55 protein-coding genes, 1 tRNA gene and 1 pseudogene (1 of these 57 only partly in view) are annotated in these 56,829 nt (G+C 56.1%); 16 read left to right on the top strand and 41 right to left on the bottom strand.

Going from position 1 to position 56,829, the window contains the following annotated elements; all coding sequences use genetic code 11:
• From IB246_RS22005 to IB246_RS21980, 6 genes are all read right to left on the bottom strand, one after another.
• On the bottom strand, positions 1 to 84 hold the 5' end (the start) of the coding sequence (locus tag IB246_RS22005) for a peptidase U32 family protein (protein WP_032832365.1). The gene continues 1,917 nt to the left of window position 1, outside the view; 84 of the gene's 2,001 nt are visible here — the first part of the coding sequence; it begins with the start codon at positions 82 to 84; its stop codon lies beyond the left edge, outside the window.
• Positions 85 to 276: 192 nt separating this feature from the next.
• Entirely contained in the window at positions 277 to 903 is a 627-nt protein-coding gene (locus IB246_RS22000; protein WP_050562977.1) for a DUF1353 domain-containing protein, read from the bottom strand.
• Positions 904 to 1,430: 527 nt separating this feature from the next.
• Positions 1,431 to 2,816 carry an efflux transporter outer membrane subunit gene (locus IB246_RS21995; RefSeq protein ID WP_008037467.1) on the bottom strand — a complete coding sequence of 462 codons (1,386 nt, stop codon included), beginning with the start codon at positions 2,814 to 2,816 and terminating at the stop codon, positions 1,431 to 1,433.
• Positions 2,813 to 5,971 carry an efflux RND transporter permease subunit gene (locus tag IB246_RS21990; protein WP_008037469.1) on the bottom strand — a complete coding sequence of 1,053 codons (3,159 nt, stop codon included), beginning with the start codon at positions 5,969 to 5,971 and terminating at the stop codon, positions 2,813 to 2,815. Before IB246_RS21990 ends, IB246_RS21995 begins: the two co-directional genes overlap by 4 nt.
• A gap of 2 nt (positions 5,972 to 5,973) precedes the next feature.
• Entirely contained in the window at positions 5,974 to 7,107 is a 1,134-nt protein-coding gene (locus tag IB246_RS21985) for an efflux RND transporter periplasmic adaptor subunit (RefSeq protein WP_008037471.1), read from the bottom strand.
• Positions 7,108 to 7,426: 319 nt separating this feature from the next.
• The gene (locus IB246_RS21980) at positions 7,427 to 8,326 is read right to left on the bottom strand and encodes a LysR family transcriptional regulator (RefSeq protein WP_008037473.1); all 900 of its coding nucleotides are present in this window, start codon (positions 8,324 to 8,326) and stop codon (positions 7,427 to 7,429) included.
• A gap of 410 nt (positions 8,327 to 8,736) precedes the next feature.
• On the opposite strand from IB246_RS21980, the gene IB246_RS21975 reads away from it, so the two are divergent.
• The gene (locus IB246_RS21975) at positions 8,737 to 9,858 is read left to right on the top strand and encodes an amidohydrolase family protein (protein ID WP_008037480.1); all 1,122 of its coding nucleotides are present in this window, start codon (positions 8,737 to 8,739) and stop codon (positions 9,856 to 9,858) included.
• A gap of 279 nt (positions 9,859 to 10,137) precedes the next feature.
• Positions 10,138 to 10,407 carry a DUF2790 domain-containing protein gene (locus IB246_RS21970; RefSeq protein ID WP_008037490.1) on the top strand — a complete coding sequence of 90 codons (270 nt, stop codon included), beginning with the start codon at positions 10,138 to 10,140 and terminating at the stop codon, positions 10,405 to 10,407.
• Between the two features lie 142 nt (positions 10,408 to 10,549).
• Here IB246_RS21970 and IB246_RS21965 read toward each other — a convergent pair whose 3' ends face one another.
• The 4 genes from IB246_RS21965 to IB246_RS21950 form a co-directional block, all read right to left on the bottom strand.
• Complete coding sequence (locus tag IB246_RS21965) at positions 10,550 to 11,686, bottom strand: FAD binding domain-containing protein (protein WP_008037492.1); 1,137 nt, start codon at positions 11,684 to 11,686, stop codon at positions 10,550 to 10,552.
• Between the two features lie 54 nt (positions 11,687 to 11,740).
• A complete protein-coding gene (locus IB246_RS21960) occupies positions 11,741 to 12,853 on the bottom strand; it encodes an alkene reductase (RefSeq protein ID WP_008037494.1) in 1,113 nt (370 codons plus the stop codon).
• Between the two features lie 37 nt (positions 12,854 to 12,890).
• Positions 12,891 to 13,535, bottom strand: a complete 645-nt coding sequence (locus IB246_RS21955; protein ID WP_008037502.1) for a DsbA family oxidoreductase — start codon at positions 13,533 to 13,535, stop codon at positions 12,891 to 12,893.
• 112 nt (positions 13,536 to 13,647) lie between these two features.
• Positions 13,648 to 14,565 (bottom strand): LysR family transcriptional regulator, encoded by a 918-nt coding sequence (locus tag IB246_RS21950; protein WP_008037504.1) that lies wholly within the window; start codon positions 14,563 to 14,565, stop codon positions 13,648 to 13,650.
• Between the two features lie 244 nt (positions 14,566 to 14,809).
• Here IB246_RS21950 and IB246_RS21945 point away from each other — a divergent pair, with 244 nt between their 5' ends.
• From IB246_RS21945 to IB246_RS21935, 3 genes are read left to right on the top strand one after another with little or no spacing between them, the layout of a single operon-like run.
• On the top strand, positions 14,810 to 16,084 hold the full coding sequence (locus tag IB246_RS21945) for a c-type cytochrome (RefSeq protein ID WP_008037506.1): 1,275 nt from the start codon (positions 14,810 to 14,812) through the stop codon (positions 16,082 to 16,084).
• Complete coding sequence (locus IB246_RS21940; protein ID WP_008037507.1) at positions 16,081 to 16,545, top strand: (2Fe-2S)-binding protein; 465 nt, start codon at positions 16,081 to 16,083, stop codon at positions 16,543 to 16,545. Before IB246_RS21945 ends, IB246_RS21940 begins: the two co-directional genes overlap by 4 nt.
• A complete protein-coding gene (locus IB246_RS21935; protein WP_008037508.1) occupies positions 16,542 to 18,797 on the top strand; it encodes a xanthine dehydrogenase family protein molybdopterin-binding subunit in 2,256 nt (751 codons plus the stop codon). Before IB246_RS21940 ends, IB246_RS21935 begins: the two co-directional genes overlap by 4 nt.
• Before the next feature lie 220 nt (positions 18,798 to 19,017).
• On the opposite strand, the gene IB246_RS21930 is transcribed toward IB246_RS21935, so the two are convergent.
• From IB246_RS21930 to IB246_RS21890, 9 genes are all read right to left on the bottom strand, one after another.
• A complete protein-coding gene (locus IB246_RS21930) occupies positions 19,018 to 20,355 on the bottom strand; it encodes an OprD family porin (RefSeq protein ID WP_032832366.1) in 1,338 nt (445 codons plus the stop codon).
• 211 nt (positions 20,356 to 20,566) lie between these two features.
• Positions 20,567 to 22,222 (bottom strand): cation acetate symporter, encoded by a 1,656-nt coding sequence (locus IB246_RS21925; RefSeq protein ID WP_008037510.1) that lies wholly within the window; start codon positions 22,220 to 22,222, stop codon positions 20,567 to 20,569.
• Positions 22,219 to 22,581 carry a DUF485 domain-containing protein gene (locus IB246_RS21920; protein ID WP_008037511.1) on the bottom strand — a complete coding sequence of 121 codons (363 nt, stop codon included), beginning with the start codon at positions 22,579 to 22,581 and terminating at the stop codon, positions 22,219 to 22,221. Before IB246_RS21920 ends, IB246_RS21925 begins: the two co-directional genes overlap by 4 nt.
• A 31-nt stretch (positions 22,582 to 22,612) precedes the next feature.
• The gene (locus tag IB246_RS21915; protein WP_008037515.1) at positions 22,613 to 23,833 is read right to left on the bottom strand and encodes an FAD binding domain-containing protein; all 1,221 of its coding nucleotides are present in this window, start codon (positions 23,831 to 23,833) and stop codon (positions 22,613 to 22,615) included.
• Positions 23,830 to 24,312, bottom strand: a complete 483-nt coding sequence (locus tag IB246_RS21910) for a VOC family protein (protein ID WP_008037517.1) — start codon at positions 24,310 to 24,312, stop codon at positions 23,830 to 23,832. The genes IB246_RS21915 and IB246_RS21910 overlap by 4 nt, the downstream gene beginning before the upstream one ends.
• Positions 24,313 to 24,617: 305 nt before the next feature.
• On the bottom strand, positions 24,618 to 25,337 hold the full coding sequence (locus IB246_RS21905; protein ID WP_008037518.1) for a TetR/AcrR family transcriptional regulator: 720 nt from the start codon (positions 25,335 to 25,337) through the stop codon (positions 24,618 to 24,620).
• Between the two features lie 67 nt (positions 25,338 to 25,404).
• Positions 25,405 to 26,049, bottom strand: a complete 645-nt coding sequence (locus IB246_RS21900) for a DsbA family protein (protein ID WP_008037519.1) — start codon at positions 26,047 to 26,049, stop codon at positions 25,405 to 25,407.
• Between the two features lie 89 nt (positions 26,050 to 26,138).
• Positions 26,139 to 27,056: a LysR family transcriptional regulator gene (locus IB246_RS21895; protein ID WP_008037520.1), complete on the bottom strand. Its 918-nt coding sequence runs from the start codon at positions 27,054 to 27,056 to the stop codon at positions 26,139 to 26,141.
• A 61-nt stretch (positions 27,057 to 27,117) separates the two neighbouring features.
• Positions 27,118 to 28,329 (bottom strand): MFS transporter, encoded by a 1,212-nt coding sequence (locus tag IB246_RS21890; RefSeq protein WP_008037521.1) that lies wholly within the window; start codon positions 28,327 to 28,329, stop codon positions 27,118 to 27,120.
• Positions 28,330 to 28,834: 505 nt separating this feature from the next.
• Here IB246_RS21890 and IB246_RS21885 point away from each other — a divergent pair.
• Together IB246_RS21885 and pseH are read left to right on the top strand one after the other, a co-directional pair.
• Positions 28,835 to 30,514 carry a methyl-accepting chemotaxis protein gene (locus tag IB246_RS21885; protein WP_008037523.1) on the top strand — a complete coding sequence of 560 codons (1,680 nt, stop codon included), beginning with the start codon at positions 28,835 to 28,837 and terminating at the stop codon, positions 30,512 to 30,514.
• A gap of 176 nt (positions 30,515 to 30,690) precedes the next feature.
• A complete protein-coding gene (pseH, locus tag IB246_RS21880; RefSeq protein ID WP_008037525.1) occupies positions 30,691 to 31,245 on the top strand; it encodes a UDP-4-amino-4,6-dideoxy-N-acetyl-beta-L-altrosamine N-acetyltransferase in 555 nt (184 codons plus the stop codon).
• 687 nt (positions 31,246 to 31,932) lie between these two features.
• Here the strand turns inward: pseH and IB246_RS21875 are convergent.
• From IB246_RS21875 to thrS, 9 genes are all read right to left on the bottom strand, one after another.
• Positions 31,933 to 32,009 (bottom strand) — tRNA-Pro (locus IB246_RS21875).
• 89 nt (positions 32,010 to 32,098) lie between these two features.
• Positions 32,099 to 32,455 (bottom strand): MerR family transcriptional regulator, encoded by a 357-nt coding sequence (locus IB246_RS21870; protein WP_003179985.1) that lies wholly within the window; start codon positions 32,453 to 32,455, stop codon positions 32,099 to 32,101.
• The gene (gene ihfA / locus IB246_RS21865; protein WP_002553164.1) at positions 32,436 to 32,738 is read right to left on the bottom strand and encodes an integration host factor subunit alpha; all 303 of its coding nucleotides are present in this window, start codon (positions 32,736 to 32,738) and stop codon (positions 32,436 to 32,438) included. Before ihfA ends, IB246_RS21870 begins: the two co-directional genes overlap by 20 nt.
• A gap of 3 nt (positions 32,739 to 32,741) precedes the next feature.
• Positions 32,742 to 35,123, bottom strand: a complete 2,382-nt coding sequence (gene pheT / locus IB246_RS21860; RefSeq protein ID WP_008023968.1) for a phenylalanine--tRNA ligase subunit beta — start codon at positions 35,121 to 35,123, stop codon at positions 32,742 to 32,744.
• Between the two features lie 26 nt (positions 35,124 to 35,149).
• Complete coding sequence (gene pheS, locus IB246_RS21855; protein WP_007905876.1) at positions 35,150 to 36,166, bottom strand: phenylalanine--tRNA ligase subunit alpha; 1,017 nt, start codon at positions 36,164 to 36,166, stop codon at positions 35,150 to 35,152.
• Between the two features lie 109 nt (positions 36,167 to 36,275).
• Positions 36,276 to 36,632, bottom strand: a complete 357-nt coding sequence (rplT, locus tag IB246_RS21850; protein ID WP_007905879.1) for a 50S ribosomal protein L20 — start codon at positions 36,630 to 36,632, stop codon at positions 36,276 to 36,278.
• Between the two features lie 28 nt (positions 36,633 to 36,660).
• Entirely contained in the window at positions 36,661 to 36,855 is a 195-nt protein-coding gene (rpmI, locus tag IB246_RS21845) for a 50S ribosomal protein L35 (protein WP_002553160.1), read from the bottom strand.
• A gap of 60 nt (positions 36,856 to 36,915) precedes the next feature.
• Positions 36,916 to 37,467, bottom strand: coding sequence for a translation initiation factor IF-3 (infC, locus tag IB246_RS21840; RefSeq protein WP_172435341.1), 552 nt, complete (start codon positions 37,465 to 37,467; stop codon positions 36,916 to 36,918).
• On the bottom strand, positions 37,467 to 39,389 hold the full coding sequence (gene thrS, locus IB246_RS21835; RefSeq protein ID WP_008023971.1) for a threonine--tRNA ligase: 1,923 nt from the start codon (positions 39,387 to 39,389) through the stop codon (positions 37,467 to 37,469). Before thrS ends, infC begins: the two co-directional genes overlap by 1 nt.
• Before the next feature lie 373 nt (positions 39,390 to 39,762).
• On the opposite strand from thrS, the gene IB246_RS21830 reads away from it, so the two are divergent.
• On the top strand, positions 39,763 to 40,065 hold the full coding sequence (locus IB246_RS21830; RefSeq protein ID WP_008037560.1) for a hypothetical protein: 303 nt from the start codon (positions 39,763 to 39,765) through the stop codon (positions 40,063 to 40,065).
• A 292-nt stretch (positions 40,066 to 40,357) separates the two neighbouring features.
• Positions 40,358 to 40,570, top strand: a complete 213-nt coding sequence (locus IB246_RS21825) for a cold-shock protein (RefSeq protein ID WP_003179963.1) — start codon at positions 40,358 to 40,360, stop codon at positions 40,568 to 40,570.
• A gap of 72 nt (positions 40,571 to 40,642) precedes the next feature.
• Here IB246_RS21825 and IB246_RS21820 read toward each other — a convergent pair whose 3' ends face one another.
• Positions 40,643 to 40,963, bottom strand: coding sequence for an I78 family peptidase inhibitor (locus tag IB246_RS21820; protein WP_008037562.1), 321 nt, complete (start codon positions 40,961 to 40,963; stop codon positions 40,643 to 40,645).
• 165 nt (positions 40,964 to 41,128) lie between these two features.
• Positions 41,129 to 41,434, bottom strand: coding sequence for a hypothetical protein (locus IB246_RS21815; RefSeq protein ID WP_008023976.1), 306 nt, complete (start codon positions 41,432 to 41,434; stop codon positions 41,129 to 41,131).
• A 131-nt stretch (positions 41,435 to 41,565) separates the two neighbouring features.
• Here IB246_RS21815 and IB246_RS21810 point away from each other — a divergent pair, with 131 nt between their 5' ends.
• Positions 41,566 to 41,778, top strand: coding sequence for a hypothetical protein (locus IB246_RS21810; protein WP_008023978.1), 213 nt, complete (start codon positions 41,566 to 41,568; stop codon positions 41,776 to 41,778).
• A gap of 31 nt (positions 41,779 to 41,809) precedes the next feature.
• Here IB246_RS21810 and IB246_RS21805 read toward each other — a convergent pair whose 3' ends face one another.
• The 8 genes from IB246_RS21805 to IB246_RS21770 all read right to left on the bottom strand — a co-directional run bounded on the left by IB246_RS21805 (position 41,810) and on the right by IB246_RS21770 (position 49,447).
• Positions 41,810 to 42,838, bottom strand: a complete 1,029-nt coding sequence (locus IB246_RS21805) for a nucleoside hydrolase (protein WP_008037564.1) — start codon at positions 42,836 to 42,838, stop codon at positions 41,810 to 41,812.
• Between the two features lie 43 nt (positions 42,839 to 42,881).
• Positions 42,882 to 43,286 carry a D-ribose pyranase gene (gene rbsD, locus IB246_RS21800; protein WP_008037567.1) on the bottom strand — a complete coding sequence of 135 codons (405 nt, stop codon included), beginning with the start codon at positions 43,284 to 43,286 and terminating at the stop codon, positions 42,882 to 42,884.
• Complete coding sequence (gene rbsK, locus IB246_RS21795) at positions 43,283 to 44,200, bottom strand: ribokinase (RefSeq protein ID WP_008037569.1); 918 nt, start codon at positions 44,198 to 44,200, stop codon at positions 43,283 to 43,285. The genes rbsD and rbsK overlap by 4 nt, the downstream gene beginning before the upstream one ends.
• 41 nt (positions 44,201 to 44,241) lie before the next feature.
• On the bottom strand, positions 44,242 to 45,261 hold the full coding sequence (locus IB246_RS21790) for a LacI family DNA-binding transcriptional regulator (protein ID WP_008037571.1): 1,020 nt from the start codon (positions 45,259 to 45,261) through the stop codon (positions 44,242 to 44,244).
• A gap of 3 nt (positions 45,262 to 45,264) precedes the next feature.
• Entirely contained in the window at positions 45,265 to 46,242 is a 978-nt protein-coding gene (locus IB246_RS21785) for an ABC transporter permease (protein WP_008037572.1), read from the bottom strand.
• Positions 46,239 to 47,792 carry a sugar ABC transporter ATP-binding protein gene (locus tag IB246_RS21780; RefSeq protein WP_008037573.1) on the bottom strand — a complete coding sequence of 518 codons (1,554 nt, stop codon included), beginning with the start codon at positions 47,790 to 47,792 and terminating at the stop codon, positions 46,239 to 46,241. The genes IB246_RS21785 and IB246_RS21780 overlap by 4 nt, the downstream gene beginning before the upstream one ends.
• 56 nt (positions 47,793 to 47,848) lie before the next feature.
• Positions 47,849 to 48,802 (bottom strand): sugar ABC transporter substrate-binding protein, encoded by a 954-nt coding sequence (locus tag IB246_RS21775; protein ID WP_008028234.1) that lies wholly within the window; start codon positions 48,800 to 48,802, stop codon positions 47,849 to 47,851.
• 186 nt (positions 48,803 to 48,988) lie between these two features.
• Positions 48,989 to 49,447, bottom strand: a complete 459-nt coding sequence (locus IB246_RS21770) for a hypothetical protein (protein ID WP_008037574.1) — start codon at positions 49,445 to 49,447, stop codon at positions 48,989 to 48,991.
• Positions 49,448 to 49,799: 352 nt separating this feature from the next.
• Here IB246_RS21770 and IB246_RS21765 point away from each other — a divergent pair, with 352 nt between their 5' ends.
• The 3 genes from IB246_RS21765 to IB246_RS21755 all read left to right on the top strand — a co-directional run bounded on the left by IB246_RS21765 (position 49,800) and on the right by IB246_RS21755 (position 52,030).
• Positions 49,800 to 50,888 (top strand): asparaginase, encoded by a 1,089-nt coding sequence (locus IB246_RS21765; protein WP_008037575.1) that lies wholly within the window; start codon positions 49,800 to 49,802, stop codon positions 50,886 to 50,888.
• A gap of 157 nt (positions 50,889 to 51,045) precedes the next feature.
• Entirely contained in the window at positions 51,046 to 51,336 is a 291-nt protein-coding gene (locus tag IB246_RS21760; RefSeq protein WP_008037577.1) for a DUF1654 domain-containing protein, read from the top strand.
• A 4-nt stretch (positions 51,337 to 51,340) separates the two neighbouring features.
• On the top strand, positions 51,341 to 52,030 hold the full coding sequence (locus tag IB246_RS21755) for an endonuclease (RefSeq protein WP_008028239.1): 690 nt from the start codon (positions 51,341 to 51,343) through the stop codon (positions 52,028 to 52,030).
• A 101-nt stretch (positions 52,031 to 52,131) separates the two neighbouring features.
• Here IB246_RS21755 and IB246_RS21750 read toward each other — a convergent pair whose 3' ends face one another.
• Positions 52,132 to 52,497, bottom strand: a complete 366-nt coding sequence (locus IB246_RS21750; RefSeq protein WP_008037578.1) for an SPOR domain-containing protein — start codon at positions 52,495 to 52,497, stop codon at positions 52,132 to 52,134.
• A 250-nt stretch (positions 52,498 to 52,747) separates the two neighbouring features.
• Here IB246_RS21750 and csrA point away from each other — a divergent pair, with 250 nt between their 5' ends.
• Positions 52,748 to 52,939, top strand: coding sequence for a carbon storage regulator CsrA (gene csrA, locus IB246_RS21745; RefSeq protein ID WP_008028241.1), 192 nt, complete (start codon positions 52,748 to 52,750; stop codon positions 52,937 to 52,939).
• 182 nt (positions 52,940 to 53,121) lie between these two features.
• On the opposite strand, the gene IB246_RS21740 is transcribed toward csrA, so the two are convergent.
• The gene (locus IB246_RS21740) at positions 53,122 to 53,577 is read right to left on the bottom strand and encodes a DUF2214 family protein (protein ID WP_008037579.1); all 456 of its coding nucleotides are present in this window, start codon (positions 53,575 to 53,577) and stop codon (positions 53,122 to 53,124) included.
• A 238-nt stretch (positions 53,578 to 53,815) separates the two neighbouring features.
• Here IB246_RS21740 and IB246_RS21735 point away from each other — a divergent pair, with 238 nt between their 5' ends.
• Both IB246_RS21735 and IB246_RS21730 read left to right on the top strand, forming a co-directional pair.
• Entirely contained in the window at positions 53,816 to 54,763 is a 948-nt protein-coding gene (locus IB246_RS21735; protein WP_081500183.1) for an SGNH/GDSL hydrolase family protein, read from the top strand.
• 437 nt (positions 54,764 to 55,200) lie between these two features.
• Entirely contained in the window at positions 55,201 to 56,223 is a 1,023-nt protein-coding gene (locus IB246_RS21730; protein ID WP_008037601.1) for an acyltransferase family protein, read from the top strand.
• Positions 56,224 to 56,705: 482 nt separating this feature from the next.
• On the opposite strand, the pseudogene IB246_RS21725 reads toward IB246_RS21730, so the two are convergent.
• Positions 56,706 to 56,829: pseudogene (locus IB246_RS21725) on the bottom strand (integrase core domain-containing protein); the annotation flags it as partial.

Here is a 56,829-nt window from a genome sequence, read left to right as displayed (position 1 = left end):
GGCACCATGCAGGATCGCCTCGCGAGCGATGCTCACGTCACGGGCAGGGCTGAGCAGTTCCAGGTGATGTTTGGGCAAGGACATATTTTTTATCTGGTTTGTCACGGTCGAGGCACGCATTGTAGCGGGCAAATGTTTGACCGGCATCCGTGGGCTTCTTGGTCAGGGTTGATATCACCTGCCTGTAAGGCGCTTCTGGGCCGCGAAAACGACAGCATCACCCGTCACGATTCCGGCGTTGACCTCGGGCAGCTGAGTGGAATTGCGCGTCAGCCACTATTTGAATTTTATTGTCATCAGCAACTCCCCGGGAGGCGTTTGTTCAGGAATGCCCAGCAGGTTGAAAGCTACGGGTTCGTTGCATATACCCTTCTCCCAGAGCCGTTTCGCTATGGGCGAACTGACGGCTGCAACCACCGATTCAAAAACAAAGTAATTTCGAATCTCAGGACTTACCTCCATCACCGCCTTCAAACCCTCTGCCAGGACGATGTGCGTATTTTTGAACGAGTAATCCTTGTACCCGGGGTAACCACACTCATGAGCCACGAAAAGCCAATCGTGAATGATATAAGCAGGTGCGTACCCCCAAGGGGAATAACCATTGACGCCCCATAAAAATCGAGGAATTGACCCACCATCGGTATACATGGGGCCAGGGCGAATTACTTCACCATTAGAACGTGTAAATCGAAACGGATCATCCTTGCTTGGAACAAACAGAAAATAGTCATTCTTGATCCAGCGCACATCCAAAGCGCCTTCAAACCTTCCCTCATCGGTTTCGCGATACGATATCGGAGCGCAGGCTTGCAACGTGAGAACAAGAAACACAAGAATTAGAAAGCGCATATCAAGCCCTCCTTGAAAGACGAAAAATCTGCCATTAAAGATGGCAAACATCGCACTTCCACGTTACCTCGCCTCTTCAGTATTCTTCTGGGCCACCTGCTGCCCCCGACTTTTCTCCAGCTTTTCCATCAACATCAAATTATCTGGCACTAACGACGGGACTAACAACAACCTACCAATATCAACCAACTCTAAAACGTGATTTTGATCGTGTCGTGAGTTGCTTTCGGGAGCTGAGAAAAAGCTTCACTTGCGAGCAAGGGATTCTCCAGGTCGGAACCGAGGACCTCCAGAAACCTCGATCAAATCAAAGTCCGCCCCAGCACTCTCCATGCCTCTATCTCCCTTGATTCGCTTCCCGGCTCGGGCGGTAGATCGATTTGCATGCCTTGGTAATCCGCCGTTTTGTGATTCGGAGGGAGGCTATATGACGTTAGCCAATGGCCATCACTCCGTCCAATTCCCGCCCCCTCTGCTTTGGCGCTGCGCAGACGAATACTTAGGCGCTACTGTGTTGTGGGGCGTAAAAGTAGGGAGAATCCATTTCATGGCCAAAAGGAGGATCCGTGGTCGTCATGTCAGCCCTGCCACCCTCCTCCCAGCGCTTTGTACAAATCGATAGTTGCCGCTCGTTCGGCCAACTGATCACTGATCAACGCTTGCTGTGCAGCGAACAGCGTCCGTTGCGCGTCCAAAAGAGTCAAAGAGCTGTCGATACCTGTCAGGTAGCGACTTTCCGCCAGCCGATAGTATTTGGCACTCGCGCTGACCAGCCCTTGTTGCGCCTCAATCTGCTGTCCAAAGGTCTGCGTTGCAGCCAGTCCATCACTGACTTCCCTGAAGGCTGACTGGATCGCCTTTTCGTAACGCGCCACTTGTATGTCTTTCTCGACTTGAGTGACGTCCAGGCTGGCTTGCAAGCGGCCCGCATTGAAGATTGGCAGACTGATCGCGGGGAAAAAGCTCCAGACACCCGAGCCTCCATTGAAGAGCCCTGACAGTTCTTCGCTCGAGGTGCCAGCATCCGCCGTCAGGCTGATTCGGGGAAAGAACGCAGCCCGGGCTGCGCCGATATCCGCATTGGCAGCCTTGAGCAATAACTCTGCTTCCACTATGTCGGGCCGACGGTTGAGCAGATCCGACGGCAATCCCACTGGCACCTCAGGTAAAGATTGTCGCTCCCAATCACCGCTCGACAGATCGGTGGGGAGTTCACCTCCAATCAACAACACCAACTGGTTTCGGTCGTCGGCAACCTGCCGACGATACCGGGCCATCGAGCCTCGAGCGCCTTGCACCAGGGTTTGTGCCTGGCTCAACGCCAAATCTGAAACGGTACCTACTTCAGCGCTGCGACGTGTCAGCTGGTAGCTGTTTTCATAGGTGTCGAGGGTATCGCTGGTCAGTCGCTCCAGTGCTTGATCGGCCTGCAGAGTGAGCCAGGCATTTGCAACGCTTGCCACCAGCCCGATACGGGCTGAACGCTGTGCTTGTTCACTGGCCAGGTAACGCTGCAATGCTGCTTGATCGAGGCTGCGCACACGGCCGAACAAATCCACCTCATAACTCACGTTCAGCCCGACAGAGTACTGACTCTCGATCGTGGCTTTATCACCGGATGCCAGATCTGCCGGAACTCGCTGACGACTACCACTGCCCACCGTCGAGACGTCCGGCAACAGATCCGCGCGGCGAATGCGATAGCGCGCCTGATAGGCCTCGACGTTCAACGTGGCAATCCTGATATCCCGATTGTTGGCCAGTGCGGTCTCGATCAATCGATGCAAGGCCGGATCGGAAAAGAACTCGCGCCAATCGAGCGCTGCGGCACTCTCATCACGTGACACTGGCGCCAAGGGGTAAGTCGCCGCCACCGGTGCCTGAGGTTGCTGGTACTCCGGGATCAGAGAGCAACCACAGAACAACAACGAACTCAGGACCAGAAAACTGAATGGTTTGATCATGACATGACCTCTTCGTGAGCGACTGCGGCCAGAGCGACGGACGATCGACGTGCGAACAGTGACGACACCGACACATAAAAGAGTGGAACCCAGAAGATGGCCAGGACGGTGGCGGTCAGCATGCCGCCGATCACACCGGTGCCAATGGCATGCTGACTGCCAGAACCTGCACCGGTGGAGATAGCCAACGGCACAACCCCGAGGATGAACGCAAGCGAGGTCATGACAATGGGACGCAAACGAAGCCGCGCCGCCTCAATCGCCGCTTCGGCATAGCCCATGCCCTGCTCATGCAGTTCCTTGGCGAACTCCACGATCAGGATGGCGTTCTTCGCCGCCAGCCCGACTGTCGTCAGCAGGCCTACCTGAAAGAACACGTCGTTGGACAGGCCGCGCAAGGTGGTGGCAAGCAATGCCCCCACAACACCCAGCGGTACCACCAGCATCACGGCCAAGGGTATGGACCAGCTTTCGTAAAGGGCCGCGAGACAGAGGAACACCACAAGCAGCGAAAGCGCATACATGACAGGCGCTTGAGACCCGGAAAGCTTTTCTTCATACGACAAGCCCGTCCACGCCAGCGCGACACCAGGCGGCAACTGAGCAGCGATGGCCTGTGCTTCAGCCATGGCATCACCCGTGCTGTAACCCGGTGCCGGACCACCCAGTATTTCCTCTGCCGGCACACCGTTGTAGCGCGCCAGTTTGGGAGAACCGAAGACCCACTCGCCGGAGGCAAAAGCGGAGAACGGCACCATCTTCCCGGCGGCGTTACGTACGTACCATTTGTCCAGATCTTCAGGGGACATGCGCGCGCTGGCCTGGCCCTGTACAAACACTTTTTTGACTCGGCCACGGTCAATGAAATCATTGACGTAGTTGCCGCCGAAGGCCACAGAGAGCGTGGTGTTGATGTCTGTTTGTGAAACGCCCTGCGCCCTCGCCCGCCGGTCATCGATCTTCAACCGATACTGGGGCTCATCGCTCAGGCCGTTGAGTCGAACCGCTGTCAGCACTTTGCTTTCGGAGGCCAGACGCAGGAACTGATTGCGCGCCTGCCCCAGGACTTCGTGACCGACGCCGGCCTGATCCTGAAGGAATAAATCAAAGCCCGAAGCGTTGCCCAACTCACGCACTGCTGGAGGCACCACGGCGAATACCATTGCATCGCGCATGCCTCTGTATTTCGCTTGAGCGCGCTTGGCCAACGCGAGCGCCGCATCTTCAGGACCGCGCTTTTCCCACGGCTTGAGCAGAACAAACGCCATGCCCGAGCTTTGCCCACGCCCCGCGAAGTTGAATCCATTCACGGTAAACACGGCGTCGACAGCGTTAGCCTCTCCCCCCTGCTCAGGAGTGGCGAGCAAATACTGACGCACACTGTCGAGCACCTTTTGCGTGCGCTCAGCACTGGACCCGGCGGGGGTCTGCACTTGGGTAAAGATCACGCCTTGATCTTCATCGGGCAGAAACGCAGTGGGGATGCGGCTGAACAGCAAGACCATGCCAACGACGATCAACAGGTAGGCCAGGAATGCCGGCGCCTTGTGCCGCAACATCCCGGCGACACCTCGCTCGTAGCGTTGCACGCCGCGATCAAACCCGCGATTGAAAGCACGGAAGAAGCCGAGACGTGCGAGCCCATGCGTCGGGTCATGGGGCTTGAGCATCGTGGCGCACAAGGCAGGCGTGAACACCAGCGCGGTGAGCACCGACAGGGCCATCGCCGACACGATGGTGAGGGAAAACTGACGGTAGATGACGCCGGTTGACCCGTCGAAAAATGCCATCGGCAACAGCACCGCCGACAACACCATGGCAATGCCCACGAGCGCGCCCTGGATTTGTTTCATCGAGCGAATCGTGGCTTCTTTCGCCGACAACCGCTCCTCACGCATGACACGCTCGACGTTCTCGACCACGACGATGGCGTCATCCACCAGCAGGCCGATGGCCAACACCATGCCGAACATCGACAAGGTGTTGATGGTGAAACCGGCGACCGCGAGAACACCGAACGTACCCAGCAGGACGACAGGAACGGTCAGCGTGGTGATGATGGTCGCGCGCAGGTTCTGCAGAAACAGCAGCATCACGAGGAACACCAACACGATCGCCTCACCCAGGGTATGGAACACACCATGGATCGAGTCGCGCACCACTGGCGTGGTGTCGTAGGGGTAGACCACTTTCATACCGCGAGGGAAAAACGGTTGCAGTTGGTTGAGGGTGTCGTGGATCGCCTTGGTGGTGTCCAGCGCGTTAGCCCCGGGGGCAAGCTTGATGGCGATGCCGGACGCCGGCATACCATTGAACTGGGCGTTGACGCTGTAGGTTTCACCGCCCAGTGCGACATCGGCCACATCGGCCAGACGCACTTCGGAGCCGTCAGGATTGACCTTGAGCTGGATGTCCTTGAACTCTTCTGCTGACTGCAAGCGGGTTTTGCCAATGATGGTGGCGTTGAGCTGTTGGCCCGGCAGTGCAGGCAGGCCGCCAATCTGACCGGAAGACACTTGCACGTTTTGGGCTTGAATCGCACTTTTCACATCGACGGGCGTCAGGCCGAAACTGACCAGCTTCGAAGGATCAAGCCAGATCCGCATGGAGTACTGCGCGCCGAACACCTGGAAGTCACCGACGCCGGAAGTGCGCGACAGCGGATCCTGCATGTTGGATACCACGTAGTTGGCCAGGTCCTCGCGGGACATGCTGCCGTCTTCGGAAACGACGCCAATCACAATCAGGAAGTTCTTGACCGCTTTTGTCACCCGGATCCCCTGCTGCTGCACTTCCTGCGGAAGCAAGGGCGTGGCCAGGTTGAGTTTGTTTTGCACCTGAACCTGAGCGATGTCGGGGTTCGTCCCTTGGTTGAACGTAACCGTGATCGCCATGGTGCCGTCGGAGTTGCTTTCCGAACTGACGTAGCGAAGGTTGTCGATGCCGTTGAGCTGTTGCTCGATGACCTGGACCACGGTGTCCTGCACGGTCTGGGCCGATGCCCCTGGGTAGGTCACCTGAATCGAAATCGCTGGCGGAGCAATGTCAGGGTATTGGTTGACGGGCAGCTTGAGGATCGCCAGCCCGCCCGCCAGCATGACGATCAATGCGAGTACCCAGGCAAAAATGGGCCGATCGATAAAGAACCTGGACATGTTCAGTTCCCCCCAGCCACGGCACCGGCCAACACCGGTGCCACGTTTTGCGCGGCAGTCACGGAGACCTTCATGCCTGGCTTGACGAACTGCAGCCCTTCAGTGATCAAGCGATCGCCCGCTTCGAGGCCACGCTCCACAAGCCATTGGTTGCCCACTGTGCGATTGGCCGTCAGGGGACGCTGTTCAACGGTTCCATCAGCGCTGACCACCAGTGCGCTGGGATTACCCTTCAGGTCGCGGGTCACCCCTTGCTGCGGAGCAAGGATGGCGGCTTGTCGGACGCCGCTCTGAAGTTTTGCCCGCACAAACATACCAGGGAGTAGCAGGTGCTCCGGGTTGGGAAACACGGCGCGCAGGGTCACCGAACCGGTGGAGGGGTCGACTGACACCTCAGAAAACTTCAAGCGCCCCGGCAGTCCATAGGCACTGCCATTTTCCAACGCGAGGCTCACCACGGCGGCGTCCGCCCCCGCCGTCTCCAGGCGCCCTTGCTTGAGATCATCACGCAGTTTGAGCAGGTTTGCAGATGACTCCGTGATATCGACATAGATGGGGTCGAGTTGCTGAATCGATGCCATGGCCGCTGCCTGGCCGTTGTTCACCAGCGCACCTTCGGTCACGCTGGAGCGGCCGATGCGGCCAGCAATCGGTGCGAGCACACGGGTGTAACGCAGGTTGATCTCGGCACGTTTCAGGTCAGCCTCCGCCGTCAGTTGTCGCGCCTGTGCATCCTCGAACTCTTGACGGCTCACCGCCTTTTCTCCGATCAGCTGTCGATAACGGTCTGCGAGGGAACGGGCCTGTTGAAACGATGCTCGGGCGCGGGCTACATCTGCTGCGTACGGTGATGGATCAATGCGGTACAGCGGCTGTCCGGGTTTCACCTCACTGCCCTCGTCAAACAGACGCTGCTCGATGATACCGTCCACTTGCGGCCGCACTTCTGCAACGCGGAACGGCGCGGTACGCCCCGGTAGCTCGCTTTGCACTGTGTACGTTTGTGATTGAAGCGTCACGACACCAACCTGTGGCGGTGTGACAGTTTGTGCGGGGGCCTCTTGCTTGCAGCCAGCGAGCACGACCGCCAGCGCCAGAGCCGAGAGGATCAAGGGAACCGTCTGCAGGGGTTTCATGGGACATTCCTCATACTTTCGCCAGGCGATAGCGGGCCGTAGCCGGCCGAATCGGGGCGAGTTCCAATTGAAAAAATTTGTCAGTGCCGCGGGGTGGCGCGTTGACGACCGGGGTCAGTTGATGGGCATCACTTTACGAACCCGGGCACGCCGGGAGAATCGCTGCCCACTGCAAGGCTTCGTTGCGCATTCGGCAACGCTGCCGTTGCGCGAGCGCGCAATCAAGGCAGCACGCTGTGCGCCGCGATGGCATCGGCCGGTATTTCGATTCGATCAAAAGCGACGCGCAACGCCGTCTGGTCAAATGCACAGGACGTGCTTAGGGGGCGAGTATTTCCTTGAGAAACTCTATGAACACATTGATGCGGCTGGAACCACGATGATTGGGCAGATACAACGCATTGATGCAGGTGCTTGCACTGCCAGGGTTGACCTCATACTGCTCCAGCACGCGCGTTAGCCGACCTGCGCTGACGTCGTCACGCACCAGCCAATCGGCCAACAGCGTCACCCCGCCACCGGCCAACGCCGCCTCGCGCAGAATGTCGGCGTTGTTGCTTTGCAACCGTCCCTGCACATTCAAGCGGATAACTTCTTCGTCGCCCTGAAAGGTCCAATTGTGGTGACCCGTGCGGTAATCAAAACGCAGACACTGATGCTCCAACAGGTCACGCGGGTGCCGGGGCAGCCCGGTACGCGTCAGGTATTCGGGACTTGCCACCACCCAACGCTGGAAATCACCGATTCGCTTGCTGACGATGTCATCACTGACAACCGATGAACCAAGACGCACGGACACATCGATTTGCTCGCTGAGCAGGTCACTGACCTCGTCGCTCAGCGAAAGGCTGATCTCCAGGCCAGGATGGCGCTCAAGCAACCGCCCCAGATGGGGAGCGATGATACGTCGGCCGAATTCCACCGGGACGCTGGCCCGTAATCGCCCCTGCGCTTCACTGCCGCGGTCGGTAACGACGGCATCGGCCTCGTCGATGGCCTCGAGGATCGCCACGGCTTTATCGAAATAGTTCTGGCCCGCCACCGTGACGCTGGTGTTGCGCGTAGTGCGGTTAAGCAGGCTGGCGCCTAACTCGCTTTCAAGTCCGGCTACCTGTCGCGTCACTGACGAAGTGGAGATGCCGAGCTTGCGCGCCGCTGCCGAATAACCACCGCAGCGAACCGTTTCGACAAACATTTTGAGCGCCAGCAACTTATCCATAAACGGATTCCGAGATCGAAAAGTAAAGGTAACGACTGTGCATGACCAGGCGGTGGGCGTCTTGCATGGCTGTGCTCAATCGGTAGCGGGTTTGGGGTTGCGTGGCTTCTGACTACCTGCGCGGGCGCTCTTGCGGCGATTCCGCCAATCAACCGCGTCTATCGGATCAGACGTGGAGTCAGTCATTGCCACTCCTTTTTATCGAGCGATCAGTAAGCTCGCGACTATAGCAGAACGTTCATCACCGCCAACGCTCCCCCCATGATTCCGATTGAGAACGAAGGCCAATTGAAGCCCCTTGCATTATTTCAATTTATCGATTGATAATCAAAACCCAAAAGTAATCGACTGATCAATAAAGGCGTCTCGGCGTTCATCGCCCAACAAAAACAATAAAAAGGAGATTGACCATGCAATGTCCCTGCTGTCTCTCGAAGACCCGTCGCCAACTGCTAGGCATCATGGCAGCTACTGCGGGCGGCCTGCTGGTCACCCGTTTGGTACCCGCCTCGGCGGGGTCGATCAAGAGGGGTGCCGACATCCCGGGGAGATCGGTGGACATCCATGCGCATTACTATCCTGAAGAGTTCTTGCACCTCTTGGGCGGTGATGGCAAAGCTTTCGGTGGAAGCTATACCCGCCAGGAGAACTCATTCAGCTTCGCTACCCCGGCTGGCGGATTAGGGCCTTTGCCCCTGAAATTTATCGATGTGCAAGCGCGCTTGCTCGACATGGATCGCGCAGGCGTCGATGTTCAGGCGCTGTCTTTGAGCGTGCCGATGGTGTACTGGGCAGATCGTCAACTCAATGCTCGCCTGGCACGTGCCTGGAACGATGCCGCGTCAACTGTTCATCGCCAACACCCGCTGCGTTTTGTGGTGCTGGCGACGTTGCCGATGCTGGATGTGCACGACGCCATTATCGAGCTGGAGCGCACAGCCGAACTGCCCGGGGTGCGGGGCGTTTATATGGGCACCAATATCAACGGTCTGGACTTGGACGATCCACGCTTTGCACCAGTCTTTGCCCGCATTGAACAGCTGGGACTGCCAGTGTTCCTGCACCCGCAACAAACGGTTGGCGGCAGCCGCTTGAGTAACTATTACCTGAGCAACCTGCTGGGCAACCCGTTCGATACCGCTATCGCGGCTTCACACCTGATTCTCGGTGGAGTACTGGATCGATACCCACAGCTGCATGTGTCATTGCCCCACGCCGGTGGAGCATTGCCAATACTCGTCGGGCGTCTCGACGCAGGCTGGAATTCACGTCCCGAGACCCGGCGTCTGGCTCAAAAGCCGAGCAGCTATTTGACGCGATTCAGCTACGACACCGTTTCACACTCCGGGCCGGTTCTGGACTATTTGATCGCCAATGTCGGTATCGACCATCTGGTACTGGGCAGCGACTACTGCTTCGACATGGGATACGAACAACCGGTGCGTTTTGTAGAAAGCGTAGGTCTGGGCCCCCGCGAGAAGGCTGCAGTGCTCGGTGGAAACGCGGCCAGAATCCTCGGACTCCGCGGATAACTTTAGCGAAACACTCAATTTCCCTTTGGCCGGTCTGACCGGCCTTTTTTTTGCTCCGATTCAAGCCTTCATGACGAAGTGGACAAGTGAGCAATACCTGGCGCTTTGTCGATCATGCAACTTATCAGTCACTTGTTGTCAGGCACGTTGGTGACACATCAATTGTGGTAATTACCGGTATTTGAATTGGGTATTTTTATAAACTAACGCTCGACATCACAATTAACTCCAGAAGCACACAAAGAGTTCCTTCTTAAACAACCTCTGGAAATCACCCTCATGAAATACGCAATGCTCGCCTCACTCATGATGTTTAGCGTTTACGCTTCTGCCCAAAGCGCTTCCAACGTCAAGGTCGCCACTCCTGAACCTGAGCACTACAACTACTCCGAACACATGGATATCGCCAAAGTCATCAACATCACTACCGCCGAGGACACAAATAACGCTTGCGGCCCGGTGGATGCGCACATGGTGTATGTGGATCACAAGGGCGCAACGCACGACCTGCAATACAAAATATTCGGTAGCGCTTGCCTGAATGGTTAATGCCTTAAAACATGCAGATGCCAAAAAGAGGAGAAAGCTTCGAGCTGAAGCTTTCTCCTCTTTTTATATTCCAGACTGGAAATACGGCAACAACACCCCGCCTGTAAACGAACTTTATCCAGTTAAAGCGGCTGAATCAGGATCAGTTGATGCCCATGATCCGGTCACCCATGCTCACCCCCCAATCCGCCATACGCTTGCCTTCTGCAAGTTGCAGTTGCTGCCAGACCTGCAAGCCTTTATCGATGTCGCCAATGTCGTCGATCGCTTGAGCCAGGGACAGTGCATTGCGGGCTGCCTTGGCCGTGCTGCCGGCCGTATGAGGACGCGGCACAAAAGCGGCATCGCCAGTCAGCAACACGCGACCAAACACCATTTGGGGGACTTTCAGATCAAGGATCGCTTGAACGAAAATATCCTTGGTCTGGCGAATCAGTTCACGAAAAGCCGGGTTGGCATGCTGCTCACCCATGTCCCGCAGGTAAGCATCCTGCTGAGCGGCCAAGGCTCCCGGTGGAATGGAGTGGCTACGCCGATGACCATTGTTATCAGTGAGCACAGCATCTAATGCTGCGCCTTGGGCAGCTTTCAAATACCAGAGCCAGTTGAACCGTCGCTCGCCAGGATTAACCGAGCCATTCAAGCCCGGCACCATGTATTCCAACATCAACGATTCAGGGTCTTGTTGAAAGACAAAGTCTTCGTAAAGCTGCGCTTTGGCGAAGTCTGGAAGTCCGTCTTCATCAACCAGACCACGCCAGACTACATACCCCGAATAGGTGTATTGCGCACCAGGCAACACCAGACTTCGCACGGTTGAACCCGCACCATCGGCACCAATCAGCAGGTCTCCCTCAGCACTGCTGCCATCTGCAAAATTCGCAGTCACTCGTTGCTCATTTTGAGTCAGATCAACCAGCGTCTTTCCACGGTGATAGTGCTCGGCAGGAAAGGCAGAGAACAAAGAGTTGTAGAGCGTGTTCCATGACGTCTGAGTTTGCGGCATCGGCTCTTTATGCACGACGGTGCCAGCTCGATTCAAATACAGACGATCATGGGAGCGGACTCCAAGTGCATTGGCCGGTTTGATTCCGGCATAGCGAAAATGCTGAAGGACATCTGCTTGCAGAACAATGCCTCCACCACGGCTATCCATCGCCGCGGGGGATCGCTCGAAAATATCGACGTGCCAGCCAATCGCACGCAACGCCGTGGCGGCGAACAGTCCTCCCAGGGAACCACCAATGACCAAGGCCTTCGGAACGCCTGGACTCTTCATTACCTCTCTCCTCGTAGCAGGGTGATTCCCACAGCCTCTGGATTCGACGTTGCGTTATGCCAACACCGGATAGTCGATGTACCCCTTGGCGTCGCCGCCAAAAAAGCTGTTGCCGTCCGCCGGGTTGAGTTCGGTACGGCCACGCAAACGCGCTGGCAAGTCGGGGTTGGCAATGAACGGGCGACCAAAAGCGATGAGGTCGGCACGCCCCTGCGCGATGGCCTGCTCGGCCGTTTCGCCGGTGTAACCACCCGCCAGCATCAGAACGCCATGGAAGTCAGTACGCAGCTGCTTGATGATGGCGTCCCAGCGGGGATCGTTACTTTCGTCGAGCACCGTGCCGACCATCATCGGTTCTACCAGGTGCAGGTAAGCGAGATTCCAGTGATTGAGCCGGGATGCAATGTAGCCAAAGGTTTGTTCCGGGGTGTCATCGCCCATGCCCATGAAACGCCCCATCGGTGTCAGGCGCACAGCAACGCGTTCGGCGCCTATTTCTTCGGTCACGGCTTGCACGACTTCGAGCAATAGCCGCGCGCGGTTTTCGATACTTCCACCGTAGCGATCGCTACGCTGATTGCTGGCGCTGTTGATAAATTGGTCAAGCAGATAGCCATTGCCTGCGTGAATCTCCACACCGTCCATACCGGCAAGAAGTGCATTGCGAGCGGCCTTGCGGAAGTCGGCAACGATCGCTTCAATGCCTGGAATGTCCAGTTCCTGAGGAACCGGTACATCACCCCAGATCCCCTCGCCCTTTTCATTCAGGATGAACGTCTTGCCGGGGACCGGCTGCGCGGTCGGTGCCACCGGCAGGCCGCCGTCAGGTTGAAATACCGGGTGCGACACCCGCCCCACATGCCAGAGCTGCAGGAAGATGCGCCCGCCTTCTGCGTGCACGGCTTCGCTGACAGCTTTCCAGCCCTGAATCTGCTCGTCGCTATGGATGCCGGGCGTCCAGGCGTAACCCTGCCCCTGCTGCGAAATCTGCGTAGCCTCGGTGATGATCAACGCGGCACTGGCACGCTGACGGTAGTACTCGACGTTCATTGAGGTCGGTACGTTGCCAGGCTGGCCCGCACGGGAGCGAGTCAAAGGGGCCATGGCGACGCGATGATCAAGGGTGAGCAGGCCGAGTTTGATCGGGCTGAACAAGTGATGAGTCATGATGATTTCCTGAATGAATAGGGATTGAAAAAACGGCTTAAGCCGCTTGGCTTCGTCTTAGTATCTGGATCATTACTTCGATGGGCTGAGCACCACTGATGACGTCGTCTGCGATCTGAATACTCGGTACCGAGCGCACACCGGAGGCCTTGGTTATGGCCTCCAGCTTCAGGACTTCAGCGGTGCCTTCCTCGGTGCTGAGAAAGTCGACAACAGCCCCCCGGTCCAGCCCCGTTTCGGCAGCGATGTCGGCCAGCACATTGAGGTCGCCGATATCCCGCCCCTCGCTGAAGTACGCCTTGAAAATGGCCTTGATCAGGAGGGAAGCGTCTCTACCCGCCAGTTGCTCTCGCCATACCAGCCGATGCCCTGCCAAGGTGTTGGGGGTTTTTTCGACTCGTTGGTAATCGAACTCCAGACCGACAGCCTTGCCGGCGTGGGTCACCTGTGCGTCCATGGCCTGGCTACGCGCCCAGCTGCCGAACTTGCCAGAGCGGTAGGCTTTACGATCCATGCCCTGAACAGGCATGTCCGGGTTCAACTGATAAGGCAGGAACGTAATGTGGCCGTCAGCTGAATAATCCGAAGCGGCAAGCGCGCGCTCGAGATTTTCTTCACCGATCCAGCACCATGGGCAGATGAAGTCGTAAGTCACCTGAATCTTGGATGAGTGCAAACTCATGGCAGTCTCCGTGGTTGAATGTTTTCACACCCCCACGGTAGGCGGCCGGTCCCCGCCAGAGAATCCACCTTCTGCACAACGTTGCGTTTCGCAAAACGCAAAGGTGGGGCGATCAGCTCACGAGCTGACACTCCGATCCGAGTAATTCACTGAGGAAATCAATAAACGTATTGATACGTTTCGAGCCGCGGTGGTTGGGCAGGTACAGGGCCGAGATCGCCGAACTTGCGCTGTCCGGATTGACGACAAAAGCGTCGAACAAGGACGTCAATCGACCACTGTCGATATCATCATTGACCAGCCAATCGGGCAAAAGCGCCACCCCGCTACCGGCCAGTACCACGTCACGCAAAACCTCGGCATTGTTGCTCTTGAACTGCCCGTCGACGGGCACGCGAATCGCTTGTCCCTTGCCTGTAAATGTCCAGACCTGCTGCGGTGCACCGTAGTTGAAGCACATGCACTCGTATCGCATGAGGTCCATGGGTTGGTCAGGAAGTCCGCGAGCATTCAGGTACTCGGCACTGGCGACCACCCGGCGTCGAAAGCTGCCGATGCGGCGACTGACCACAGCTTCCATCGCCGCCGGCGACCCCATCCGGATCGATAGATCGATGCTTTCGCCGAGCAGATCGACGATGTCGTCAGATAACGTCATATCCAGCATGAGCATTGGGTAACGCTCTAAAAGCGTGGAGATATGAGGGGCGATGAGGCGGTGTCCAAACGCCACGGGAACCGAAATACGCAGCTGCCCTGCGGGCACTTCACCACGATCCGAGACCGACTCGTCAGCATCCGCCATGGCATTCAGAATATCCCGGCCTTTCAAGTAATAAGCACTCCCGGCATCCGTCAACGTGACTTGCCGGGTAGAGCGATTAAGCAGCACGGTACCGAGGTCACCCTCAAGCCTGTCGATCATTCTGGTCACTGAAGAAGTCGCCAGATTGAGTTGTCTGGCGGCCGCCGAAAAGCCCTTGGAATCTACCGACTGGATGAACATTTTCAGTGCGAGCAGCTTGTCCATGAAACTCCTTCAATGCCATCGGTACATTCCTTGAGGATCCATCTTTGGACAAGCGCGCAAGTGGCGCGAGTTAACGGTTGTTAATTCTGACGTCGTTGCGCTGGGCGCAATGTAGCGTTGCGCCTTGATGGGGTACTCCATCACAACCGCCCTCTCTAAGCTCACGCCACAGAAAGTCGCCGTACGCCAATCGCACGCGGCGGATTGAAAAATCTGTCGTTAACTGAGCTCGAGAGGTAAGGCGATGAAGCGCAAGACGATCATCGGTGCCGTTCTGGCAATCGGCATCGTGGGGATAGGGTTTGCATTCTGGATGATGTGGAGGCCGGAAATCGCCACTGTCAGCCCGCCCGAAAATGCAGATCGCGAGACCCTGGACAGAGGCCGACGCGTCGTCGAAGCGGGCGATTGTGCGGTCTGCCACACACGACCTGGCGGCGCTTACATGGCGGGAGGATTGCCGCTGGTAACGCCCTTCGGAACACTCTTCACCACCAACATAACCCCAGACCGGGAAACCGGTATCGGCCAGTGGTCGCTGGACGCCTTTGAACGGGCCATGCGTGAAGGCATCGCGCGCGACGGCCATTTTCTCTATCCGGCATTCCCCTACGTGCATTACCGAAAGATGAGCGATGCAGATATTGCGGATGCCTATGCCTTCCTGATGAGCGTGGACCCGGTCAACTACACCGCACCGGAAAACCATATGGTCTTTCCCATGAATTTCCGTCCGCTGGTGTCTTTCTGGAATCTGCTGTTCCTGCATGGGGATCCACTGGAACCACTTCCCGGGCAAACAGCGCAATGGAACCGTGGACGCTATCTGGTCGAGGGCGCGGGACACTGTTCATCCTGCCACTCGCCCCTGAATTTGATTGGCGGGGAGAAAAGCAGCGAGCTGTTCAACGGCGGTATCGTCGACGGCTGGACGGCCCCTGCCCTGCGCGGAATGGCCTCTGCGCAACATCCCTGGAATGAAGCCCAACTGGTCGCCTACCTGACCGGCGAGGTCGCCGAAGGACACGGCGCAGCAGCGGGCCCGATGTTGCCGGTCAGCCTGAGCATCGCGCAGATGCCGGAGGAAGATGCCCATGCCATCGCGCAGTACATTCTTGACCTCAAAAAAACCTCAACGGATGCGACGTTGCCGCCCTGTACCACTGAGGCCAAGCCCAGTGCCAAGGCGCTTCTGGGCGCCTCGTTATTCGAAGGTGCCTGCGCGAGCTGCCACGGCACCGCCGCCCCGATGCGCGCCATTGAGTCGAGGCCCGCTCTGGCAAGCACTTCGGCAGTAACGGCGGACTCACCACGCAATTTAATCCAAACCATCCTGCAAGGCATCCCGATGTCCAGTGCCGCCCCCAGCCACTACATGCCGGCCTTTGCACACAACCTCGACGATAGCCATCTGGCCGCCATTGCCGAGTATCTGCGCACCGAAAGCTGCGCGACCAGACCCTGGACGGACCTGGAGAAAACTATCAAGAGCATTCGGGCTCAGGAGCAGCAACCGTGATCACACTCGACATCAACGGCAAGACTCATGTACTGGACATTGCGCAAGACATGCCGCTGCTTTATGCCTTGCGCAACCAGGTGGGGCTCAATGGTGCCAAGTACGGCTGCGGCCTGGGTCAGTGCGGCGCTTGCACGGTTTTGGTAGACGACAAACCGGTGTTTTCATGCCTGACACCGTGCGGCGCGCTGGCGGGAAAATCTGTGCGCACCGTGGAGAGCCTGGGCAGCGCCGACCAACCGGGGCCGTTGCAGAAGGCCTTTATCGACGAACAGGCGGCCCAGTGCGGTTATTGCATCGCGGGGATGATCGTACGGGCGCAGGCTTTGTTGGAGGCCAACCCTCATCCGGATGATGAAACGATCCGTCGCCACATGGCACCCAACCTGTGTCGCTGCGGCACCCATGTGCGGATCCTCGCCGCTATCAAGTCGGTCATCGCGCAGGGGGCCAAGGTATGAAATCCTCGACGCAAAACGTCAATCTGAGCCGCCGTGCGTTCGTGATCAATGGTGCGTTGGTGATGGGGTTCGCGATGCTTCCAGGCATTCCGCGCGCCTTCGCCGACACCGAAGTGGACACCTTGGGCACGCAAATCCTGGCACCTGACCTGCCGGGCAGCCTGCGGGCCACGCCCTATCTGGACGCCTGGATCCGCATTGACGCGAAAGATGGCATCACCGTCTACACCGGCAAAGTGGAGCTGGGCACCGGAGTCAAAACGGCGCTCCTGCAGATCGCCGCCGAGCGCCTGGAAGTGTCGCCCGGGCTCATCCGTTTTCTCACCGCCGACACCGCGCTGACGCCCAATGAAGGCTATACCGCCGGCAGCCATACAATCGTCGACAGCGGCACTGCGTTGTTCAATGCTGCGGCCCAGGTACGTCAGCTGTTACTCGAATCTGCGGCACGGCAATGGCAGCAGAAAGTCGACAGCCTGAGCACGCGGGACGCCGTGATCTACGATGCGCAAGGTCGCAGCATGACCTACGTGCAAGCGGTTGTCGGGGTTCAACTGCATCGCTTCGCATCGGCCAGCTCGCCCTTCAAGCCTGCCAGCAGCTTCACACTGATCGGCACATCATTGCCTCGACTGGACATTCCAGCCAAGGTCAGCGGCGGTGCGGCTTATGTGCAAGACATGCGTCTGCCCGACATGCTGCATGCCCGTGTGATACGCCCACCCCGGCGCGGCAGTCAGCTGCTGGACATCGACGAGGCGGCCCTCAAAAAACTCCCCGGTGTAGTGAAACTGGTCCGCAACGGCAGTTACCTCGCCGTGGTCGCCACCGATGAATGGCTGGCAGTCAAAGCGATGCGCGAAGGCTACGCCTCTGCCCGCTGGACAGAAGGTAATCCGCTGCCCGACTCAACACATATCCATCAACTCCTCACCGAGTTGCCAGCGCGACGCTACCCGGTGAGTGCCAAGGGCAACCTCGCGCAACCTGCGCCACGCGCCTACAAGGCACGGGTGACCAAGCAATACCTCATGCACGGCTCCATCGGGCCGTCGTGTGCAATGGCCTGGTTTCAGGACGGAACACTCACTGTCTGGACTCACACTCAAGGCGTCTATCCTCTGCGCATGGGCATCGCCGAGATGGTCGGCCTGCCGGTGGCACAGGTGCGTTGCATCCACGCCGAAGGCTCCGGTTGCTATGGCCATAACGGCGCGGATGACGCCGCAGCCGATGCCGCGCTGATCGCCATGGCCATACCCGGCAAGCCGATACGGGTGCAATGGATGCGCGAGCAGGAAAATCTTTGGGAGCCCTACAGCTCGGCAATGCTTGCCGAAGTGGAAGCAGGACTGGACGACGGCGGGCGCCTTCGGGACTGGAAATACGAACTCTGGAGCACGCCGCACAACGAACGTATCGTCAATGTCGGGCGCTTGTTACCGGCGTGGCTGTTGGCCAGGCCCTTCACCCCAGCCCCTTCGATCCCTATTGCCCAGCCCGAGGGTGACGGCGACCGTAACTCGGTTCCGTTGTACGAGATACCCAACCTGCAGGTCGATCTGAACTTCGTTCTGACCATGCCGTTCAGGACCTCGGCCATGCGTTCGCTCGGCGCCCATATCAACGTGTTCGCCATCGAGAGCACTGTCGATGAACTGGCAGCGCAGGCCGCCGTGGACCCAGTGCAATTTCGCCTCAATCACTTGAGCGATCCACGAGCACGGGCGGTGGTGGAACGTGTGGCCAGCAGCTTCGGTTGGCCGCAAAAGGCAACTGGCCCCGGCAGCGGAATCGGCTTCGCCTTCGCTCGCTATAAAAACATCATGGGTTACTGCGCCATCGCCGTGCAGCTGCATGTGCAACGGCAGACCGGGCAAGTGACGATTGATCGGGTGGTGGCCGCCGTCGATGTGGGGCAAATAGTCAGCCCCGATGGGCTGCTCAATCAGGTCCAGGGTGGCATCGTACAGTCCGCCAGCTGGACGCTCTATGAACGAATCCTCTATGACGCCAGCGGCATGCATAGCTTCGACTGGAGCGGCTATCCGATCATGCGTTTTCCCGAGTTGCCGAAACAGGTCGAGGTGCACATGATTGATCAGCCCGGCCAGCCATTCCTCGGCGCGGCGGAAATCGTCCAGGGCCCCATGGCCGCGGCGCTGGGCAACGCCATCAGTGATGCCGTCGGCAAGCGCTTGCTCGATCTGCCGTTGGCGCGACGTGGTTGGCTGGATGCTCTGGGATCATGAACGACCCCCGTGCAGAATAAAAAAGGGCGGTGAAGGATCACTTGCACCGCCCTACCCCAACTAAGGGAAACGTTACTCTACTTAAAAACATGCCGTTGGAAGAGAACGACATGTACATGCAACACCTGTTAAAGCGCTGCCTGTCAGTTACAGTGGCCAGTCACAACAGCACTGACTCACCGCATAGTTTCCGCTACAAACTATCGCCTGCGTTTAAAAATCAAAACAATGCCAACTGGTAATTTATAATCACGCGATTCTCGTCTTGTTGGCGGGCGTTCGGGATATTATTCCGCACCATTGCATTTTTCCACATGACGCCCAAGCCTTTGAAGGGGCCTGATTGCACGACATAGGCGAGCGTAATATCACGTTCCCATTCGCTGGAATTGCTAGATGCGACAGTATTGATATCATTACCTTTAACATACACAACACCTGCCGTCGCACCAGGCAGACCCAGTTTTGCGAAGTCAAAAGAGTAACGGGCTTGCCACGACTTCTCGCCAGCACGAACAAACTTCTGAACCTGCATTTCCGTGATGGTGTAGGTGGTGGGGCCGTCCCCCTGGTTTAAATAAGGGAAGTCACTTTTCCCATCACTGACCTCATAGCCTGCTCCGAAAGTGTGACCCGCAACCGCGTAGGTAAACAACCCACTGTACAAATCGTTATCGACTTTTCCTTTCAGCGTGTTACCGCCATAGTAGCCCGTCGTAAAATACGCAGGATCATGGCCGTTTGCACCATCATCCTTGCTATTAAAGTATCGAACATCACTGGTCAGCACACCTGGCCCGATTGCCCAGTTGTGAATCAGGCCGAGAAAATTCTGCTTATAAAAATCTTTGAGATTACCGTAGTAGTACTGCAAGGTTAGATCTTTAGTCAGCTTGTAATCGCCACCGGCGTAAATGAATTTATTACTGAAGCGGCCAGTGACCGCATTATTGGCGCCTGCGATGGACATATTTTCATTGTTGCTGGAGTTGCGCCCCTTCACCTCTTCAATTTGCCCGCCGATCAAGGTCAGGTCTTTGATGTCGGCCGAAGAAACCTGGGTTCCTTGCCAGGTTTGAGGCAACAAACGCCCGTCATTGCTGAAGATCACCGGCAGTTTTGGGACCAGAGTTCCAAGCTTCAGTTCGGTCTTGGATATTTTCATTTTCCCGGTCAGCCCCAAGTTGGAGAAATCGTCAACCGCATGGTCGCCGTCACTTGGAAATACCACGCCACCGTAGTTCGTGCCCGTCGGATTGCCATGTTTACCGGCGCTTGAATCCAGCCTGACGCCCAGCATGCCCAACGCATCAACACCAAAACCTACAGGCCCCGGGGTATAGCCCGAGATGAACTCGAGTTGAAAGGCTTGCCCCCACTCCGCTTGATAACTCTGGTTGGCTGCTTTCTGAGCGGGTGTTGCCGAGTCTCGGTAATCGCTATTGATATAGAAGTTACGCAGTTTAATCGCAGCCTTACTATCATCGACAAAACCAGCCGCATGGGCTTGCTGCGCCAATACACACATGGCTGCCGCAACAGCAAAAGTACACTTCATTTATTTTCACCCAAGTTTAATTTGTTATTTTTGTATGAACTATTAAGCGACTTTCCAGACGTAGGTATTCCGACAGCTTATGGTGCGCGAGAAGCACACAGCCAAACCATAGTTCGCTTATTAAAAATCAACTTCTCGCGACCAGCGTTGCAGGAGCTACACGTTCATGCAGAAACTTGTAGTTATTTAATGCAGACAGCCATCACCTGACTTAATCAGCTTTAAGTTGCGCCTTCCATGTTGCCGGCGTACCCAGCTCCGTATCGACCAACTGATTTTCGAATCGACTGCGTTCAACTACGGCGCTGGCGGAACGATCAGTAATGGAGAACCAGAAAATACCGATAAATGCGACAGCCATTGAGAACAGGGCCGGGTATTCATACGGGAACCAGGCTTGCTGATGATGGAGAATCTTGACCCAAACAGTAGGACTGAGAATGCACAGGGTAATTGCAGACACCAGCCCCAACGATCCGCCAATCACGGCACCACGCGTCGTTAAACCCTTCCAGTAAATCGACAACAACAGCACTGGAAAATTGGAACTTGCGGCGATGGAGAACGTTAAGCTCACAATAAATGCGATGTTCTGTTTCTCGAAAGCAATCGCCAGCAGAATCGACAACACACCCAGCACGATGGTTGTAACACGAGAGACGCGCATTTCTTCACGGTCGCTTGCGGTACCACGGCGCAAGGCATGTGCATAAAGATCATGAGAAACGGCAGACGAGCCTGCAAGGGTCAACCCTGCCACTACTGCCAATATTGTCGAGAACGATACCGCACACATAAACCCGAGGAAGACATTGCCGCCGACGTTATGTGCGAGGTGAATCGCAACCATATTAACGCCACCCAATATTCCACCTGACGCATCATGATAGGCGGGATTGCTGGCAACCAGGGCGATGGTGCCGAAACCGATGATGACGATCAGTGCGTACCCTATGCCGACAAGACCGGTGGCATAAAGAATACTTTGGCGCGCAGCCTTGACGTTACCGACGGTGAAGAACCGCATGAGAATATGTGGAAGACCTGCCGTACCGAAGACTAATGCCAGCCCCAGGGAAATCGCAGATACCGGGTCAGTAATCAGCCCTCCTGGACTCATGATTGCTACATGGGATGGATGCACTTGGGTAGCTTGAGTGAACAGCTGGTTCAGGCTGAATCCGAATTCGGACAAGACCATGAAAGCCATGAAGACACAGCCAGTCAGCAGTAAGACTGCCTTGATGATCTGAATCCAGGTGGTTGCCAGCATCCCGCCAAAGAAAACATAGATGACCATTAGCGTACCGACGAGAAGCACAGCGGCGGTGTAATCGAAACCGAACAGCAACTCCACCAGCTTTCCAGCGCCTACCAGCTGAGAAACCAGATAAAGCAGAACGATCACGATCGAACTGGACGCCGCAAACGCTCGTATGGGCCGTTGTTTCAGGCGATAGGACAGTACGTCCGCCAGCGTGTAGCGACCTAGATTGCGTAATGGTTCGGCAATCAGGAACAGAATGATCGGCCAGCTTGCAAGGAAACCGATTGAGTAGATCAGTCCATCAAAACCGCTGGTAAACACCAACGCGGAGATACCCAGCAAAGACGCCGCGGACATATAGTCTCCGGCGATGGCCCAACCATTTTGGAAGCCGGTAATTTTTCCGCCTGCGGCATAGTGATCGGCAACACTATTGTTTTTGCGTGCGGCCCATCGTGTGACAAACAGAGTAAAAATAACAAACGCTAGAAACATGCCGATGGCAATGGGGTTATGTTTGTGGACTGTGCTTGGAGCGTCGGCAGCGTATACCGCTACCGACGCCAGGATGGCTGAGACTGCAATAAGTAGACGCTTCATTTGTTGAAGCTCCTGATGATTGTTTTTATTTTAGGGTCGTAGCAGGTATTAGTTCGCCATACGTAGACAGCAACGAGAAGAATCGTGAAGGCGAGCATTCCAAAGCCAATTGGCACGCCCCATGTCATCGGTTGCCCTTCGATGATAGGTGTACCCAAACGGGCCGGTATAAAGGCTAGAGAAAGAATAAATCCGAAATAAACTGCCAGCATCAGGGCAGTCATACTCCACGAAAATATCCGTCGCTGTTTTACCAAAGCACGAAACTCCGGATTTTCGAGAATCGGGTTTTGAATAGCGTTATCAACCTGTTCAGCGGACAGGGCCGAGCCACCGTCTTGCGGATATGCATGTTCCATGGTTGTCTCCTGCAAAGGGCTTTTGGCTGTATTAAAACTTCACGGGCACCGCTGTCTCGCGCATTACGGCTTCCGGGGTTCGGTACAACTCAGCCATTTCGCGCTCTTCCTCGCTTTTCAGTTGCGCCTGCATATATGCACCCAAATGCCTGGCATGCTGAACAATCGACGCCCCGAAACGACAGCGTTGCTCGCTATAGTCCGCCAGTGCCTCTTCAACGGATGCATGTCGCTCAAGTGCTTCGACGATTGCCAACGCATCACCGGCGGCCTTGGTAACACCCATTCCGCAATGGGGACGCGCCACAAATGCCGCGTCGCCGAGCAAAGCGACACGCCCGAAATTCATCTTCGGTACTTCCAGGTCGTAAATTGGCTGGAATAAAGGTTGCGCGGCTTTCTTTACAACTTCGGCGAACTGCGGGGCAAGTAATGTCTCTGCAGACTGGTACATAGTGTCGAGCACATCACGGCGTATCAGCGCCGGAGGAATTCCACCTTCAAATTGTTTCCCGCTTTCGTCCCTCAACAAATCGCGCAAATCGTCGTCGTCACTGGTGCGGTACCACACGAAGTTATAACGGCGTTCGCCTACAAGAGTGCTGTTGGAGTGCCCGGCAACTGGATACCCCAGGATCTGCTCGTGTGGTGGCAAACAAAAAGCGAATTTATCGAATAGCGCTGCGTGGGCAGAGTCCGATAGAGCACTTTCATCGACTAACCCACGCCATGCGATATATCCAGCGTATTGCAGGTGTACGTCAGGTAAAAAATGCTGGCGGATTGTCGACCGAAATCCATCAGCGGCAATAATGACGTCCGCTTGATGAGTTGTGCCATCGGCCAACGTGACGCTGGCATGCGTGTCAGTGCTTTCAACCGAGATGACGCTACCACCGCAGCGGTACAGCGAGTCCGGAAATGCGGCGCGAAGAACCTGGTACATTTTCCCCCACGCGGTCAACGTCTGTGGGAGCGCGTTTTCAAGTACCACATCGCCATCCTGGGCCAACGTGACACGCGAAAGCACATTGATACCGACAGATGCATCGAGGGGAATTCCCGCAGCGGCCATCGCCTCGAACAATTCAGGGTGGGTAACGATCCCGGCGCCTCGTCCAGCGAGTTCATCCGGAACACGCTCGAAAACTTCAACATCCCAACCTTTGCGTAACAGCATATTTGCTGCAAACAGGCCACCCAGCGAACCACCCACGACAATAGCGCGGGGTTTATTCAACGTATTGATCATGGCCGCTCTCCCGCAGTGGCAGCTACATGGGAGGCGTAAGAACCAACCGCTTCAATCTCGGAGGCTGGAAAATTGAGCTCGATGGTGACACCTGACGGATCTTCGATGAAAACCTGATGCAGGCCGAGGCTCGGAACGGTGCGATCACGCCAGGCAATGCCTTCGGCCTTGAAGACGCTCCAGAATGCAACCAGGCCAGTTACCAGAAAGGCAATGTGGTCAACGGTTCCAGTGCCTGTCAGCGGGATTTCTTTATCGCCGAGGTAGTTCTTCAGACCTTCGGGGTTGGAAGGGTCAATCCCGATAATGTGGACCGTGCCAAAGTCCTCCTCATCTCCTCCCATGTACAACCAAACGCCAGGAAAATCGAACGGCGGCCGATAGCCAGGGGTAAAACCGAGCACCCTTTCATAAAATCGGCTGGACTTCTCCAGGTCGAACGACCGGATCGAGTAATGAGCGAGCTTCAGGACTTGCATGGTGCCTCCAACGTTTTTTGTATTTATTTATCACTCGATAAACAATACGTCCTGACGAAATTGAAGTAAATAGCCGATGGGGCAAATTTTTGAGGACTGGCCTGGACCACGTCATGGCGACGCAAAGGGGAAGCGGGTTTCAAGCGTTGGGAAAGGGCTTTTCAGGGCAAAATGACAAGCGTACGCCCCCTACCACCTGATCAGCTGAAGACTGAAACAGGTGATGAGTGGTCGACAAAAAAGAGAGGCAAAGCAAAAGATCAGCGGGCGGGTAAAGCAGAAAAACCAACTCAAATTGAAGCCGGTCAATTCAAGCTAGGCTTCTCGCCGAGGTCGTTATCGACTTGTTGCAATACGTGGGGACTGCCGTTAAGGAATGCATCGACCATCTGCTCGATCAGCGCATCAATGTCCTCCGTTACTGGAAGATCGTAAATCCATTTGCGCACGCCGATATAGAAAATGCTGGCATGCAAACTCCAGATCAATTCCAGCTCTTTGTCATTGATCGTTTCACCTGAGGAGGGTGCCAATCCATGAGCATGGCGAATCTCTGCGATGACAGGAATGAAGACTCGCTCACGCAATTTGGCGAGATACCGATCGTTGATACCTTCACGTGTCAGCCCGGCGAAAACGAAGATACGAATCCATTCCCGCCGCAGAATCACCCCTGCGTATGAGGTATAGAAACGAACCAGACGAGACTGAAGGGGTTCCGAGCGATCCTTGATCATCGCTTCCCACGAGGAATCCCACTGGTACACCTCGTCGTACACGCGATCTATCAGCGCCTCTTTGCTAGGGAAATATCGATAGAGTAAAGGCTGGGTAATATCAAGTTGTCGCGCCAGCTCACGGGTGCTCCCCGAGAATCCGCACGTCGCAAAATGCTCGATGGCTTTCTGCACAATCTGCTTTTCCCTGACCTCTGGCGAAAGGCGTCGAGTTGTCGATTTGACGAGGCTTGCGGAGTCCTTTGACTTGCCTGGCTCGTTCTCGTCCACATTTTTTGAGTCTTGCATAACGCCTCACTAGAGCTTCATTCAGGCATCATACAAAACAAAAGAATGTGCTGGCTATGAACCACACCTATTTGGCCAGGCGGCTTTCAATATCCGTCTTGAACAATGTGGGTCGACTTAAATAATGCCCCATGGCCAACACTTCCATCTCACCATCGATTTCCAGCGCAAATGCTGGAAAGCCACGCGCATTCAGGGCTTCCAGCATCCCGTTGCTGCGCTCAAGATGATCCTGCAATGACTCTGCGGTGACCGAATCAAAAGCCGCCATAAACGTATCTGATTCAAAGCCAAGCTCGCCGGCAATGTCGGCAATCACCCCACGGTCAGCAATGGCCCGTCCCTCCTGGTAGTACGCGACTTGCAAACGCTTGAGCATTTCAATGCCGCGTCCTGACAGCTGTTGAGCCGTCATCATGGCTGCAATGGGCGGTGAAGAGTCCAGGTAAACGTTTTCATGGTCGAGTACGCCCTGGACGTAAGCGTCTGCGAAGGTTTGTTTGCTGAACGCGGTAATCCGAGCTTCGTGAGGACGAACAAAATCGCGCCACTCACCCGACACAAACTTGCTTTTGTCTCCCGATAACATGCCTACACCATGAGCCTGAATTTCCAGGCCAGGAATCGTGGTGGCCGCCGTGATCATTGGTGCCGCTCCATAGCACCAGCCACAGAACGGATCGTAGACGTAATGCAATGTTGCGGCGCTCATTCAAGCCTCCCGGATCTGCTGTATCTACACAGCGAAAGTGGTCCATTACGTCGAAATCCAACGCTTTAAATTAAGCAACGGTAACGAGATCAGCTCACTGGCAAGCCCTCAGGCCCGAGCAACTCGCTGATGAAATCGATAAATGCATTGACGCGCCTGGAGCCGCGATGATTGGGGAGATACAGCGCAGAGATAACCGAACTCGCGTCGTTCGGATTGACAACAAAAGACTCGAACAATGACGTCAGGTGACCGCTACCAATATCATCGTTGACGAGCCAATCAGGTAAAAGAGCCACCCCTCCGCCCGCCAGCGCGACCTCGCGCAAAACCTCCGCATTGTTGCTTTTAAAGCGGCCTTCAATAGGCACTCGAGTCTTCTCACCGGACTTTAAGAAACTCCAAACCTGTTGCTTTTGGCCATAACTAAAGCGCATGCATTCGTGTTGCATGAGGTCCATAGGATGTTCGGGGAAACCATGCGCATTCAGGTACTCGGAACTGGCAACCACCCTACGGCTGAAATGACCGACAGGACGACTGACTACACCGTCCATTGCTGCTGCGGAGCCCAACCGGATCGATAGATCGACGCGCTCACCCAACAACTCAACAATGTCGTCAGAAAGCGTCATGTCCAACACGAGTTGCGGGTAACGCTTCAAAAGCGCGGCGATATGCGGCGCAATCAGACGACGTCCCAGCGCCACGGGTACAGAAATACGAAGATGCCCTGCCGGGACTTCCCCACGGTCTGTGACCGAGGCATCCGCTTCGGCTACAGCGTTCAACACCTCCCGCGCTTTCAAGTAGTAGGCGGCCCCGGCATCTGACAATGAGATTTGCCGCGTGGAACGGTTAAGCAGGACAGCGCCCAGCTCAGCCTCAAGCCCATCGATCATCCGGGTCACGGAAGACGTCGCCAGGCCCAACTGTCGAGCGGCGGAAGAAAAGCCCTTCGAATCCACAGCCTGGACGAACATTTTCAATGCGAGCAACTTGTCCATGACACTCCTCGACTCTCCCCGTTCTCATCTTGGGCATTGCGCGTTCCAGCGACCGATCGACTCAGTGAACCTGCCCGGCTCGACGAGAAACAATCGAGAAGGCGATCAGAGCGACCAGCGACAAGGCGCTTCCCACCGCTGCAATCGCCAACCAGCTGGCATGTTCATAAAGCGAACTGGCCACCGAGGAACCGATTGCACCGCCAACGAAGATACTGATCATGTACAACGCATTCAGGCGGCCTCTGTTGGCGGTGCCCAAGGCGTAGACGGCTCGTTGGCCAAGCACCATGTTCATCTGCACAGCAAAGTCCAGCGCAACACCGGTGACAGCCAAACCAATCACACCGTAAAAGGGATTAATAAAGGCTGGAAGGAAACTCACCACGCCCAGCACCATGGCCAACTGTGAGGCTCGTCGAGTGTGCCCTGCATCAGCGAGTCGACCACTGATAGGTGCAGCGACTGCACCAATGGCGCCGACCAGAGAAAACATCGCAATCTGACTTTGCGTGAGGCCGAACTCACGACTCAACACCAGCGGTACGGCGGTCCAGAACAAACTGAACGATGCAAACATCAGCCCTTGATAAAGTGCTCGCTGACGTAATACGGGTTCGCGGCAAAACAGTTGTCCAAGGGACATCAGCAGTTGACCATACGACGCACGATGGGCTGGCTGCCATTTGGGCATGGTCATGCCGATCACTATGGAGATGATGAGCATCAAGGCAGCAGCCCCGATAAACACTGCCCGCCAGCCCAAATGATCAGCAATCAGGCTCGACAGCGGCCGCGCAAGCAAAATCCCCAGCAGCAAGCCTCCCATGATCCCGCCAACCACTCGGCCGCGAGACTCTTCCGGAGCCAGATGCGCGGCCAATGGAATAAGCATTTGCACGGAGACCGAGCTGAAACCGATGAGTGCCGATACGACAAGAAATACGCTCGGCTGCCGGGCTAAACCAGCGGCGACCAGACTGAAGATCGTAATCACGATCGTCGCTATCATCAGTCGGCGGTTTTCGACCAGGTCCGCCAAGGGCACCAGGAAAAACAATCCGAGTGCATAACCAATCTGAGTCAGCGAAACAATAAGGCTCGCGTGGCCACTCGACATACCGATATCCGGGGCAATCAAGCTGATGATCGGTTGTGCGTAATAGATGTTGGCCACGATGGCACCGCAACAAAATGCAAACAGAAGCACCAGCCCTCTGGTCATTGAAGCTTTTTGTATCGTCGTTGCTGTACCACTTGTAGAAACGCCCATGCCATAGACTCCTGAAGTTCGACAGCGGTGACTTTCCAATGAAAGGTCACTCGCTTTACTGTTTGTCAGGTCAACAAAATAGGCGGCACTCCCCCTCGAGAGAATATGGGCAGGACGCAACGTCACGTTGCGTCCTGCGCAAAAGATGCGCGGCGAAGTCAACGTCCCCCTCTTGAGTCAATGGCGCGCAATTGAGCGAGATACCTCATTGCCGGCACCCACCTTTCTGCATCGCGCCTGCTCATCTCCAATATCAGCACCTGGCTTGAAGGTGACTCAGCCATCGTCCTCACCGGCCATCGACAAGCCGTTTGAGCTGAGCGTAGACTACTATTGATCGATCGATCATTAATAGTGTTTTTAACAAAAGAAGGCCTTAAATCGCTCCAGGCTCAACCGCTCCAACCTAAAAGCTTCCCTCCTTTTATGCGTCGTCGAGCCAGCCTTGGCCGAGATAAAAATGGGTGGATAAAAATAAAATCTCTTGAGTGAGGCGAAACTCATCGTGACGCTAAGTCTTCGTAGCAAAGTCATCCTTCTGACGATCATCCCTGGCCTTTTGCTGGCTGCAGTGATCAGCGGCATTACTTTTTGGGTTTTGCAAAAGCTGGCATCCGAGGAGGTTGAGCAGACGCGCGACCTCTTGATCAATGAGCGAAAAACTTCACTGAAGCACTATATGGAAATTGCCCAAGCGTCGATTCAGCCGATATACGACGCTTCCAAAAATGGGGATTCCGACGCTCGGGATCAGGCTGTGAAGATTCTGCGAACGCTGAGTTTTGCTAAACAAAACTATTTTTACGGCTATGACTCTTCGTCTGTTCGAGTGTTCTCCGCCAACCTGAACACCGATATCGGCAAGAGCTTTGTTGATAGCAAAGATGCCAACGGCGTGTATGTGATTCGAGGGCTGGTTGAAGCGGCCAAGACGGGTACACATTTTTTCCGGTACGACTGGCAAACCCCCGTCAGCCCGAAACCTACGCCCAAGCTCGGTTACACCGTTTATCTGGAGAAGTGGGACTTGATCGTGGGCACGCAAGTGAATCTGGACGATCTTGAAGTTCAGGTACAGGCCATCGCCAGTGAGCGCTATGAGCGAATCGGCCAGTACACCGCGTATATCCTTTTCCTCGCCGTTTGCGTGCTGCTCCTTGTGGCGCTGATTGGCATTTGGCTAGGAAACAGCATTGTGAAACCTTTACTGGCCATCAAGAAGAACCTGGACGACATCGCCGCTGGAGATGGCGACCTGACACACCGCCTGCCAGTTTCGAGTAACGATGAGTTGGGCGATTTGGCTCACTCGTTCAACTTGTTTGTGGAAAAAATTCATAACCTTGTGCGTCAAATCGTGGAGATGACCGGGCAACTGACGGCACTGGTCGAAGATATGTCGGCCCAGGCACAGCGCTCAGAGCAGGCCATGGATCGTCAGCGCCAAGAGACTGATCAAGTGGCGACAGCCATTCATGAAATGTCCACGGCTGCGCATCAGGTTTCCGTCAGTGCCCAAGGTGCTTCGCAAGCAGCACGAGAAACCAGCGACGTTGGTGGGCAGGCAAGAGATGTCGTCAACAAAAGCATCGAAAGCATTCATTCGTTGATTGAGGAAATAGGACAAAGTAGCTCGTCACTGGACAGCTTGAACAAGGACGTGCAGTTGATTGCCGGTGTAGTTGACGTCATTCGCTCTATTGCGGAGCAAACCAATCTATTGGCTTTGAACGCTGCCATTGAAGCAGCAAGGGCTGGCGATGCGGGTCGTGGTTTTGCAGTGGTCGCCGACGAAGTTCGAGCCCTGGCCAGCCGTACGCAAAAGAGTACCCAGGAAATCCACGGAATGATCAGCCTGCTTCAAAAAGGCACCCAAGATGCCATGATCACGATGGGCCGCTCCAGCGAAACAGGCCGAACAACAGGGGAACTGGCAAACCGGGCGGGATTGTCGCTGGATGCCATCAGCCAACTGATTTATACAATTAACGACATGAACGCTCAGATCGCCAGCGCGTCCGAAGAGCAGACCGCTGTGGCCGAGGAAGTAAACCGTAGTATGACTCACATCTCCCTGGCGGCTGATGTGGTCGCCGGGGACGCCAAAGATGGTGCACAAACCTCCAGAAGTCTCAGTGAGTTAGGTAATCGCCTAGGTCGTTTGATTAGCCAGTTTCGGATCTAGTAGTGAACCACCGCATCAAGTTATCGGACTTGATGCGGTCCTCTGTAAAATCACCAAAGTGACGCTTGCGATACTGATGGCTCCGGAGTGACTCTGCAAACCAAGTCGCTTGAAAAGGTATTTTCTCTATGAAGCTGTTAGCCTTTTAAGTTTTCTGGTCCCCGTGAGGTAATCCGGTGCAGTTTATTCCTTTAGTTGACGCCAGCCCCTCTGTTCAAGCACATGTGCGCACTCTCCGAAACCAGGAGGATGTCCGAAATAACATGTACACCTCCCACGAAATCACCGAAGAGGAGCACGAGGATTGGTTGCGTTCTTTGGAAGGAAACAAGCGCCAAGCGGTGTTCGTGGCCATGAGGAATGAGCAGTCCATCGGTGTCGTTTCACTCAACGCCATAAATGCAGCTCAACAAACAGCCGATTGGGCGTTCTATCTAGACACTGAACATCAAGGAAAAGGCATAGGAAGCATTGTAGAGTTTTGGATGCTTGACTATGCATTCAATGACGCATGCCTGGAAAAGCTCAATTGCGAGGTATTGGAAACTAATTCTGCCGTAATAAAAATGCACCAGAAGTTTGGCTTTGAACTTGAAGGAGTTAGACGCAAGAACATTCTGAAAAACGGAAGCCGAATTGACGTGGTACTGCTCGGCATTACCAAAGAAGAATGGAAAAACAAGCGCCCCGCGCTTGAGCCGCTGATTTTGCGTCTACGTAAGCAGGAATGACAATCGTGGGAGTTCGACTTGGACGCCCACCCCTACTGGGTTGATGGTGAGGCTCACTGCCTCGGATGGGAGCCCGAAATGCCTCCGGCATATGAGTGGTTCTTGCTCGGCATTTTCGACACTGAAGACAGCCCGTATGTGCAGTGGGCTCGGCGCGAGGTTTCGCCATGATCGCCCTCGCCTGGTTCGCCTACATGTACTGCCACAAGGATCCGCGACCAAGAAGTAAGCCCACCCTGACCAGTTGCGGCCACTCAGCATTTCTCTGAAACAGCTGGCAGGGCGAACTACTGGACCTTATTCGAGCAGGCCTTCTTCGTATATCAGCTATACCCTGATACCCACCGTCAGCGCCCCCGCCGAATTCGTCCAACTGCAAGCCAAAACCTTACGACTCACATTATGCCGATGAACGGCGGGCGAGGAATTCTATTGCCATGCCAAACCCTGTAACCAATGCAGCACTGTCACTGCACCTGTAGAAGAAAACCAGAAAGGATGGGCAGAAAATTGCGGGGCATGCGAACGAGGGCATGACCAAAAACTACCAGCGGGACCACGAGGGAGTCGTCTGGGCCGCGGCAATTCCGGACCTGAATATCCGAGAGTTCACCGGGTAGTTTTGCGCAGACACAAAAAAGCTGATCCATCTGATCGGCTTAAGTGTCTGATTTTGCTCAGGAATAATGGTCGGGACGGAGTGATTCGAACACTCGACCCCTAGCACCCCATGCTAGTGCGCTACCGGACTGCGCTACGCCCCGACTAGGCGTGAAACTCGTCCTTCATCTCGAAGAACGCTCAAGAATATATCGCAAGCTTTTGAAAACTGGAAGTATTCAAACGCATGAATTTATTTCTTGAGGACCACCAGCACATCTTCCAATTCGGCGATCATCTGCCGAATCATCTGTTTGTATTGAGTGGTGTCGTCTTTGGCTTCATCGCCGGACAAACGCAAGCGTGCGCCGCCGATGGTGAACCCTTGATCGTAAAGAAGCGCGCGGATCTGCCGGATCATCAGCACGTCTTGTCGCTGATAATACCGGCGGTTTCCGCGCCGTTTGACGGGGTTGAGTTGAGGAAACTCCTGCTCCCAATAGCGCAGCACGTGCGGTTTTACCGCACACAGCTCGCTGACTTCACCAATGGTGAAGTAGCGTTTGCCTGGGATGACGGGTAGCTCGTCGTTATGACTTGGTTCCAGCATAAGCCTCAACTCGGGCCTTCAACTTCTGCCCTGGACGAAAGGTGACCACACGGCGAGCCGTGATCGGGATTTCTTCACCCGTTTTCGGATTGCGGCCAGGCCGCTGGCGTTTGTCCCGAAGGTCGAAATTGCCGAAACCGGACAATTTGACTTGTTCGTTGTCTTCAAGAGCGTGCCTGATTTCTTCAAAAAACAGTTCGACCAATTCCTTGGCCTCCCGTTTATTCAGGCCCAGCTCTTCATACAGACGTTCCGCCATTTCAGCTTTCGTCAGAGCCCCCATACGTCACTTCCTTAACGTGGCGTTCAACCTTTGTTCGAGCGAGGTGAGGATGTTTTGCGTCGTGGTATTCACCTCATCGTCATTAAGAGTGCGCGATGGATGCTGCCAGGTCAAGCCGACTGCAAGGCTTTTTCTATCAGGATCAATGCCTTTACCCTGATACACGTCAAATAGCCTGAGGTCCGTCAGCCATTCCCCTGCATTTTCACGGATTACGTCCAGTACAGCGCTGGCTGCGACGTCTTTTTCGGCGATCAGCGCAAGGTCACGACGCACTTCAGGAAAGCGCGACAACTCCTGGAATTTAGGCATTTTACCCAACGCCACTTCGGCCAGAACCAGCTCGAAAACGAAGACCGGACGGTCGAGACCGAGGGTTTTCGACAATTCAGGGTGGATTGCGCCAACGAAACCTACCAAACGGCCTTCGCGCTCGATGCGTGCGGTTTGACCCGGGTGCAACGCAGGGTGTTTGCCCGGCACGAACGTGAACGAATCCAGTGCACCGGCGAAGCCCAGAACCGCTTCCACGTCAGCTTTCACGTCGAAGAAATCCACGACGTCGCGGCCTTGTGCCCAGCCTTCCGGAAGACGAGTACCGCAAACGACACCCGCCAGCATCGGCTCTTGCTTCAAGCCTTCCAGCTGACCGACAAAACGCAGACCGCTTTCGAACAGACGCACGCGATCCTGTTGACGGTTCAGGTTGTGCTGAAGCGCCTTGACCAGACCAGGCCACAGGGACGAGCGCATGGCCGCCATGTCGTTGGAAATCGGGTTAGCCAGCAGCAGTGGCTCGACACCCGGATTAAACAACTCGAATTGTTTCGGATCGATGAAGCTGTAGGTGATCGCTTCCTGATAACCGCGAGCCACCAGCAGGCGACGCAGTTCAGGCAGATCGCTACGCGCTTCAGCCTTGGCTTGCGGCGCCAGACGGGCTTGCGGATAGCGAACCGGCAGACGGTTGTAACCGTACAGACGGGCCAGCTCTTCGATCAGGTCGACTTCGAGGCTGATGTCGAAGCGATGGCTTGGCACTTCAACGCGCCACTGCCCTGCCCCATCGGCAGAAATCTTCAGACCCAGGCCGCTGAGCAGGCGCTCGACTTCGGCCGAATCCATTTCCATACCCAGCATCTGAGTGATGCGTTGCGCACGTAGGGTAACCGGCGCAATCGAAGGCAGGTGCTGTTCGCTGACGGTCTCGATGATCGGACCGGCTTCGCCGCCAGTGATGTCCAGCAGCAGGCCAGTAGCGCGCTCCATGGCTTCACGGGCCAGTTGCCAGTCCACGCCACGCTCGTAGCGGTGCGAGGCGTCGGTGTGCAGGCCGTAGGAACGAGCCTTGCCAGCCACGGCGATCTGATCGAAGAACGCACTTTCAAGGAAAATGTCACGAGTGGTCGCGGTGTTGACGCCACTGTGCTCGCCGCCCATTACGCCGGCGATTGCCAGGGCGCGGGTGTGGTCGGCGATCACCAGCGTATCGCTACGCAGGCTGACTTCCTGACCGTCGAGCAGCACCAGCTTCTCGCCTTCTTCGGCCATACGCACGCGGATGCCGCCATTGATTTCGGCGAGATCGAACGCGTGCAGCGGTTGACCCAGCTCCAGCATCACGTAGTTAGTGATGTCGACGGCCGCATCAATGCTGCGCACATCGGCGCGACGCAGACGCTCGACCATCCACAGCGGCGTAGGCTTGGACAGGTCGACGTTGCGGATGACTCGACCCAGGTAACGCGGGCAAGCGGCTGGTGCCAGCACTTCAACCGAACGCACTTCATCGTGCACGGCTGGAACGGTCGCCACGACCGGGCGGGTGACTTCAGCGGCGTACAGCGCGCCGACTTCACGGGCCAGACCGGCCAGGGACAGGCAGTCGCCGCGGTTCGGGGTCAGGTCGACCTCGATGCTGGCGTCGTCCAGGTTCAGGTATTCACGAATGTCCTGACCGACCGGCGCATCGACCGGCAACTCCATCAGGCCATCATTGCCTTCGCCCACTTGCAGTTCAGCTTGCGAGCACAGCATGCCGTTGGACTCAACGCCACGCAGCTTGGCTTTCTTGATTTTGAAGTCGCCCGGCAGTTCGGCACCGATCATGGCAAACGGGATCTTCAGGCCCGGACGCACGTTTGGCGCACCGCACACGACCTGAAAAGTCTCCGAGCCATTGCTGACCTGGCAAACACGCAACTTGTCAGCGTCCGGGTGCTGCTCGGTGCTCAGCACCTCGCCCACCACCACACCGCTGAATTCACCGGCGGCCGGCGTAACGCTATCGACCTCAAGACCGGCCATCGACAGACGGGCAACCAGCTCGTCGCGACTTACCTGCGGGCTAACCCAGCCACGCAGCCATTGTTCACTGAATTTCATCCTGCTCTCCTAAGAATTCGTTACGACTAGCGAAATTGCGCGAGGAACCGCAAGTCGTTGTCGAAGAACAGACGCAAGTCGTTCACGCCGTAACGCAGCATGGCCAGACGCTCAACGCCCATGCCGAAGGCAAAGCCCGAAAACTCTTCCGGGTCGATCCCGGACATGCGCAGCACGTTCGGGTGAACCATGCCGCAGCCCATCACTTCCAGCCAGCCAGTCTGCTTGCAGACACGGCAGCCTTTGCCGCTGCACATCACGCATTCCATGTCGACTTCAGCGGATGGCTCGGTGAACGGGAAGTACGAAGGACGGAAACGCACGGCCAGTTCTTTTTCGAAGAACACGCGCAGGAATTCTTCGATGGTCCCTTTCAGGTCGGCGAAGTTGATATCGCGATCGACCAGCAGGCCTTCGACCTGGTGGAACATCGGCGAGTGGGTGATATCGGAGTCGCTACGATACACACGGCCTGGGCAGACGATGCGGATCGGTGGCTGTTTCGATTCCATGGTGCGGACCTGTACCGGCGAGGTATGGGTGCGCAACAACATGTTGGCATTGAAATAGAAGGTGTCATGCATCGACCGGGCCGGGTGATGGCCTGGGATGTTGAGCGCTTCGAAGTTGTGGTAATCGTCTTCGACCTCAGGACCTTCGGCGATGCCGTAGCCAATGTGGGTGAAGAACTGTTCGATACGTTCCAGAGTGCGAGTAACCGGATGCAGACCACCCGAGGTCTGGCCACGGCCAGGCAGGGTCACGTCAATGGACTCGGCAGACAGTTTGGCGGCCAGGTCGGCCTCTTCAAACAGTGCCTTGCGGGCATTGAGAACCTCTGTGACACGCTCCTTGGCAACGTTGATCAGGGCGCCGACTTGCGGACGCTCTTCTGCCGGCAAATTCCCCAGGGTCTTCATCACCTGAGTCAATTCACCCTTTTTGCCAAGGTAGTGAACCCGGATTTGCTCCAGGGCATTGATATCTTCAGCGCTTTGCACAGCCTCTAGTGCTTGAGAGACGAGCGCATCCAGGTTTTCCATGTACAGACTCCAGATACAAAATAGGGGAAGAGCTTGAAGGCTCTTCCCCTATTTATGACGTTTAACACCTGGCCCCACAGAGGTGAGGCCGGGTGACTGTCGGGGGTACTTAAGCCAAGGTGGCTTTAGCTTTCTCGACAATCGCAGCAAACGCCGCTTTTTCGTTCACTGCCAGATCAGCCAGAACCTTACGGTCGATCTCGATGGACGCTTTTTTCAGGCCGGCGATGAAACGGCTGTAGGACAGACCGTTGATACGTGCACCAGCGTTGATACGAGCGATCCACAGAGCGCGGAACTGACGTTTTTTCTGACGACGGTCACGGTAGGCGTATTGGCCTGCCTTGATTACCGCTTGCTTGGCAACACGGAATACGCGCGAGCGAGCGCCGTAGTAGCCTTTAGCAAGTTTCAGAATTTTTTTGTGACGTTTACGGGCAATGACGCCACGCTTTACACGAGCCATGAGTTACTTCCTCTATTCTTGACTAAAATTAACGAAGGCGCAGCATGCGCTCGACTTTTGCCACGTCAGACGGATGCAGCAAGCTGCTACCGCGCAGTTGACGCTTACGCTTGGTCGACATTTTAGTCAGGATGTGGCTCTTGAAAGCGTGCTTGTGCTTGATACCGTTAGCAGTTTTCAGAAACCGCTTAGCAGCACCACTTTTCGTTTTCATTTTTGGCATGTTCGGATACTCCGCATTCAGTTGATAAACATAATCAGAAGGCCTGCCGTGCCCTGTTGATTACTTCTTCTTTTTCGGGGCGATGACCATGATCAGCTGGCGTCCTTCCATCTTAGGATGCTGTTCGACCGAACCGTACTCGAGCAAGTCACCTTCAACTCGCTTGAGGAGTTCCATCCCCAGCTCCTGGTGGGCCATCTCACGGCCGCGGAATCGCAAGGATACCTTGGCCCTGTCCCCATCACTCAGGAAACGTACCAGGTTGCGCAGTTTTACCTGGTAATCCCCTTCCTCCGTCCCTGGACGAAACTTGATTTCTTTAACCTGAATCTGCTTCTGGTTTTTCTTGGCCGCGGCAATCTGCTTCTTCTTCTCGAAGATCGATTTGCCGTAGTCCATCAGTTTGCAAACAGGGGGTACTGCATCGGCGGAAATCTCCACCAAATCCAGCTTGGCCTCTTCAGCCTTAAGAAGCGCGTCTTCAATTGACACAATCCCAAGCTGTTCACCTTCAGCCCCAATTAACCGAACCTCGCGTGCCGAGATATTCTCGTTGATCGGGGCTTTCGGTGCAGCTCGTTTATCTTGTCTCATTTCACGCTTAATAATAATTACTCCGAATCTGGGCGACCACGCCGGGAAACCGCTTGCGCGAGAAACTCAGCGAACTGGGCGACGGGCATCGAGCCCAGGTCAGCACCTTCACGAGTACGCACAGCGACAGTCTGCATCTCGACTTCCCGATCTCCGATAACCAAGAGATAGGGAACCTTGAGCAAAGTATGCTCGCGGATTTTAAAGCCGATCTTTTCATTTCTCAAGTCAGACTTGGCACGAAATCCGCTTTCGTTGAGAGTTTTTTCAACCTCGGCGGCAAAATCGGCCTGTTTGTCAGTGATGTTCATGATCACTGCCTGGGTCGGAGCCAGCCACGCAGGGAATGCACCCTCGTAGTGCTCGATCAGGATTCCGACGAAACGTTCGAAGGATCCAAGGATCGCCCGGTGCAACATCACCGGATGCTTGCGACTGTTGTCTTCGGAGACGTATTCGGCTCCCAGACGGACAGGCAGGTTAAAATCGAGCTGCAGGGTACCACACTGCCAGACGCGACCAAGGCAATCTTTCAGCGAGAACTCGATCTTCGGACCGTAGAACGCACCCTCGCCCGGCTGCAGATCGTACGGCAGGCCAGCGCTATCAAGGGCTGCAGCCAATGCAGCTTCGGCGCGATCCCACAGCTCGTCGGAACCGACGCGTTTTTCCGGACGAGTGGACAGCTTCATCTCGACGTCTTTGAAGCCGAAATCGGCGTAGACGTCCATGGTCAGCTTGATGAACGCAGCGGATTCGGCCTGCATCTGCTCTTCGGTGCAGAAGATGTGCGCGTCGTCCTGAGTGAACGCACGCACACGCATGATGCCGTGCAGCGCACCCGATGGCTCGTTACGGTGGCAGGCACCGAACTCGGCCAGGCGCATCGGCAACTCGCGGTAGCTTTTCAGGCCCTGGTTGAACACTTGCACGTGGCAAGGGCAGTTCATTGGCTTGATGGCGTAGTCGCGGTTTTCCGACTGAGTGGTGAACATGTTGTCGGCGTAGTTGGCCCAGTGCCCGGATTTCTCCCACAGGCTGCGGTCAACGACTTGTGGAGTCTTGATCTCCAGGTAGCCGTTGTCGCGCTGAACCTTGCGCATGTACTGCTCGAGTACCTGATACAGCGTCCAGCCGTTCGGGTGCCAGAACACCATGCCCGGCGACTCTTCCTGGGTGTGGAACAGGCCCAGGCGCTTGCCGATCTTGCGGTGATCGCGCTTTTCAGCTTCTTCGATGCGCTGGATGTAAGCCGCCAGCTGCTTCTTGTCCGCCCATGCGGTGCCGTAGACGCGCTGCAATTGCTCGTTTTTGGCATCGCCACGCCAGTAGGCGCCGGACAACTTGGTCAGCTTGAAGGATTTCAGGAAGCGGGTGTTCGGCACGTGCGGACCGCGGCACATGTCGACGTATTCTTCGTGATAGTACAGGCCCATGGCCTGTTCGTTCGGCATGTCCTCGACCAGGCGCAGCTTGTAGTCTTCGCCACGGGCCTTGAACACTTCGATCACTTCGGCGCGCGGAGTGACTTTCTTGATCACGTCGTAATCTTTTTCGATCAGCTGTTGCATGCGCTGTTCGATGGCGGCCAGGTCGTCCGGAGTAAAAGGACGCTCGAAGGCGATGTCGTAATAGAAGCCTTCGTCGATGACCGGGCCGATGACCATTTTGGCGGTCGGATACAGCTGCTTGACCGCATGGCCAACCAGGTGGGCGCAAGAGTGGCGAATGATCTCCAGCCCCTCTTCATCCTTTGGCGTAATGATTTGCAGCGTAGCGTCGGCGCTGATGATGTCGCTGGCGTCGACCAGCTTGCCATCGACCTTGCCGGCCACGGTGGCCTTGGCCAGACCTGCACCAATGGATGCGGCGACCTCGGCTACGGAAACCGGGTGATCGAATGAACGTTGACTGCCGTCGGGAAGAGTAATAGTTGGCATGGCGCCTCCTCTCCTAGTGGTGACCCCTACCAAAGGTCACGTGGGTTGGGATGAGCCAGTACAAGATCCGGTCCAGGCCATTCAATGACGAACGCCTGCCTTACAGCGGCAGGAGCCTTGCGGCCAACCGGAAAACCGAACCAGAGTGACTGGGATTCAAATCAGGGTTATTCGAACATCTGCCGCCACCGTGACTGAAGGTCTGCGGAGCTTGCAAATACCCGAGCCAGGCATGCTAGCACAGATGAACGGTCGTCGCGGTGCCGAGGTTTTCTGCTGGGGCAAATCAGTCCTTTTTATGCCAGAGTGCTGAACTTGAACCCCGCTTTACCCCTCAGATAACAAGACATTGACCCACAAGGAGCATCCCAGCATGCGTCTGAATCGTTTGTTCGCAGTAGTCGCCCCCATCGTCCTGTTGCTGCCGTTGGCCGCCCATGCCGATTGGCCGAAGGGCGAGCGCGAGAAATACATGGCTCAGTGCACCGAAGCGGCCACCCCTCAGATCGGCGCTGCGGCTGCAAAAGCCCACTGCGCTTGTGGTGCCGATGCAATCAAGTCATACCCGGCCAGCGACATTCAGTCGTTGATGGACAACCAGGCCAGTGACGCCCTGAAACAACAGGCCCTGACCCAGATTTCCAAGTGCAAGGCCAATAATCCGCAGAAAAAATAAGCCCGACAAGGCGTCAAAAAAGGGTTTGGTGCCGGCAAAAGGCATCTGAAAACCGCCTTTTTCGACAATTTATGCAGGTTTTACAGGTTTTTTTATCGTCTTTACTTTCGGCTGAAAGCCTTTTAAATCGGGGCTTTCAGCCACATCAGGCAACAAAGAAAGCGCGACTGTAGGGCAAACAGCACGTCCGGGGGGCTCCCAAAGCGAACATTTCGACTATGATACCCCGGTGTGCCCAGTTGGCCTGAGCAGCACAGTACTACTGAAAATATATGTTTCTTGGAGATACACCATGTCTAATCGCCAAACCGGCACCGTTAAATGGTTCAACGATGAAAAAGGCTTCGGCTTCATCACTCCTCAAGGTGGCGGTGACGACCTGTTCGTACACTTCAAAGCTATCGAAAGCGACGGTTTCAAAAGCCTGAAAGAAGGCCAGACTGTTTCCTTCGTGGCTGAGAAAGGCCAAAAGGGTATGCAAGCTGCTCAAGTTCGCCCAGAGTAATTTCTTGGCGCACTAAAAAAACCCCGTCCATGTGACGGGGTTTTTTATGGGTGAAGCAAAAGCCGGACGCTATCAGCCGCAGTTGATGCGCGTGATCACCAGGTTGGCATCGGTGTTCAGGTTCAAGCGGTCGGAGCGGTACTCCAGCGTCACCATATCGTCAGGCTTGAGGATACGGGCATTCTGCGCACCTGCGCGAACACGCGCCTGTTCCAGCAGCGCGGGCGAAGCCTTTTTGCCAATGGTGAATTCGGCAGCCTTTGCTTCGCATCGACTGTGGCCGGTATCCGTCGTCGTGACAGGGTCTGTTGCCGATTCGGTAGATGTGCTGCTGCAACCTGCCAGCAGACTAGCGGCCAACAAAGTACCCAATGACGCGAGCTTCCAAGGCATGAAGCCTCCTTTTTTCAATAGTTAAGCTGAGATCGTGCGACCGCCAATCTGGCGTTTGGTTTCACAGGCAGCGCCAGCGCCCTGCCCTCGCCCCGGACAAGCGGCGAGTTTGCCTGAGCACTCCCGGTCATTCACCCCGCAATCGTGACTGAATATGACCTGCGCTCAATAAATATCGATGTAATCGAATGGTGGTGATGGCCAGTTCTCTTTCAGCGCATTGAAGATCTGCATGACCCACACCTCGTCACTGGCCGCGACCAATCCCACATACCCCGAGCCCTTGGCCCACGTCTCCAGACGAAACAGCAGCCCGCCGATGTCCGTGCCGCCCACGACACCCGATGAAATGTAAGCGATGCCGCCCTTGGTCACCCGCAATTGGGTGTGCTCATCATCACTGGCAGAGGCCAGCAGCTGGCGCACTGCCTCAAGGGTCAAGCCGTCAGGAGAGTTCAAATCAATCTGCACAGCACGGTCCTTGAAAAATCATCAAAACCCAAGTGTCGCATAGCCTTTCCCTCATGCCTAAGTCGGAGTGCCAAACACTCTGCAAAATGCTTAACTCACCCCCAGACTTTCCCGAATTCACGAGCACCATCATGACCACCGTAAGCATCGACGCCGACATCAAAGCCAAGTGGCCACAAGGCCACAGCTCTTACAGCCCAGGCAGTCCGGAAGAGCTGGCAATCATTGGTATCGATCTATTGGTCAAGGAGCTGGGGACTGAAGCGGCGCAAACCTTCATCGCGCAGGTATTCGAGAAGTACCCGGCCGACTACAAGGGCGCTGAATACAACGAAAGGGAGTAACCCCGCAGGCTGGCACCTGCGGGAGTACAACTTACTTCAGACGAGCCAGACGCTGGGTCAGCAGGTCGAAGAAACCCTGGGCATCACCGCTTTCGACCCAGAAAGCGTTTTTCGGCGCTTTCAGGCCGTCATACCAGTCGACGATGGTTTGACCGAAAGTCGGGCCTTCGCGGCTATCAACCACCACATTGACCGAACGGCCGGTGAACAGCTCCGGCTTGAGCAGGTAGGCAATGACCGTCGCGTCATGTACCGGGCCACCCGGAAGACCGTAGTGCTCCATGTCGCCTTTGACGTACTCGTTGAGAATATCGCCCACCAGCTTGCTGGCATTGTTGTTCAGTGCGGCGATCTGCTTCAGGCGCGCTTCGCTGGTGAGGATCTTGTGGGTCACGTCCAATGGCAGATAGGTCAGTTTGACGCCACTTTTCAGCACCACTTCGGCAGCCTGCGGGTCGGCGAACAGGTTGAACTCGGCCACCGGGGTGATGTTGCCACCGTTGAAGTGAGCACCACCCATGATCACCACTTCCTTGATGCCCTGAACGATTTCGGGCTCCTGGATCAGCGCCAGCGCCAGGTTGGTCTGTGGACCGAGCATAGCGATGGTGATGCTGTGGGGCTTGGCGGTTTTCAAGGTGTCGATCAGGTAATTGACTGCATTACCCTTTGCCAAACCTTGCTTCGGCTCATGCACGGTGACGCCAGACAGGCCTTCCTTACCATGAATGTTCTCGGCATAAATCGGCGTACGCATCAGCGGTTTCGGCGCACCGGCATAAACCGGCACATCCTCGCGCCCCGCCCACTCGCGGGCCAGCCGCGCATTACGCGAGGTCTTGTCCAGACGTACGTTGCCGGCGACGGTGGTCAACGCGCGGATGTTCAGTTCTTCTGGTGACGCCAGCGCAAACAGCAAAGCGACCACGTCGTCGGCACCCGGGTCGGTGTCGATGATCAAGTCGATCTTTTCCGCCGCCTGGGCGCTTGTTGCGGTAATCAGGGACAAAAGCAGCAGACTCCGGAGCAGATGGTGCAGTTTCTGAGCATAGCGGTACATAGCGCACTCCTTGTGCGTGGAAAAGCAGACAGACGAAAACGAATCAGAACGTGACCCCGGCCACCAGCACGACGTTGCAGTACGGCTGACATTCGCCTGTACGAACAATCGCCCGCGCCTGTCGGCTCAGGACTTTGAATTGGTCATGACTGAGCAGCTCACGCCGGCCCAGCGCACCTTCGGCATTCAGCTCATCCAGTGTCACCAGCGCCGACGGCTGCTTGTCCAGAATCTCCTGGGCCAAGACGTGGCTTTCGACCTGCATTTCGCTGAGCACAACCTTCAACGTGCTGATGAAATCCGGAACGCCGTGGGTCAAGGCCAGGTCGATCAGCTCGACACCCGGCGGAACCGGCAGGCCGGCATCGCCAATCACGACCATGTCGCCATGCCCCAGGGAAGCGATCAGTCGCGACAGCGCGATGTTGAGCAACGGTGTTTTTTTCATGGTGCTTTAAAGGCCTGTACGTCGGACAAAGTAGGGATCGAGGGTTGCGCGCCGGCACGGGTCACTGACAGCGCCGCAGCGACCTGACCAAAACGGATCGCTTGCGCCTCGTTTTTGCCGGCGGCCAGTGCAGCAGCAAAACCGCCGACAAAGGTATCGCCCGCCGCCGTGGTATCGACTGCCTTTACCTTCGGCGCAGGAAAGTGTTCGAAGCTGCTTCCATTGGCAAACAGCGAGCCTTGGGCACCGAGGGTGATGATCACCTTGCCGGCCCCCATGGCGATCAATCGGGTCGCCGCGACTTCGGCGGTTTCCAGTGAATCCACCGGCAAACCGCTAAGGGCCGAGGCCTCGCTCTCGTTAGGGATCAGATAGTCGATGGCCGCATACCAGTCTGCCGGCAACGGTCGGCTGGCGGGCGCCGGGTTGAGAATCACGGTTTTCCCCAGTTCACGACCGCGCTTGAGCGCATGACCGACCGTGGCATCCGGCACTTCGAGCTGACAGATGATCACATCCGCTGCCTGCAACACCGCATCGAAGCGATCAATCACTGCCGACGTCAATGCACCGTTGGCACCGGCGACAATCACGATCGCGTTCTGGCTGTTGTTATCGACCACAATCAACGCCACACCGCTGGCACCATCGACGGTGCTGACCGCCTGACAATCGATACGGTCGGCCAACAGCGCTCCGCGCAGTTCCTCGCCATAGGCATCGCTGCCCACGCAACCGACCATCGACACCTGCGCACCCAGTCGCGCCGCAGCAACCGCCTGATTCGCACCCTTGCCACCGGAGACCGTGGCAAACGACTCACCAATCAGCGTTTCACCGCCACGGGGCAACCGTGACGCGCGGGTCACCAGGTCCATGTTCAGGCTGCCTATCACCACTACTTTTGCTGGCATACATCACTACTCATAAATGCAATTTCAACGGTGCTTTCTGTTTAACGGAAGTGGGCAAACACACCGGCCAGCGGTGCAGTCGATTCGCGCAGCACAATGCTGGGCGTCACGATCCGTTGATCGGTGGCCATGGCCGGTGTGGCGATCCTGCGCAACAGCACTTCGGCCGCCATCTCGCCGAGCTGCAGGATCGACTGCCCCACAGTGGTCAGCGCCGGGTAGACATAACGGCTCATCTGGATATCGTCGAAGCCAATCACCGACAGTTCGCTCGGCACACGAATATTGCGCTCGGCGGCGGCGCGCAACACGCCGATGCCGATCATGTCGTTACCGGCGAAGATGGCGCTGGGCGGATTGTTTTCCAGGAGGATCGCGGCCGCGCTGTAACCGCCGGTACTGGTGAAGTCGCTTTCCAGTATGCGTTCGCGAGGCACTTCGACGCCCGCCTCTTTCAAGGCGCGGCAATAACCTGCCAGACGCATCTGCGCGACGCTGGTACTGGCCGGCCCGCCAATGGTGGCGATGTCCCGATGCCCCAATTCCAGAAGATGGCGGGTCGCCAGATAAGCGCCGTACTCGTGATCGATGCGCACCAGGTCCGCATCAACCCCTTCCAGCCCACGGTCGACAATCACCATCGGCGTGCGCACGCCCGCCAGACCTTCTGCCAGCACGGCGTCCCCACCGGCCGACGCCACGATCAGCCCGTCAATGCGCTTTTCCAGCAATACGCGCAGGTAGCTGCGCTGCTTGTCCGGGTTGTCATCGGAATTGCAGAGGATCACGCAATAGCCATTGCGCTCGCAGTAATCCTCGATGCCGCGCGCCAGCTCGGCGAAGTACGGGTTGAGGCTGTTGGGCACCAGCAGACCAATAGTCGCGGTGGTCTTGGCTTTTAATGAGCGGGCCACGGCGCTGGGCACGTAGTCGAGACTTTTGATTGCCGCTTCGACCTTGATCCGCACTTCTTCGCTGACAGGCCGGGTCTTGTTCACCACATGGGAAACCGTGGTGTAGGAAATCCCCGCGAGCGCTGCCACATCCTTGATTGTTGCCATGACTCAGGTCCGCCGGCTTGCGCGCTGACTGCGATAGGTATCAAGCACCACCGCCACCACGATGACCGCGCCGGTGATGATGCGTTTGGTCGGTTCGGTTGCGCCGATCTGCGCCAGACCGGCCGCCAGTACCGAGATGATCAACACCCCGAAAAACGTGCTGATGACCGAACCGCGCCCGCCCATCAAGCTGGTGCCGCCAATCACCACCGCGGCGATCACTTGCAGCTCCAGGCCGGAGCCGGCATTCGGGTCCGCCGCCTCCAGGCGGGAAATCTGGAACAGCGCGGCGATACCGGCCAGCAGCCCCATCAGACTGAACACCAGAATCTTGTAGGGTTTCGGATTGATCCCTGCCAGACGCACGGCTTCTTCGTTGGTGCCGATACCGATCAGGTAGCGCCCGAACACCGTGCGGGTCAACACGGCCTGGGCAATGAAGATGATAAGCAAGGCAATGATGAACGACGGCGAAATGCCGAAGGCGATCGGGTTGGACAGCCAGGCAAAGGCATCACCGATATAGGCGGTGCGCGAGCCGGTCATCTGATACGCCACACCGCGTGCCATCTCCAGCACGCCGAGGGAGACGATGAACGAAGGAATCCGCCACGCCACGGTGATCGAACCGGTGATCGTCCCCGCCAATGCGGCGGCCGCCATACCGAGCAATGCTGCCGGCAATACGCTCCAGCCCCAGCCGAGAATCGCCACGCTGACCGTCGACGCCGCGAGTGCCAGCACCGAGCCCACCGACAGGTCGATGCCGCCGATGATTAACACGAACGTCATGCCGACCGCCAGCACCATCAAGTCCGGAATCTGGTTGGCCAGGGTGCTGAACGTGTCGTAAGACAGAAAATGGCTGCTCAGGACCGAGAACAGCGCGACCATCGCCAGCAAGGCACCGGCCAGGCCCAGATAGGTGCCGAGGCCGTAAAAATTGCCACTACGTTTACCGGCAGATGCTGCAGTTTTCATGGAAGATCCCTAGGCGCTGCTTCGTTGAGCAGCGCATCACGTTTTTGATAGCCGGCAAAAGCAGCGGCAAGCAAGTCATCCTGGGTCCAGCTGTCGCGCTCGAATGTCTCGATCAGGCGCCCCGCCGACAGCACGCCGATGCGGTCGCAGATCAGCATCAGTTCGCGCAGGTCGCTGGACACCACCACCAGCGCCTTGCCCTGACGAGTCAGCTCACCAAGCAGTGCATAGATGTCGAATTTGGCGCCGACGTCGATGCCGCGAGTCGGCTCGTCGAACAGCAACACCGAACAATCGCGTTCCAGCCAACGGCCGATCACGACTTTCTGCTGATTGCCGCCGGACAACTCCGAGACCAATTGCGTCGGGCTGGAACTGCGGATGCGCATGGCGTCGATCTGACGCTGGGCCAACGACATCTCGTCACCGTTGTTGACGAAACCGCCGCGGGAAATCTCCGGCATGTTACCCAGGGCAATATTCGCGCTGATCGATTGCGTCAGCAGCAAGCCCTCACCCTTGCGGTCTTCGGTGATCAGGGCAATGCCATGACCGACCGCGTCCGCCGGCGAACGAATGCTCACGACCTGTGCCGGCGAACCCAGCGCAACCGTGCCGCTGTCCGCTGTGTCGGCGCCGAAGATCAGGCGTAGCAACTCGGTGCGCCCTGCCCCGATCAAACCGGAGATCCCGTAGATCTCGCCGGCGCGCACTTCAAAGGAGACGTCGCGCACTTTGTCGGAGCGGGTCAGCCCCTTGACCGTCAACGCCGGCGCGCCGATGTTGCGCGGCCCCATGTCGATGTGTTCACCGAGCTCACGGCCAACCATCAAGGTCACCAATTGCTCACTGTTGTAGTTGGCCATCGGCTCGACGCAAACCAGATTGCCGTCGCGCAACACCGCAATGCGCTGAGCCACCCGCGCCAGCTCTTCGAGGCGATGGGAGATATAGATGATCGACACACCACGAGCTTGCAGGCGCGTGATTTGCTCGAACAGCATTTCGACTTCACGGGCCGTCAGCATCGCGGTCGGCTCGTCGAGGATCAGCACATGGCAATCGCCGATCAGGTTGCGGGCGATCTCGACCATCTGTTGATGACCGATGCCCAGTTCGCCGACGAGGGTGTCCGGGTCGATCGCATCGAGCCCGACCTGTGCCATGGCTTCGATCGCGGCCTTGCGCAATTGCTTGCGACTGATCCAGCCGCCGTTGCTGGGCAGGTTATCGAGAAACAGGTTTTCCGCCACCGACAGGGTCGGCAACAGGTTGAGTTCCTGCATGACCATGCGAATGCCCAGGTCTTCAGCCTGGGTACGGCTGCCGGGGCGGTAATCCTGCCCCTGGAATTGCATCTGGCCGGTGGTCGGCGTGACCAATCCACCAATGATCTTCGACAGCGTGCTTTTGCCGGCGCCGTTCTCGCCGGTCAGCGCCAACACTTCGCCGCGTATCAGCGTCAGGTCGATACCGGTGAGGACAGGCTGCGCGTAGGTCTTGCCGATACCGCTGACCGAGAGGACAGCGTTCGGAGCGCAAACAGACATAAAAACTCTCCATGCGCTCGCCCGGACGGGCGAGCACCGTTGTGTCGCCAGAAGGACTACTTGGTAACCAGCTCTACCGGAGTTTCGATTACGCCGTTGGTGCCGCTGTCGACTTTCTCACCCTTGACGATCTTCAGCGCCGTCTCGATGCCGAACACGGCTTGCCTGGCAGCGAACTGGTCAGCGGTGGCCAGGACACGGCCATCCTTGAGCATCGGCTTGATGGCGTTGATGTTGTCGTAGCCGACCACTTGCACCTTGCCGGCCTTGCCCGCGGCACGCACGGCAGACACTGCGCCGACAGCCATGCTGTCGTTGCCGGCCAGCAGGGCTTTGACTTGCGGGTATTCGCTGAGGATCGACGCGGCGACCTTGTTGCCTTTATCGATTTCCCAATCACCGGATTGCAGGGACACGACCTTGATCTGCGCCGCTTCCATCGCATCCTTGAAACCTGCAGTGCGAGCCTGGGCGTTGGTGGTGGTGGACACACCTTCGATGATGCCGACTTCGTCACCGGCCTTCAGCTGCTTGGCCAGGTACTCACCCACCAGACGCGCACCCTTGCGGTTGTCCGGGCCTACGAACGGAACATTGATGTTTTTGCTTTTGACGACCGCTGGATCCAGCTGGTTATCGATGTTGACCACGGTGATACCGGCATCGATGGCTTTCTTGATCACCGGGACCATGGCCTTCGAGTCAGCAGGTGCGATCACCAGTGCATTGACCTTGGCCAGAATCATTTGCTCGACGATACGTGTCTGGCCCGCAGTGTCCGTTTCGTCCTTGATGCCGTTGGAGATCAGGTCGAAATCGGCGGAGTGATCTTTCTGATAGGCCTTGGCGCCGTCTTCCATGGTCAGGAAGAATTCGTTGGCCAAGGATTTCATGACCAGTGCGACTTTGGGTTTTTCAGTGTCGGCGAAGGCCGAGGAGACAGGCAACGCGGCGGATGCGGCAGCCAGCATAGCGACAGCGAGAAGACGTCCAGCGAATGGCAGCTTCATGGGTTCACTCCGATCTTATGATTATTCTGAGCAACGCTTGCGCTGGCATAAGTTTCACCGCGTAAACCGATGGAACAAGCCATCGGCAGTGCCGCGCAAACGTTTGCGTAGACCGAACTATGCGAACCCTGCCGCTATTTGTCAACGGCCGAAAAACACGGTTTGTGCTTGCGGTAACAAAACCGCTTATGCCGTGGTGCTGATCACACCGCCCGAGCCGGAGCTCTTGGCCAGTTCCTTGACCAGATTGCCTGTGACTTCCGCCAGCGCCCCGCTGGTGTTGGCAATTTGCCCCTGAATCGACATGACGACATCGGTCTTGGCTTCCGGTGTCGGGTAATTCGCCACTTGAGCCGCCGCCAATTGTTGCTGTTGTTCGCGCAGTTGCTGCTGCAGCTCCTGCATACGCTTGAGCAACATCTTCACCACGACGCTTTGGTCGCTGCCGCTTTCGCTATCGCTTTCCGTTTTCGTTTCGATCACCGCGCCGCCGGTCCGGACCTTGGTGGCGCCACCCTCCTCCTCGGTACCCAACGCCAGTGTCGAAGCCTCGGAAGTTGATTCGCTCAAGGCTTTGATCGTTGCGGTGGATTTGCCACCGATGGTGATTGCGCCTGCATTGGGAAAGCCTATCGAAAACGACATGTGAACTCCTGAAAAAAAAGATCCCTCAGAGAGGCATCGACCTGCGCGCAGGTTTCTTTAGCAATGATTTGCCGTCTGGCAAGAAGACCTGTTCAACAGAAGCCGTAGCCCTTTTCGGTGAGCCGAACGCAAATAACAAACATATTCGGAAAACCGGACAACAGAGCGTTTAAACCTCGCTCAACACAGTCCGAATAATTGATACAAATCATTGGGTTAAAGCTATTTTTTATTTCCAGACATGACTGGTACAGATCCTGCTCCCTCTCATTCACCCCAGACATTCAGATCTGTCCGGGGCGCATCTAGATGAACCTGCATCCGCACCGTCTCACTACTAGAGAGAAAAATAATGACATCTGCTTTCAAGACTTTTGTTCCGGGCGCCTTGGCCCTCCTGCTACTCCTTCCGACAGCCCTTCAGGCGAAAGAAGTCGAAACCAAACAGAAACTGGCGAACGTGGTGATCCTGGCCACCGGCGGCACCATTGCCGGCGCGGGCGCCAGCGCCGCCAACAGCGCGACGTATCAAGCGGCGAAAGTCGGCATCGAACAGTTGATCGCCGGCGTTCCGGAACTGAGCCAATTGGCCAATGTTCGCGGCGAACAGGTCATGCAGATCGCCTCCGAAAGCATTACCAACGACAACCTGCTGCAACTGGGTCGTCGCGTGGCCGAACTGGCTGACAGCAAAGACGTCGATGGCATCGTCATCACCCACGGCACCGACACCCTGGAAGAAACTGCCTACTTCCTGAACCTGGTGGAAAAAACCGACAAGCCGATCATCGTCGTGGGCTCCATGCGCCCAGGCACCGCGATGTCCGCAGACGGCATGCTGAACCTGTACAACGCCGTGGCCGTGGCCGGCAGCAAAGACGCGCGCGGCAAAGGCGTACTGGTGACCATGAACGATGAAATCCAGTCGGGTCGCGACGTCAGCAAGATGATCAACATCAAGACCGAGGCGTTTAAAAGTGCCTGGGGTCCTCTCGGCATGGTGGTCGAAGGCAAATCCTACTGGTTCCGCCTGCCGGCCAAGCGCCACACCATGGACTCGGAGTTCGACATCAAGAACATCAAGAGCCTGCCTGACGTCGAAATCGCCTATTCCTACGGCAACGTGAGTGATACCGCCTACAAAGCGCTGGCTCAATCCGGCGCCAAAGCCATCATCCACGCGGGCACCGGCAACGGTTCGGTGTCTTCGCGCGTGGTTCCAGCCCTGCAAGCCCTGCGCAAGGATGGCGTGCAAATCATTCGCTCCTCCCACGTCAACGCCGGTGGCTTCGTATTGCGTAACGCCGAACAGCCAGACGACAAGTACGACTGGGTTGTGGCCCATGACCTGAACCCACAGAAGGCTCGCATCCTGGCCATGGTCGCGCTGACCAAGACCAACGACAGCAAAGAGCTGCAACGGATGTTCTGGGAATACTGATTCGCCCTCGCCCGACCGGTTCCGGTCGGGCACCGCTTTCACCACTCGCCGGCCGTGGCGAGTGGTCTCTTGTCTGATAAAAAAATCTCCTTCGTCCTACACCAATCGGGAAAAACTGCTGTCAGAGGATTTTCTTGAATTTTAAGCAGTTGCGAAAATGCCTACAGTTAAATACTGTATGCACGTACAGCTTAATAAGGACAATTCCGTGGCCACCACCTCTGCCTCTCCTGATGCCTATGTACGCATGGGTATGCGCGTTCAGAAAATCATCAACTCCCCCACCGCCCAGAAAGCCAAGGCGGCCCTGATCTTCCGACTTCCGGACGAGCCAGTGGATGAGTGGGAGCAACTACTCGAAGAAATCGACGAAAACGACAACGTCACCCTCGCCTACCGCGACGATGGCGGTGTGCAGATTTTCTGGGTTGTGCCGAAGGAAGATTGAGTCAATGAGTGTCCGTTTTTTTGCTTTGCTGTTTTTGCTCTTCGCGATGGGCGCGCAAGCTGACGCCCCGCGCACCTTCAACGAAGCCAAGAAAGTCGCCTGGAAGCTGTACGCCCCGCAATCCACCGAGTTCTATTGCGGCTGTAAATACACCGGCAACAAGGTGGACCTGTCGGCCTGCGGTTATGTGCCACGCAAAAATGCCAAGCGCGCTTCGCGCATCGAGTGGGAACACATCGTCCCCGCCTGGCAGATCGGCCATCAGCGCCAGTGCTGGCAGGAAGGCGGACGCAAGAACTGCACGCGCTACGACCCGACTTACCAGAAGGCCGAGGCCGACTTGCATAATCTGGTGCCGAGCATCGGCGAGGTGAATGGCGATCGCAGCAATTTCAGTTTTGGCTGGTTGCCGGAGCAATCGGGCCAATACGGTTCGTGCCTGACCCAGGTCGACTTCAAGGCAAAAAAAGTCATGCCCCGCCCTTCCATTCGCGGAATGATCGCCCGAACGTACTTTTACATGAGCAAGCAGTACGGTTTGCGCCTGTCGAAACAGGATCGGCAACTGTACGAAGCATGGAACAAAACCTATCCGGTACAGGCCTGGGAACGTCAGCGCAATCAGAGCGTTGCGTGCGTGATGGGGCGCGGCAACGAGTTTGTCGGGCCGGTGGACATGAAAGCTTGCGGTTAAGCGCTTGTTGAAAACAAAAAGGCCTGGGGTTGAATGCCCCAGGCCTTTTTCGTTTTCAATCGTGCTGCTGGCACCCAAGCGTTTGGGTGACCGATGACGCCTTACTGAGTCACCGGATGCTCGATGACCAGCAGTTCGATGTTCTGTTTTTTCGCCCGGGTCAGTGCCGCGCGCACTTCTTCCTGCTTGGCTTCAGCTTCGGCTTTGGAATTGAATGGCCCCATCAGGATGCGGGTCTTGCCATTTTCCTTGACCACGCTGGAAACGAAACTGTGCTCGATCAGCCAGCCACTCAGGTCGCTGACAGCCTGGGTTATTTCACCTCGCACTTCCAGATCCCACTGCGGCGCAGATACCGCCGCCGGTGCTGCCGCCACGGCTGGCTGCGGCTTTGGCGCATCAGCGCGCTTATCCTCACCGCATCCCGCCAATGCCAGTACTGCGATTACCAAAGCCATTTTGCGCACAACGCTTCCCTCTGAATGCTGAAAGCGGAGATTTTAACACCCATGAATACTTCTCGAGTGCCGCAAAATGGGCGCAAAACAACGAGAATCATGGAGGCGGCCTCTGTATAGTTACGCCTTGGGAATCAATGCAGCATCTGCGCGTCAGAAAGAGGCACCCAAACCGTGAAACTTCGCACTAATCTATAGATACCACCGACCTCTGCACTGTCCGAATCAGGTGCCCTACAAAGCAATCAAGGAGAAGACCATGCTGATACTCACCCGCAAAGTCGGTGAAAGCATAAATATTGGCGATGACATTACGATCACCATTCTGGGCGTAAGCGGCCAGCAAGTCAGAATTGGCATCAACGCCCCGAAAGACGTTGCGGTACACCGCGAAGAAATCTATCAGCGCATTCAGGCAGGCCTGACCGCCCCGGACAAGCCGCAATCCTGAATCCTGCTGCAGTCAGTAGCCAGCCTGTTCGTCCCCGAACCACGGCTGGCTAAAGATTCACGCACAGCGATCACTCCTGCATCCCCCACCCCCGAACGTGAAGCCGATACTACCGGCATGTCTCACGTCATGGCTGTCGGACGTTTCGGATTAAGCCTGGGGAAGTATGCATTCGTACTCGGCTAACCAAACGTCACTCCCCGCGCCATGCCCGTGGCCGCCACGACCATCAACATCACCAGCAGCGCTTCGATATGGCTGATCCGCGCGAACAGCTTCGCACGACTGGCATCAATGGCTGCGCCACGCGCCTGCGCAATCCGCCATTTGATCAGGGTGATCATCGGCGCGATTTCAAGCAGCAGAATCAGTACGAAAAGTGTCATCTTCAGATGGAACAATGGCTGGTGAAGATAGTAGTCAGTGCCCTTTTCGTACCCGGCAAAGGCTCGCATCCCACCGGTGATCAGCAGAATGACCGCTGAAATGCCCCACAGATTATCTGCAATCAAGACGCTGCGCGCCTCACCCAGCCCCGCGGCCAACCGCCGAAAAGCGCTGCCGCGGGTCAGTACGGCCCAGAAACCCAGGGCGTAAGCCAAGAGATGAATCGCCGCAAAAAACCAGTGGGCAAGCATCGAGATACTCCAGTCAGGTTTGAGTTGGATCAGCCTGTCAGTAGTAGCCCATAAAATCGGGGATTGCCCCTCCCCCACGCGGGAGACGCAAACGAAGAAAAGAAAACAAAGTCATTCGCGAGCTGCAAGCAGGTGCAAAGAAGATCCTCACTCAGGCCGGCGCTGCGCTTGTTTGCAATGATGGCCATGTGACAGACACCCGATCATTCTCCTTGTAGACTCCCGCTCATCATTCGGCATGAATCTGATCGCTCCAATGCGCAAAATAATATTTTTCCTCATGCTGTGCGCCTCTACAGCGCAAGCAGCCTGCGAGATGCAACCCACGACCATCGTCGGGAAAACCCTGATTGGGTCTTTTGAGACGAAAAGGCTGAAATCCGACGCGATCAAATTCTCGCCGGAGACCGGCGACATCACTGGCAAGAATGCAGTGTTCGACTTTGACACTCTTTATGAAATGGATTCCGGCAAATCATCTGCGAGATTCCGCGTGGGTGAGGCTTTCCTGATTGACGGGGTTTCTTATGTCGGGAACGTTGAGTGGGAATCCGGAAAAGCTCCGAAAAAAACCGGGATCTACGAGTTTTACGCCCTTAAAACAGAACCCGTGAAAAACGCTAAAACCCTGACGATGGTAGGCGACTCGATTACCTGGTGGAGCTACGGCCGTTATTTCCGTTGCCTGCTCGCCCCAGAGTTGCCTGGAGTGCAGTTTGTAGGGCCTCACACCGATGTAGTTGGTTATGGACATGCCGGTGAAGGTGGCAACAATACCCAGCAAGTCATTGACCGCCTGGACAAAATCAAACCATCCAATTATTACTTTGTGCTTGCAGGAACAAACGATTGGAATTTTTGGGCGCCACCGAAAACTATTGAAAACCTGAAAGAGATTGCGAAGGCACTGAACGAAAAAGGCGGACAGGTCATCATCTCCACCCTGCTTCCTCGGCTTGACGAACATGATGCACACAACGAAGAAGTGAACAGATTGTTACTTGCGTGGAATGGCGAGGGATGCGACTGCAAAATAATCGACTTGGGCTCCGAGTTCAGGAAGCTTCCAAACAGCCAAAGCTATTTCTGGGATAACGCAGTCCATCCGAACTTTGAAGGCTATCAAAAGATCACCGAAATACTCGGCACCGACATCCGTAAAACTTTTAATCAAGTCGCTCAGTAACCATCGGTGGCTCCAGGTCCTGGCTTTTGGTCTTCCGACAAATGTAAGCCCACGGCTTACATGAAGGCTAGAGCCGACCTGATGATGTAGCGCGGCGATGGCTTTGCAAATCGCAGTGTCCAGTCCTGAAACAGGTATAAACCATATTCAGGACTAGACGCCATCTTGAATCGCTTTGTTGATTGACTGTTGAGGGATTGTTCCTTTTTCGCGCGCCCCCCCCCCCGGCTTCGTTCGCCGCTTGCGCCTCAAATTCCGGCATCGGCCGGCACGTTCCGGCTTCTCGAATTCCAGAACCACGCCGCCGACTTCGCCGCCCACTCGGTCTGTTCCAGCAGCTCAGGCGTCCGCAGCAGACGATTGACCGTGGGGACCACCAGAGAAGAGGCGGACTTGATCGCTTATCGGTATACTCAATTTTTTCGAATGAAATCGTAATGCTAAATTCAGTTCAGATTCTTAGAGCTCTCGCCGCATGGATTGTAGTATTCCACCACTACATTCAGATTTTCGGTTATGGAAAAAGTAATGAAGTATCAAATATCATCGCGCTATACGGATCTATCGGGGTTGATATTTTTTTCGTAATCAGTGGCTTTGTCATTTTTACTTCTGCCTCCCAGAGATCGTTGACACCTGGAGAATTTTTCATACAAAGAGCCGCTCGAATAGTACCGGCATACTGGATTTTCACCCTAATTACCGCTGCGACGATTTACTGGGCTCCATCCATAATGCCCTTATTGGGCGTCGATAGCATATCCCTGCTAAAAAGTCTTTTTTTCATTCCCACCCCAAATCCGTCTGGCATAGGAATATATCCGATCCTCACAGTAGGATGGACGCTAAATTACGAAGTGCTTTTTTATGCGATATTCTTTTTATCTCTTTTCCTGCCCCGCGCCCTTCTAGCTCCTGCGATATTTTTCGGGGTTATCATATCGACTTACATATTGCCAAAAATGGGTGGATCGTTCTTATTCTACGGGGCCCCAATAGTATATGAATTCTTGCTGGGGATAATAATCTCCATCATTTACCAGCTTGGGTTACTTAAACGAATCAACCCGATGGCTGCCATTCCTCTGGTAGCAATATCGATTGCAGCAGTAGCATTAATGCCAGACACCGACACTCATGACCCAATGCGGCTTGGGATTCCGAGCGCAATAATCGTGATCGCGATCATATCGCAAGAAAGATATCTTCCTAAACTTTCAATACTTACCAAATTAGGTGATTTTTCGTACTCCACATACCTCATCCATCCGATAGTGATTTGGTACATGCTGAGCGCAAAAAATCACTTTGATTTAAACCTGACGCTTACACTAATAATTACTTGCTCTTTGATTATGGTGTTTTCTTGGTGGAGCTTTGCCTTCATCGAGTTGCCGATTTCGAAGCTTACTAAAAAAAGGGTATTGGAAAGCGCCAGACAGGCTACAAGTCCAACGTAGCCACAGGAATCCATACCAATCTCCGGCCAAGGCACACCCTTGAAAAATGTGTGCCTCCCCTCCCCTCCAGCCTCAGAGGCTGCCTGGCCTGCTCCAGCTCACGGAGCGGTCGCCACTGGTGCCGCCACGCCTGTTCCACTACAAGCCCAAGGCGCGGCGCCGAGAACAGATCGACGCAAAGGACCACCGGGCGTCGGCAACCCCGCACTACCTGAACAAGGAGCTCAGCAAGGCCCCGGATGCAGCGCGCGCCTACGACCATATGCCAGCCGGCGAGCCTCCCCTCTTTTCACGAGATCCGCACTTCAGATGGCTGTACGAGCAGCAAGCTTCCCACAGGAGTACATTCAGGCGTTGATGGGGCATGCGAACGAGAGGATGACGAAGCACTATCAGGAGGGGCACGACGAAAAGAAGATCGAGTACCTGGAGGCAAGTGCCGAATTGGCGTTCTGAGCTGGGAGTTTTTCAAATCGCAGTGTCTAGTCCTGAAATAGGTTTACACCTGTTTCATCCCAGCGCCCGATGCATCGCATCGGGCGTTTTGTATTTCAAAGACTGGTGCGGACGCTCGTGGTTGTAGATCGATATTGATTCACTCACCAT

The sequence above is a fragment of the Pseudomonas sp. PDM01 genome, from assembly GCF_014852325.1.
Classification (GTDB): Bacteria; Pseudomonadota; Gammaproteobacteria; order Pseudomonadales; family Pseudomonadaceae; genus Aquipseudomonas; species Aquipseudomonas migulae.
This window is presented reverse-complemented; position numbering and strand designations above follow the sequence as displayed.

Excerpts from the sequence above, each read along its gene's own strand:
- IB246_RS22000 (WP_050562977.1), bottom strand. The coding sequence starts at position 903 with ATGTTTGCCATCTTTAATGGCAGATTTTTCGTCTTTCAAGGAGGGCTT.
- IB246_RS21995 (WP_008037467.1), bottom strand. The coding sequence starts at position 2,816 with ATGATCAAACCATTCAGTTTTCTGGTCCTGAGTTCGTTGTTGTTCTGT.
- IB246_RS21990 (WP_008037469.1), bottom strand. The coding sequence starts at position 5,971 with ATGTCCAGGTTCTTTATCGATCGGCCCATTTTTGCCTGGGTACTCGCA.
- IB246_RS21985 (WP_008037471.1), bottom strand. The coding sequence starts at position 7,107 with ATGAAACCCCTGCAGACGGTTCCCTTGATCCTCTCGGCTCTGGCGCTG.
- IB246_RS21980 (WP_008037473.1), bottom strand. The coding sequence starts at position 8,326 with ATGGATAAGTTGCTGGCGCTCAAAATGTTTGTCGAAACGGTTCGCTGC.
- IB246_RS21975 (WP_008037480.1), top strand. The coding sequence starts at position 8,737 with ATGCAATGTCCCTGCTGTCTCTCGAAGACCCGTCGCCAACTGCTAGGC.
- IB246_RS21970 (WP_008037490.1), top strand. The coding sequence starts at position 10,138 with ATGAAATACGCAATGCTCGCCTCACTCATGATGTTTAGCGTTTACGCT.
- IB246_RS21965 (WP_008037492.1), bottom strand. The coding sequence starts at position 11,686 with ATGAAGAGTCCAGGCGTTCCGAAGGCCTTGGTCATTGGTGGTTCCCTG.
- IB246_RS21960 (WP_008037494.1), bottom strand. The coding sequence starts at position 12,853 with ATGACTCATCACTTGTTCAGCCCGATCAAACTCGGCCTGCTCACCCTT.
- IB246_RS21955 (WP_008037502.1), bottom strand. The coding sequence starts at position 13,535 with ATGAGTTTGCACTCATCCAAGATTCAGGTGACTTACGACTTCATCTGC.
- IB246_RS21950 (WP_008037504.1), bottom strand. The coding sequence starts at position 14,565 with ATGGACAAGCTGCTCGCACTGAAAATGTTCATCCAGTCGGTAGATTCC.
- IB246_RS21945 (WP_008037506.1), top strand. The coding sequence starts at position 14,810 with ATGAAGCGCAAGACGATCATCGGTGCCGTTCTGGCAATCGGCATCGTG.
- IB246_RS21935 (WP_008037508.1), top strand. The coding sequence starts at position 16,542 with ATGAAATCCTCGACGCAAAACGTCAATCTGAGCCGCCGTGCGTTCGTG.
- IB246_RS21930 (WP_032832366.1), bottom strand. The coding sequence starts at position 20,355 with ATGAAGTGTACTTTTGCTGTTGCGGCAGCCATGTGTGTATTGGCGCAG.
- IB246_RS21925 (WP_008037510.1), bottom strand. The coding sequence starts at position 22,222 with ATGAAGCGTCTACTTATTGCAGTCTCAGCCATCCTGGCGTCGGTAGCG.
- IB246_RS21920 (WP_008037511.1), bottom strand. The coding sequence starts at position 22,581 with ATGGAACATGCATATCCGCAAGACGGTGGCTCGGCCCTGTCCGCTGAA.
- IB246_RS21915 (WP_008037515.1), bottom strand. The coding sequence starts at position 23,833 with ATGATCAATACGTTGAATAAACCCCGCGCTATTGTCGTGGGTGGTTCG.
- IB246_RS21910 (WP_008037517.1), bottom strand. The coding sequence starts at position 24,312 with ATGCAAGTCCTGAAGCTCGCTCATTACTCGATCCGGTCGTTCGACCTG.
- IB246_RS21905 (WP_008037518.1), bottom strand. The coding sequence starts at position 25,337 with ATGCAAGACTCAAAAAATGTGGACGAGAACGAGCCAGGCAAGTCAAAG.
- IB246_RS21900 (WP_008037519.1), bottom strand. The coding sequence starts at position 26,049 with ATGAGCGCCGCAACATTGCATTACGTCTACGATCCGTTCTGTGGCTGG.
- IB246_RS21895 (WP_008037520.1), bottom strand. The coding sequence starts at position 27,056 with ATGGACAAGTTGCTCGCATTGAAAATGTTCGTCCAGGCTGTGGATTCG.
- IB246_RS21890 (WP_008037521.1), bottom strand. The coding sequence starts at position 28,329 with ATGGGCGTTTCTACAAGTGGTACAGCAACGACGATACAAAAAGCTTCA.
- IB246_RS21870 (WP_003179985.1), bottom strand. The coding sequence starts at position 32,455 with ATGCTGGAACCAAGTCATAACGACGAGCTACCCGTCATCCCAGGCAAA.
- ihfA (WP_002553164.1), bottom strand. The coding sequence starts at position 32,738 with ATGGGGGCTCTGACGAAAGCTGAAATGGCGGAACGTCTGTATGAAGAG.
- pheT (WP_008023968.1), bottom strand. The coding sequence starts at position 35,123 with ATGAAATTCAGTGAACAATGGCTGCGTGGCTGGGTTAGCCCGCAGGTA.
- pheS (WP_007905876.1), bottom strand. The coding sequence starts at position 36,166 with ATGGAAAACCTGGATGCGCTCGTCTCTCAAGCACTAGAGGCTGTGCAA.
- rplT (WP_007905879.1), bottom strand. The coding sequence starts at position 36,632 with ATGGCTCGTGTAAAGCGTGGCGTCATTGCCCGTAAACGTCACAAAAAA.
- rpmI (WP_002553160.1), bottom strand. The coding sequence starts at position 36,855 with ATGCCAAAAATGAAAACGAAAAGTGGTGCTGCTAAGCGGTTTCTGAAA.
- thrS (WP_008023971.1), bottom strand. The coding sequence starts at position 39,389 with ATGCCAACTATTACTCTTCCCGACGGCAGTCAACGTTCATTCGATCAC.
- IB246_RS21830 (WP_008037560.1), top strand. The coding sequence starts at position 39,763 with ATGCGTCTGAATCGTTTGTTCGCAGTAGTCGCCCCCATCGTCCTGTTG.
- IB246_RS21825 (WP_003179963.1), top strand. The coding sequence starts at position 40,358 with ATGTCTAATCGCCAAACCGGCACCGTTAAATGGTTCAACGATGAAAAA.
- IB246_RS21820 (WP_008037562.1), bottom strand. The coding sequence starts at position 40,963 with ATGCCTTGGAAGCTCGCGTCATTGGGTACTTTGTTGGCCGCTAGTCTG.
- IB246_RS21810 (WP_008023978.1), top strand. The coding sequence starts at position 41,566 with ATGACCACCGTAAGCATCGACGCCGACATCAAAGCCAAGTGGCCACAA.
- IB246_RS21805 (WP_008037564.1), bottom strand. The coding sequence starts at position 42,838 with ATGTACCGCTATGCTCAGAAACTGCACCATCTGCTCCGGAGTCTGCTG.
- rbsD (WP_008037567.1), bottom strand. The coding sequence starts at position 43,286 with ATGAAAAAAACACCGTTGCTCAACATCGCGCTGTCGCGACTGATCGCT.
- rbsK (WP_008037569.1), bottom strand. The coding sequence starts at position 44,200 with ATGCCAGCAAAAGTAGTGGTGATAGGCAGCCTGAACATGGACCTGGTG.
- IB246_RS21790 (WP_008037571.1), bottom strand. The coding sequence starts at position 45,261 with ATGGCAACAATCAAGGATGTGGCAGCGCTCGCGGGGATTTCCTACACC.
- IB246_RS21785 (WP_008037572.1), bottom strand. The coding sequence starts at position 46,242 with ATGAAAACTGCAGCATCTGCCGGTAAACGTAGTGGCAATTTTTACGGC.
- IB246_RS21780 (WP_008037573.1), bottom strand. The coding sequence starts at position 47,792 with ATGTCTGTTTGCGCTCCGAACGCTGTCCTCTCGGTCAGCGGTATCGGC.
- IB246_RS21775 (WP_008028234.1), bottom strand. The coding sequence starts at position 48,802 with ATGAAGCTGCCATTCGCTGGACGTCTTCTCGCTGTCGCTATGCTGGCT.
- IB246_RS21770 (WP_008037574.1), bottom strand. The coding sequence starts at position 49,447 with ATGTCGTTTTCGATAGGCTTTCCCAATGCAGGCGCAATCACCATCGGT.
- IB246_RS21765 (WP_008037575.1), top strand. The coding sequence starts at position 49,800 with ATGACATCTGCTTTCAAGACTTTTGTTCCGGGCGCCTTGGCCCTCCTG.
- IB246_RS21760 (WP_008037577.1), top strand. The coding sequence starts at position 51,046 with ATGCCTACAGTTAAATACTGTATGCACGTACAGCTTAATAAGGACAAT.
- IB246_RS21755 (WP_008028239.1), top strand. The coding sequence starts at position 51,341 with ATGAGTGTCCGTTTTTTTGCTTTGCTGTTTTTGCTCTTCGCGATGGGC.
- csrA (WP_008028241.1), top strand. The coding sequence starts at position 52,748 with ATGCTGATACTCACCCGCAAAGTCGGTGAAAGCATAAATATTGGCGAT.
- IB246_RS21740 (WP_008037579.1), bottom strand. The coding sequence starts at position 53,577 with ATGCTTGCCCACTGGTTTTTTGCGGCGATTCATCTCTTGGCTTACGCC.
- IB246_RS21735 (WP_081500183.1), top strand. The coding sequence starts at position 53,816 with ATGAATCTGATCGCTCCAATGCGCAAAATAATATTTTTCCTCATGCTG.
- IB246_RS21730 (WP_008037601.1), top strand. The coding sequence starts at position 55,201 with ATGCTAAATTCAGTTCAGATTCTTAGAGCTCTCGCCGCATGGATTGTA.